At 65.7% G+C, this 55,986-nt stretch carries 57 protein-coding genes and 1 tRNA gene (2 of these 58 cut by a window edge); 21 read left to right on the forward strand and 37 right to left on the reverse strand.

Going from position 1 to position 55,986, the window contains the following annotated elements; genetic code table 11:
- Together BLT40_RS14115 and BLT40_RS14120 are read left to right on the forward strand one after the other, a co-directional pair.
- Positions 1-156, forward strand: partial view of a dihydrolipoamide acetyltransferase family protein gene (locus BLT40_RS14115; RefSeq protein WP_079521678.1) — the 3' portion only. 1,251 nt of this gene lie to the left of the window's left edge; the window shows 156 of its 1,407 coding nt (coding positions 1,252-1,407); its start codon lies beyond the left edge, outside the window; it ends in the stop codon at positions 154-156.
- A 164-nt stretch (positions 157-320) separates the two neighbouring features.
- A complete protein-coding gene (locus BLT40_RS14120; RefSeq protein ID WP_043692365.1) occupies positions 321-611 on the forward strand; it encodes a DUF6916 family protein in 291 nt (96 codons plus the stop codon).
- Here the strand turns inward: BLT40_RS14120 and BLT40_RS14125 are convergent.
- Genes BLT40_RS14125 through BLT40_RS14140 form a run of 4 tightly spaced genes read right to left on the reverse strand, consistent with a single transcriptional unit; the run spans position 604 to position 2,762 of the window.
- The gene (locus BLT40_RS14125; RefSeq protein ID WP_090354202.1) at positions 604-1,125 is read right to left on the reverse strand and encodes a GNAT family N-acetyltransferase; all 522 of its coding nucleotides are present in this window, start codon (positions 1,123-1,125) and stop codon (positions 604-606) included. The genes BLT40_RS14120 and BLT40_RS14125 overlap by 8 nt on opposite strands.
- Positions 1,125-1,658, reverse strand: a complete 534-nt coding sequence (locus BLT40_RS14130) for a phage tail protein (RefSeq protein ID WP_090354204.1) — start codon at positions 1,656-1,658, stop codon at positions 1,125-1,127. Before BLT40_RS14130 ends, BLT40_RS14125 begins: the two co-directional genes overlap by 1 nt.
- Positions 1,659-1,679: 21 nt before the next feature.
- A complete protein-coding gene (locus BLT40_RS14135) occupies positions 1,680-2,210 on the reverse strand; it encodes a phage tail protein (RefSeq protein ID WP_079521682.1) in 531 nt (176 codons plus the stop codon).
- Between the two features lie 21 nt (positions 2,211-2,231).
- Positions 2,232-2,762, reverse strand: a complete 531-nt coding sequence (locus BLT40_RS14140; protein ID WP_079521683.1) for a phage tail protein — start codon at positions 2,760-2,762, stop codon at positions 2,232-2,234.
- Between the two features lie 189 nt (positions 2,763-2,951).
- On the opposite strand from BLT40_RS14140, the gene BLT40_RS14145 reads away from it, so the two are divergent.
- Positions 2,952-7,406, forward strand: coding sequence for a putative Ig domain-containing protein (locus BLT40_RS14145; RefSeq protein WP_090354207.1), 4,455 nt, complete (start codon positions 2,952-2,954; stop codon positions 7,404-7,406).
- Positions 7,407-7,487: 81 nt separating this feature from the next.
- On the forward strand, positions 7,488-7,952 hold the full coding sequence (locus BLT40_RS14150) for a YehS family protein (protein ID WP_036115864.1): 465 nt from the start codon (positions 7,488-7,490) through the stop codon (positions 7,950-7,952).
- A 24-nt stretch (positions 7,953-7,976) separates the two neighbouring features.
- Here BLT40_RS14150 and BLT40_RS14155 read toward each other — a convergent pair whose 3' ends face one another.
- The 4 genes from BLT40_RS14155 to BLT40_RS14170 form a co-directional block, all read right to left on the reverse strand.
- Positions 7,977-8,297 (reverse strand): hypothetical protein, encoded by a 321-nt coding sequence (locus BLT40_RS14155; protein ID WP_090354209.1) that lies wholly within the window; start codon positions 8,295-8,297, stop codon positions 7,977-7,979.
- A gap of 42 nt (positions 8,298-8,339) precedes the next feature.
- Positions 8,340-9,761 (reverse strand): tryptophan--tRNA ligase, encoded by a 1,422-nt coding sequence (locus tag BLT40_RS14160; protein WP_090354212.1) that lies wholly within the window; start codon positions 9,759-9,761, stop codon positions 8,340-8,342.
- 90 nt (positions 9,762-9,851) lie between these two features.
- Positions 9,852-10,772 carry an arginase gene (gene rocF, locus BLT40_RS14165; protein ID WP_036115869.1) on the reverse strand — a complete coding sequence of 307 codons (921 nt, stop codon included), beginning with the start codon at positions 10,770-10,772 and terminating at the stop codon, positions 9,852-9,854.
- A 93-nt stretch (positions 10,773-10,865) separates the two neighbouring features.
- Positions 10,866-11,798, reverse strand: a complete 933-nt coding sequence (locus tag BLT40_RS14170) for an AraC family transcriptional regulator (RefSeq protein WP_218124566.1) — start codon at positions 11,796-11,798, stop codon at positions 10,866-10,868.
- Positions 11,799-11,934: 136 nt separating this feature from the next.
- On the opposite strand from BLT40_RS14170, the gene BLT40_RS14175 reads away from it, so the two are divergent.
- Entirely contained in the window at positions 11,935-12,765 is an 831-nt protein-coding gene (locus BLT40_RS14175; RefSeq protein ID WP_090354217.1) for an oxidoreductase, read from the forward strand.
- Between the two features lie 8 nt (positions 12,766-12,773).
- Here the strand turns inward: BLT40_RS14175 and BLT40_RS14180 are convergent.
- The 4 genes from BLT40_RS14180 to BLT40_RS14195 all read right to left on the reverse strand — a co-directional run bounded on the left by BLT40_RS14180 (position 12,774) and on the right by BLT40_RS14195 (position 15,572).
- A tRNA-Thr gene (locus BLT40_RS14180) sits at positions 12,774-12,849 on the reverse strand.
- Between the two features lie 16 nt (positions 12,850-12,865).
- Positions 12,866-13,771 (reverse strand): SPOR domain-containing protein, encoded by a 906-nt coding sequence (locus BLT40_RS14185; RefSeq protein ID WP_255364021.1) that lies wholly within the window; start codon positions 13,769-13,771, stop codon positions 12,866-12,868.
- A 65-nt stretch (positions 13,772-13,836) separates the two neighbouring features.
- The gene (locus tag BLT40_RS14190; RefSeq protein WP_090354219.1) at positions 13,837-14,595 is read right to left on the reverse strand and encodes a type III pantothenate kinase; all 759 of its coding nucleotides are present in this window, start codon (positions 14,593-14,595) and stop codon (positions 13,837-13,839) included.
- Positions 14,592-15,572: a biotin--[acetyl-CoA-carboxylase] ligase gene (locus BLT40_RS14195; RefSeq protein ID WP_090354222.1), complete on the reverse strand. Its 981-nt coding sequence runs from the start codon at positions 15,570-15,572 to the stop codon at positions 14,592-14,594. Before BLT40_RS14195 ends, BLT40_RS14190 begins: the two co-directional genes overlap by 4 nt.
- Before the next feature lie 200 nt (positions 15,573-15,772).
- On the opposite strand from BLT40_RS14195, the gene BLT40_RS14200 reads away from it, so the two are divergent.
- Positions 15,773-16,120 carry a hypothetical protein gene (locus BLT40_RS14200; RefSeq protein ID WP_036115884.1) on the forward strand — a complete coding sequence of 116 codons (348 nt, stop codon included), beginning with the start codon at positions 15,773-15,775 and terminating at the stop codon, positions 16,118-16,120.
- 18 nt (positions 16,121-16,138) lie between these two features.
- Positions 16,139-16,903: a M90 family metallopeptidase gene (locus BLT40_RS14205; RefSeq protein ID WP_090354225.1), complete on the forward strand. Its 765-nt coding sequence runs from the start codon at positions 16,139-16,141 to the stop codon at positions 16,901-16,903.
- Positions 16,904-16,909: 6 nt separating this feature from the next.
- On the opposite strand, the gene BLT40_RS14210 is transcribed toward BLT40_RS14205, so the two are convergent.
- The 7 genes from BLT40_RS14210 to BLT40_RS14240 all read right to left on the reverse strand — a co-directional run bounded on the left by BLT40_RS14210 (position 16,910) and on the right by BLT40_RS14240 (position 23,272).
- Positions 16,910-18,295 (reverse strand): ATP-binding protein, encoded by a 1,386-nt coding sequence (locus BLT40_RS14210; protein ID WP_036115890.1) that lies wholly within the window; start codon positions 18,293-18,295, stop codon positions 16,910-16,912.
- Between the two features lie 56 nt (positions 18,296-18,351).
- On the reverse strand, positions 18,352-19,044 hold the full coding sequence (locus BLT40_RS14215) for a response regulator transcription factor (protein WP_036115892.1): 693 nt from the start codon (positions 19,042-19,044) through the stop codon (positions 18,352-18,354).
- The gene (locus BLT40_RS14220; RefSeq protein WP_079521833.1) at positions 19,044-19,331 is read right to left on the reverse strand and encodes a PepSY domain-containing protein; all 288 of its coding nucleotides are present in this window, start codon (positions 19,329-19,331) and stop codon (positions 19,044-19,046) included. The genes BLT40_RS14215 and BLT40_RS14220 overlap by 1 nt, the downstream gene beginning before the upstream one ends.
- A 76-nt stretch (positions 19,332-19,407) precedes the next feature.
- On the reverse strand, positions 19,408-20,163 hold the full coding sequence (locus BLT40_RS14225; protein ID WP_090354227.1) for a hypothetical protein: 756 nt from the start codon (positions 20,161-20,163) through the stop codon (positions 19,408-19,410).
- Positions 20,160-21,206, reverse strand: coding sequence for a hypothetical protein (locus BLT40_RS20085; protein ID WP_143025892.1), 1,047 nt, complete (start codon positions 21,204-21,206; stop codon positions 20,160-20,162). The genes BLT40_RS14225 and BLT40_RS20085 overlap by 4 nt, the downstream gene beginning before the upstream one ends.
- 75 nt (positions 21,207-21,281) lie before the next feature.
- Positions 21,282-22,262 carry a tRNA dihydrouridine(20/20a) synthase DusA gene (dusA, locus tag BLT40_RS14235; protein WP_090354233.1) on the reverse strand — a complete coding sequence of 327 codons (981 nt, stop codon included), beginning with the start codon at positions 22,260-22,262 and terminating at the stop codon, positions 21,282-21,284.
- Positions 22,263-22,390: 128 nt separating this feature from the next.
- Complete coding sequence (locus tag BLT40_RS14240; protein ID WP_090354238.1) at positions 22,391-23,272, reverse strand: NmrA family NAD(P)-binding protein; 882 nt, start codon at positions 23,270-23,272, stop codon at positions 22,391-22,393.
- Positions 23,273-23,390: 118 nt separating this feature from the next.
- Here BLT40_RS14240 and BLT40_RS14245 point away from each other — a divergent pair, with 118 nt between their 5' ends.
- Positions 23,391-23,798, forward strand: a complete 408-nt coding sequence (locus tag BLT40_RS14245) for a winged helix-turn-helix transcriptional regulator (RefSeq protein WP_090354240.1) — start codon at positions 23,391-23,393, stop codon at positions 23,796-23,798.
- Positions 23,799-23,824: 26 nt separating this feature from the next.
- Here the strand turns inward: BLT40_RS14245 and BLT40_RS14250 are convergent, their stop codons facing one another.
- Together BLT40_RS14250 and BLT40_RS14255 are read right to left on the reverse strand one after the other, a co-directional pair.
- A complete protein-coding gene (locus tag BLT40_RS14250; protein ID WP_090354243.1) occupies positions 23,825-24,022 on the reverse strand; it encodes a hypothetical protein in 198 nt (65 codons plus the stop codon).
- 29 nt (positions 24,023-24,051) lie between these two features.
- Positions 24,052-24,432 carry a hypothetical protein gene (locus BLT40_RS14255; RefSeq protein ID WP_051943962.1) on the reverse strand — a complete coding sequence of 127 codons (381 nt, stop codon included), beginning with the start codon at positions 24,430-24,432 and terminating at the stop codon, positions 24,052-24,054.
- Positions 24,433-24,861: 429 nt separating this feature from the next.
- On the opposite strand from BLT40_RS14255, the gene BLT40_RS14260 reads away from it, so the two are divergent.
- Positions 24,862-25,821: a YVTN family beta-propeller repeat protein gene (locus BLT40_RS14260; protein ID WP_090354245.1), complete on the forward strand. Its 960-nt coding sequence runs from the start codon at positions 24,862-24,864 to the stop codon at positions 25,819-25,821.
- Between the two features lie 43 nt (positions 25,822-25,864).
- Here BLT40_RS14260 and BLT40_RS14265 read toward each other — a convergent pair whose 3' ends face one another.
- The 5 genes from BLT40_RS14265 to BLT40_RS14285 all read right to left on the reverse strand — a co-directional run bounded on the left by BLT40_RS14265 (position 25,865) and on the right by BLT40_RS14285 (position 28,507).
- A complete protein-coding gene (locus BLT40_RS14265) occupies positions 25,865-26,251 on the reverse strand; it encodes a VOC family protein (protein WP_079521705.1) in 387 nt (128 codons plus the stop codon).
- Positions 26,248-26,505, reverse strand: a complete 258-nt coding sequence (locus BLT40_RS14270; protein WP_079521706.1) for a hypothetical protein — start codon at positions 26,503-26,505, stop codon at positions 26,248-26,250. The genes BLT40_RS14265 and BLT40_RS14270 overlap by 4 nt, the downstream gene beginning before the upstream one ends.
- A 114-nt stretch (positions 26,506-26,619) precedes the next feature.
- Entirely contained in the window at positions 26,620-26,955 is a 336-nt protein-coding gene (locus tag BLT40_RS14275; protein ID WP_051943965.1) for a J domain-containing protein, read from the reverse strand.
- A complete protein-coding gene (locus tag BLT40_RS14280; protein WP_079521707.1) occupies positions 26,952-27,665 on the reverse strand; it encodes a hypothetical protein in 714 nt (237 codons plus the stop codon). Before BLT40_RS14280 ends, BLT40_RS14275 begins: the two co-directional genes overlap by 4 nt.
- Positions 27,666-27,670: 5 nt before the next feature.
- Positions 27,671-28,507, reverse strand: coding sequence for a DUF2167 domain-containing protein (locus tag BLT40_RS14285; RefSeq protein WP_079521708.1), 837 nt, complete (start codon positions 28,505-28,507; stop codon positions 27,671-27,673).
- A gap of 367 nt (positions 28,508-28,874) precedes the next feature.
- Here BLT40_RS14285 and BLT40_RS14290 point away from each other — a divergent pair, with 367 nt between their 5' ends.
- Both BLT40_RS14290 and BLT40_RS14295 read left to right on the forward strand, forming a co-directional pair.
- A complete protein-coding gene (locus BLT40_RS14290; RefSeq protein WP_090354247.1) occupies positions 28,875-29,699 on the forward strand; it encodes a plasmid replication/partition related protein in 825 nt (274 codons plus the stop codon).
- A 73-nt stretch (positions 29,700-29,772) separates the two neighbouring features.
- Positions 29,773-30,291 (forward strand): hypothetical protein, encoded by a 519-nt coding sequence (locus tag BLT40_RS14295; RefSeq protein ID WP_090354249.1) that lies wholly within the window; start codon positions 29,773-29,775, stop codon positions 30,289-30,291.
- Here BLT40_RS14295 and BLT40_RS14300 read toward each other — a convergent pair whose 3' ends face one another.
- From BLT40_RS14300 to xth, 5 genes are all read right to left on the reverse strand, one after another.
- A complete protein-coding gene (locus tag BLT40_RS14300; protein ID WP_090354252.1) occupies positions 30,292-31,125 on the reverse strand; it encodes a class I SAM-dependent methyltransferase in 834 nt (277 codons plus the stop codon).
- Entirely contained in the window at positions 31,122-34,169 is a 3,048-nt protein-coding gene (locus tag BLT40_RS14305; protein ID WP_090354255.1) for a sensor histidine kinase, read from the reverse strand. Before BLT40_RS14305 ends, BLT40_RS14300 begins: the two co-directional genes overlap by 4 nt.
- An 80-nt stretch (positions 34,170-34,249) precedes the next feature.
- Complete coding sequence (locus BLT40_RS14310) at positions 34,250-35,107, reverse strand: alpha/beta hydrolase (RefSeq protein WP_090354258.1); 858 nt, start codon at positions 35,105-35,107, stop codon at positions 34,250-34,252.
- Entirely contained in the window at positions 35,104-37,266 is a 2,163-nt protein-coding gene (locus tag BLT40_RS14315) for a hybrid sensor histidine kinase/response regulator (protein WP_176167812.1), read from the reverse strand. The genes BLT40_RS14310 and BLT40_RS14315 overlap by 4 nt, the downstream gene beginning before the upstream one ends.
- Positions 37,267-37,376: 110 nt before the next feature.
- A complete protein-coding gene (gene xth, locus BLT40_RS14320) occupies positions 37,377-38,327 on the reverse strand; it encodes an exodeoxyribonuclease III (protein WP_090354260.1) in 951 nt (316 codons plus the stop codon).
- 493 nt (positions 38,328-38,820) lie between these two features.
- Here xth and BLT40_RS14325 point away from each other — a divergent pair, with 493 nt between their 5' ends.
- Positions 38,821-41,847, forward strand: a complete 3,027-nt coding sequence (locus BLT40_RS14325; RefSeq protein WP_079521716.1) for a TonB-dependent receptor — start codon at positions 38,821-38,823, stop codon at positions 41,845-41,847.
- Between the two features lie 99 nt (positions 41,848-41,946).
- Here BLT40_RS14325 and BLT40_RS14330 read toward each other — a convergent pair whose 3' ends face one another.
- Positions 41,947-42,339, reverse strand: a complete 393-nt coding sequence (locus BLT40_RS14330) for a hypothetical protein (protein WP_090354263.1) — start codon at positions 42,337-42,339, stop codon at positions 41,947-41,949.
- Between the two features lie 256 nt (positions 42,340-42,595).
- Here BLT40_RS14330 and BLT40_RS14335 point away from each other — a divergent pair, with 256 nt between their 5' ends.
- The gene (locus tag BLT40_RS14335) at positions 42,596-43,372 is read left to right on the forward strand and encodes a ferredoxin--NADP reductase (protein WP_090354266.1); all 777 of its coding nucleotides are present in this window, start codon (positions 42,596-42,598) and stop codon (positions 43,370-43,372) included.
- Positions 43,373-43,439: 67 nt separating this feature from the next.
- Here the strand turns inward: BLT40_RS14335 and BLT40_RS14340 are convergent, their stop codons facing one another.
- Positions 43,440-44,102, reverse strand: a complete 663-nt coding sequence (locus BLT40_RS14340) for a protein kinase family protein (RefSeq protein ID WP_176809185.1) — start codon at positions 44,100-44,102, stop codon at positions 43,440-43,442.
- An 83-nt stretch (positions 44,103-44,185) separates the two neighbouring features.
- Here BLT40_RS14340 and BLT40_RS14345 point away from each other — a divergent pair, with 83 nt between their 5' ends.
- The 3 genes from BLT40_RS14345 (at position 44,186) to BLT40_RS14355 (ending at position 47,276) form a co-directional block, all read left to right on the forward strand.
- Complete coding sequence (locus tag BLT40_RS14345) at positions 44,186-44,956, forward strand: DUF3298 and DUF4163 domain-containing protein (RefSeq protein ID WP_176809186.1); 771 nt, start codon at positions 44,186-44,188, stop codon at positions 44,954-44,956.
- Positions 44,956-45,438, forward strand: a complete 483-nt coding sequence (locus BLT40_RS14350; protein WP_043692306.1) for a DUF456 domain-containing protein — start codon at positions 44,956-44,958, stop codon at positions 45,436-45,438. The genes BLT40_RS14345 and BLT40_RS14350 overlap by 1 nt, the downstream gene beginning before the upstream one ends.
- Before the next feature lie 71 nt (positions 45,439-45,509).
- Positions 45,510-47,276: a DUF885 domain-containing protein gene (locus BLT40_RS14355; RefSeq protein ID WP_090354272.1), complete on the forward strand. Its 1,767-nt coding sequence runs from the start codon at positions 45,510-45,512 to the stop codon at positions 47,274-47,276.
- A 97-nt stretch (positions 47,277-47,373) separates the two neighbouring features.
- Here the strand turns inward: BLT40_RS14355 and BLT40_RS14360 are convergent, their stop codons facing one another.
- On the reverse strand, positions 47,374-48,039 hold the full coding sequence (locus tag BLT40_RS14360) for a PAQR family membrane homeostasis protein TrhA (RefSeq protein ID WP_036115938.1): 666 nt from the start codon (positions 48,037-48,039) through the stop codon (positions 47,374-47,376).
- 111 nt (positions 48,040-48,150) lie between these two features.
- Between BLT40_RS14360 and BLT40_RS14365 the strand changes: the two genes are divergently transcribed.
- Together BLT40_RS14365 and BLT40_RS14370 are read left to right on the forward strand one after the other, a co-directional pair.
- Positions 48,151-48,978, forward strand: coding sequence for a universal stress protein (locus BLT40_RS14365; RefSeq protein ID WP_090354274.1), 828 nt, complete (start codon positions 48,151-48,153; stop codon positions 48,976-48,978).
- Between the two features lie 161 nt (positions 48,979-49,139).
- On the forward strand, positions 49,140-49,808 hold the full coding sequence (locus BLT40_RS14370) for an energy transducer TonB (RefSeq protein ID WP_090354276.1): 669 nt from the start codon (positions 49,140-49,142) through the stop codon (positions 49,806-49,808).
- Between the two features lie 42 nt (positions 49,809-49,850).
- On the opposite strand, the gene BLT40_RS14375 is transcribed toward BLT40_RS14370, so the two are convergent.
- Positions 49,851-50,144: a hypothetical protein gene (locus tag BLT40_RS14375; protein WP_090354279.1), complete on the reverse strand. Its 294-nt coding sequence runs from the start codon at positions 50,142-50,144 to the stop codon at positions 49,851-49,853.
- Between the two features lie 163 nt (positions 50,145-50,307).
- On the opposite strand from BLT40_RS14375, the gene BLT40_RS14380 reads away from it, so the two are divergent.
- Together BLT40_RS14380 and BLT40_RS14385 are read left to right on the forward strand one after the other, a co-directional pair.
- Positions 50,308-50,886, forward strand: a complete 579-nt coding sequence (locus BLT40_RS14380; protein ID WP_079521724.1) for a cysteine dioxygenase — start codon at positions 50,308-50,310, stop codon at positions 50,884-50,886.
- Between the two features lie 46 nt (positions 50,887-50,932).
- Positions 50,933-52,300 (forward strand): FAD/NAD(P)-binding protein, encoded by a 1,368-nt coding sequence (locus BLT40_RS14385; protein ID WP_090354283.1) that lies wholly within the window; start codon positions 50,933-50,935, stop codon positions 52,298-52,300.
- Between the two features lie 159 nt (positions 52,301-52,459).
- On the opposite strand, the gene BLT40_RS14390 is transcribed toward BLT40_RS14385, so the two are convergent.
- Positions 52,460-53,473: a zinc-binding alcohol dehydrogenase family protein gene (locus BLT40_RS14390; RefSeq protein ID WP_090354285.1), complete on the reverse strand. Its 1,014-nt coding sequence runs from the start codon at positions 53,471-53,473 to the stop codon at positions 52,460-52,462.
- A 22-nt stretch (positions 53,474-53,495) separates the two neighbouring features.
- Positions 53,496-54,680: an MFS transporter gene (locus tag BLT40_RS14395; protein ID WP_090354575.1), complete on the reverse strand. Its 1,185-nt coding sequence runs from the start codon at positions 54,678-54,680 to the stop codon at positions 53,496-53,498.
- A 115-nt stretch (positions 54,681-54,795) separates the two neighbouring features.
- Between BLT40_RS14395 and cls the strand changes: the two genes are divergently transcribed.
- Positions 54,796-55,986 carry the 5' portion of a cardiolipin synthase gene (cls, locus tag BLT40_RS14400; RefSeq protein ID WP_090354288.1) on the forward strand. It continues 231 nt past the right edge of the window, so only the first 1,191 of its 1,422 coding nucleotides appear in the window; the start codon lies at positions 54,796-54,798; its stop codon lies beyond the right edge, outside the window.

Genomic DNA, 55,986 nt, shown 5'->3' on the forward strand with positions numbered 1-55,986 from the left:
GGCAAGCTGAGCCACGATGTGGTCGCCGTGATGGGCGGTATCGAAGTGCATCGCCGCATGCCGCTCTCGCTGACCTTCGACCACCGCGCCGCCACCGGCGGCGAAGCGGCGCGCTTCCTCAAGGCGATGATCGACGACTTGGGGCTGCCGCAGTAAGTCGCGGCGATCCTGTGGGTCCATTCGCGCGCGGGGCGCGCTCTTACACGATGGTGTAGGAGCGCGCCCCGCGCGCGATGCTCGCAGTTTGTAGGAACGCACCATGTGCGCGATGCTCCCCCCATCGCAACCGACCTGCCTTGCAGGTCACCGGGAGGGCACCCATGCAGTTCTTCGAGATCCACCACTTCGCCGGCCATGTGAACGAGACCTTCGAGGCCGACGTCGACACCGGGGACGGCAACGCGCCGTTCGTGCTGATGCAGGTGCAGCCGCTGGCTTCGGCGTCCTCGTTCCGCCAGGCGTTCTCGCTGCTGTTCCACAACACGGCGGCCATTCTTTTCGCCCAGCGCACCTACACGATGCGCCATCCGCAACTGGGCGAATTCGGCATCTTTCTCGTGCCCGTCGCTCGCGATCGCGACGGCTTCGTCTACCAGGCCGTCTTCAACTAGCGCGCATGCGCCGGTGCATGCCGCCGGCCGCGCCTTCGTCGACGAATCCCAGACGCTCGTAGAGCCGCATGGCGGCGGGATTGTTCACGGCCACGCTCAGCGTGACGGCGGGGGCGAGGGCGCGCGTGGCCCGCAAGAGCGCCGTGCCGATACCCTGCCCGCGCGCGTCCGACACGAGTGCGATATCGACCACGTGCCACGCCTCCCCGGTCACGTCGAGGTAGTAGCGACCGATGTCACGACCCTCACGTTGAAGCACGAAGAAACGTGCGCGGGGGAAGTGACTGACGAAGTGAATGTGCTGCATGCCGAACTGCTGGTCGGAAAAAGCCATGCGTTCCGCTTCCGCCCAGCCGGTGCCTGCCAGCTCGTCGTCGCGCGTCTGCCGATACAGCACGCGCAGGAAAGGAAGGTCGCGCTCGTCGCAATCCTTCAGTCGTAGGCCGGCGACCGCCACTGACTCCGCCAGCTTGTCATCGGCATGACCCGCGACGGGAAAGCCCGGCAGGCGCATCAGTTGAAGTTCGGATAGACGCCCTGCAGCGCGATGCAAAAATTCAGCGCAAGGGACGGCTGTCGGTTTTCGTGCGGCAGCCCGGAACCGGCCGGCTGTATCGCCAGCGGAGACATCGACGTGGACGGCACGGCGCCCGGGAGGAAGGGCGATGTCGTGCTGGGAGTAACCAGCGCGCTGCCTGCGGAGGGAATCGAGGTTCGTTTGGTCTGATCGCGTTGTGCATAAATCGTCGCAGCGTGTCCGTGCGATGGCATCTCCGTCATGGTCAGCGCATGTTGGAATTCACCGTACGCATTGCCCGCCGACCGCGGCGTCAGCCCTGGCCCGGCACCGATGCCCCCGGGCGCACGCGAGGTGAGGTTGGGCAACATGAAGGTCGAGGAACCGTTGCCGCCGTAAGTGATCCCCAGCAAGGAATACAGCGCCGTGTACTGCGTCACCGGCAACGTCGCACCGTTACAGAATGCCCAGTCGACCGGGGCGAAGTCGAAGGCGAAAACCTGTATTTCGCCGAAGTAAGGTTCGGTCATGTCGTAGTCGCCTGCGAGGGATCAGGAAGGAGTGGGATAGATGCCGGTGTACGCGATGCAGAACGGCACGCTCAGGGTCGGCATGAGATTGTTGTGCGGCTGCGAGCCCCCCTGATTGCCGACGGCGGACACCGCCAGCGCGTAGCTGGTCAGGCCCGTACTGTCCGGGGTGTACATCGTGTCGGGCGCGATGCCGCCGAGTACGGCACCCGAGCCGGGCGTGGCGCTGGTACCCGCGTCGGTGGTCGCCACGCACGTATGGTTGTGCATGGGCAACTGAGGCGTGGATAGTGTCACCGTTTCGGTGCCGACTTTCTGCCCTGGCACGTAGCTGGAGAGCCCGGGCCCCTGCCCTTGCCCGACCGGGATCCGGCCGCGCATATCAGGCACGCCGAACGTGTTGACCCCGTCGCCGCCGTAGGTGGTGCCCAGAAGGACGTACAGCGTCTCGTAGTCACTGATCGGGACCAGGCTGCCGTCGCAGGCGAGCCACCCATCCGGCACGCGACTGAATCCGAACATGCGTATCTCGCCGATGTAGCACTCTGACATGGTCGATCTCCTGGTTCGGCGTCAGCTGCGTGACGGGAAGATGCCGGTCATGGCGATGTTGAAACCGAGCGCGCTAAGAGGCTGCAGGTTGGGATGCGGCTGACCGCCGCCCGCCATACCGATCGTCGAAGCCGCCAGCGGCGTCGGATGGCCCGGCGTGGCATAAAAATTCTCCGCACCCGAGCCACCGTAGAGCGCATTGGTGGGCAGCTTTACGGTGCCGGCTAGGGTGGTGGCATTCAGGGGATGCGTGTGTGCAGGCATCTGGCTCTGCAGCAAGGTCACGGTCTCGAGACCCGCCGTCGAGCCGACGGCATACGCCGGCGGTTGCCAGTTTGGATCGACCGAAGGTCCCGAACCCACCGGTGTACGACTGCGCAGGTCGGGCAGCCCGAACGTGGTGCGGCCGTCGCCGCCGTAGTGCACGCCAAGCAGCGAGAACAACGCCTGGTTCTGCTGCACTGGCATCAACTGGCCGTTGCATGCCGCGAAACCCCTGGGCGCGAAGCTGAACCCCGCGAGCATGATCTGCCCGACGAAATAGTTACTCATCCGATATCCCCTGCGTTCTACCGCGTCAGCCGACGGCTGCGTCCATGGACTGTGGTCCATGGAAAGAGTGCAAACAAGTGGTTGGATTCAAGTTCACGTCAACGTTGCCGATTAGACACACTGGTGGCGTCGAACGGCTGCGCATAATGCGCTCGCAGGCGACTGCTCCAGCGGGATTCAGGGGTTCACATGACATCGTTATTCTTCGGCGGCCGTCCTGCGGTCGCGCCGGCTCGTACGCGTTTGCGCGCGACTTCGTGGCTGTTCGGTGTGTGCCTGCTCGTTCTGAGTGGACTCGCGCACGCTATCGGTTGTCCGCCGCAATCGATTACCGTCGCTTCAGGCGGCTCTGTCAAAACCGACCTGACCAGTTGCTCGGCGACAGGCATCGGTGGTTACCAGAGTCCGCCACAACACGGTCTCAACCAGAACAGTGACAACAACAACTCGACCAGCCAGGTCTTCTACACGAACAATGGAGACGGTTCGACCACCGACAGCTTCTCCGTTATCGACAGTGACGATAATTCGGTGATCCCCTTCACCGTCACCGTGCAGCAGACCAGCCCGTCCGTCACGACGACTACCCTGCCCGACGCGACGGTAGGCACCGGGTACAACCAGTCGCTGGCCGCGTCGGGCGGCTCGACGCCGTACACCTGGAGCCTGACCGGCGGTAGCCTGCCCAACGGCCTCACCCTTTCCTCGGCAGGCGTAGTCACTGGCACGCCGACCCAGGCCGGCAGCTTCAACCCGGTGTTCACGGTGACCGACAGCGGCAACCGCACCGCGTCGCGCGCCATCGCTTTCAGCGTGTCCGCCCCGACCCTGGCGATCACGCCGGCGACGCTGCCCAATCCCGTGATCGGGACGGCCTACAGCCAGACGCTCGGCACGTCCGGTGGTACCGCGCCGTATACCTATTCGATCAGCGGCGGCACGCTGCCGCCCGGCATCAGCGTATCCAGTACCGGCAACGTGTCCGGCAACGCGACGACGCCCGGCAACTACAGCTTCACCGTGAGCAGCACGGACAGCTCCACGGGCAGCGGCGCGCCCTTCAGCACGACGCGGACCTATGCGGTCACCGTCAGCGCACCCACGATCACGGTCGCTCCGGCCACCTTGCCGAACCCGACGGTCGGTGTCGCCTATTCGCAAACTATCAGCGCTTCGGGCGGCACCGCGCCCTATACCTTCGCGATAACCGCGGGAGCCCTGCCGGCCGGCATGACCCTCGCCGGCGGCGGCGCACTCAGCGGCACGCCGACGGCGGCGGGCACCTTCAACTTCACGGTCACGGCCACCGACAACGGCGGCTTCACCGGCAGCAACGCCTATACCATCACGGTGGCGGCGCCGACGATCGCCATTGCCCCAGCCAACCTGCCCAACGCGGTGGCCGGCCAGGCTTACTCCAGCACGGTCACCGCCAGTGGCGGCACCGCGCCCTATGCGTTCGCCGTCACGGGCGGCACCCTGCCCAGCGGTATCACCCTTTCATCGACCGGCGTGCTCTCAGGCACCTCGACGGTGGCGGGCACCTTCAACTTCACGGTAAGCGCCACCGACAGTTCCAGCGGCGCGGGCGCACCATTCAGCGGTTCGCATGCGTATTCGCTTACGGTGGGCGCGCCCTCCGTGACCGTCGCACCGGCCACGTTGCCCAACCCGACCGTCGGCGCCGCCTACTCGCAGAACGTGTCCGCTTCGGGCGGCACGGCACCCTACACGTTCGCCGTCACAGCGGGTGCCACGCCCTCCGGGCTGAGCCTGAGCGCGGCCGGCGTCCTCAGCGGCACGCCAACCGCTGCGGGTACATTCAACTTCACCGTCACGGCGACCGACGACAACGGCTTCGATGGTGCGCACGCCTATACCGTGACCGTCGGCGGACCGACGCTGGTGCTTACCCCGACCAGCCAGCCCACGGGGCACGTCGGCCAGGCCTACACGACGTCGTACTCGACGACGGGCGGTACCGCGCCTTACCACTACACGGTGACCGGCAGCCTGCCGACCGGGCTTTCCCTTGCGGACAACGGCACGCTCAGCGGGACGCCGACACAGGCCGGCAACTTCCCCGTCGCCATCCACGTGACCGACAGCAGCACCGGCGCCGGCAGCCCGTTTACGGCGACGGTCAACATGACGCTGGCCGTCGACGCCGACCCGCTCGTGCTGACGCCCGCCAGCCCCGCGTTGACGGCCACCTACGGCGTCAGCAACAGCATCACGTTTACCAGCAGCGGCGGTTCGGCACCGCGCACCCTGTCACTCGCCGGTGCGCTGCCGGCGGGCATGAGTTTCGATCCGGCGTCCGGTGTGCTGTCCGGTACGCCGACCGTGACCGGCAGCTTCCCCTTCACCGTGACGGTGACCGACGGCAGCCTGACGCCTGCCACACTCAGCCGGAACTACACGCTGACCATCGCGGCCGTCACCGTGGTCGTCAGTCCGGCCACGCTGCCAGGCGGTGTCGTGGGCACCGCCTATAGCGGTTCGCTCAGCGCCAGCGGCGGTGCCGCGCCTTACACCTTCGCGGTGAGCACCGGCGCGCTGCCCGAGGGCATCGCGCTTTCACCGGCGGGCGCGCTGTCCGGTACGCCGACGCGCAGTGGCGCGGTGAGCTTTACCGTGCGTGCGGCGGATGCGCATGGCATGGCCGGCACGCAGGCGTACTCGGTCACCATCGGCGATGCGGTGCCCGTGGCCGTCGCCGATACGGCCAGCACGGCCGCCAACCAGGCGGTGACGATTCCGGTGACGGCAAACGATACCGGCGTGATCACGTCGGTGGCCGTTGCCGCGGCGCCGACTCACGGCACCGCCGTGGCCGACGGCACGTCGGTGCGCTACACACCGGCGACCGACTTCTTCGGTACCGACACCTTCACCTACACGGCCGTCGGTCCGGGCGGTCGCTCCAATGCCGCGACGGTGACGGTCAACGTGCAAGCGGGTGCCCTGCCCATCGTGCCCGACCAGGCGGTGACGGGTGTCGCCGGTCAGGCGATCAACGTCAACGCGATTCAGGGCGCCAGCGGCGGTCCGTTCACGGCGGTGACCCTCGTCACGCCACCGGCGGCGGGAACCGCCACGGTGAACGGCACCACGATCGCCTACACCGCCCCGGCGGATACCAGCGGTACGCAGCGCTTCACGTATACGCTCACCAACGTGTTCGGCGTCTCGCAGCCCGCTACGGTCACCGTGACGGTGCAGCCGCGACCGGTAGCGGTGGCGCTGACCGCCACGGTCGGTGCCGGCCAGTCCGTGCAGGTGGACCTGACCGGCGCCGCGCGCGGTGGCCCGTTCACCGACGCCGCGGTGGTGTCGCTCTCGCCCGCGCAATCGGGCACGGCGACCATCGTGAAGACCGCCGCGGGCTATCGCCTGGACTTCGCCGCCGCCGCGGCGTTCTCCGGGCAGGCGCAGCTCGTCTACACGCTGTCCAACGCGTATGCCGTGTCGCAGCCGGCCACGGTGACGATCACGGTGACTGCGCGGCCGGATCCGTCACGCGATCCGGAAGTCACCGGCATCCTCGGTGCGCAGGTGGACGCGACGCGTCGCATGGCGACCGGCCAGATCAGCAACTTCCAGCAGCGCCTGGAATCTCTGCACGGCGCCGCGTCGTCGCGCTTCAGCAACGGTCTGAGCTTCAGCTCCGGCGGCGGACGCAATGCCGTGCAAAGCGAGCGTCCGGGCAAGGGCGTGGCCGAGTCCATGAACGATCCCGACGCGCCCGCCTTCCTGCAATCCGACGCGCGCCCGGCGCCGACCCAGAGCGGCGGACAGGCATCGCCGGACGACGTGTCGTTCTGGACCGGCGGTGCCGTGAACTTCGGCGCGACCGACCGCGGCGCGGCGAGCAACGGTGTCGACTTCACCACCTCGGGTGTCAGCGTGGGAGCGGACAAACGCCTCTCCAACGCGCTCACCCTGGGGCTCGGCGTGGGTTACGGCCACGACGCCAGCGACATCGGCAAGATGGGCAGCCGCAGCACCACCACGGCTTACAACATGGCGCTGTACGCGAGCCTTCGGCCGAGCGACAGCACGTATGTCGATACCCTCTTGGGTTACCAGTGGCTGGACTTCGATGCGCGGCGCTATGTCACGGCGGATGGCGGCCGCGTTACCGGCAGCCGCAACGGCAGGCAGGCCTTCGCCTCAGTGGCCTTCGGCTACGAGCACGACGATGGCACCACGCGACTGACGCCCTACGGGCGACTGGACGTGGCACGCGCGCAGCTCGACGGCTACACGGAGCGTGGTGATGCCACCTATGCCCTCGACTACCGCGGACAGACGGTGCGCACCTCCACGGGCGCCCTCGGCCTGCGTGCGGAGTTCCGCCTGAAACGCGATTTCGGGACGCTGGTGCCGCGTGTACGCGTGGAGTATCAGCGTGACTTCCAGGGCGCCAGCAACGCGAAGATGTCCTACGCGGACCTGCTGGCCGGGCCGCTTTACCGGGCCAACGTCGGCGATACCGCACGCAACCACACGTTGCTGGGCCTCGGCGTCCAGGCACAGTTCGACAGCGGGCTGACGCTGCGCGCGGAATACCAGGCGTTGTTCGACTCGGGCACGCATGCCAACCAGTCGATCCTGCTGGGCATCGAGAAGGCGTTCTGACCGGCCGCGGATCCACGCGTCGACACGGTGCGTGGATCCGCTTCGGTTCCTGCGGCAGATCCGCCGGTGTACCCTAGGCCGATGCTCAATAACGACACCCTCCGCAGCATCCGCTACATGCTCGACCTCGGCGAGGTCCATGTGGTCGAGATCCTCAAGCTCACCGGCTTCGATGCCACCCGCGAACAGGTCGCTCCCTGGCTGCGCAAGGAAGACGAACCCGGCTTCGTCGAGATGCCGGACATCGCGCTGGCGCACTTTCTCGACGGCCTGATCATTCATCGCCGCGGCCGCGACGAGAGCCAGCCTCCCCGCCCCGTCGAGGCGCGGATCAACAACAACCTCGTGCTGAAGAAGCTGCGCGTCGCCTTCGAACTGAAGGAGGACGACATTCTGGCGCTGATGGCGAACGTGGGTTTCCGCGTGTCGCGCGGCGAGATCAATGCGCTGTTCCGCCAGCCGAAACACAGCAATTTTCGTCTGTGCGGCGATCAGTTCCTGCGGAATTTTCTCAAAGGCCTGACGGCGCAGGTACGCGGGGCGTGAGAGGGACGCATGGCGGCGAGCGCCTCAGCGCCGCCGCCATACCAGCTGCCGCACGATGAGCGCCACGACCAGCACGGCGACGAACGCTCCGTACGCCCAGAGCGCCGGCACGACCTGCTGCCAGATGGCGCCGCTCTTCGGACCGAACTGATCGGCCGCAGGCAACTCCACGGCGTCGAAGGCGATCAACGCCGACTGGATCGCCGCGGTCACGGCGGCTATCAACGCCAGCACATCGAAGCTACGCCGCGTGCCGTTGGTCAGCAGCGACTTCGGATAGCGCCAGTACGCCCATCCCAGGACGATCAGCCAGGGCGCCAGCAGCATGAGCGCGAGATAGCGCATGCGTCAGGCACCTTGCCCGATGTCGCCGGGACGGACCATGCCTCAGCCCGCCGCCTTGTTCGCGGCTTTAGCCGCCGCTTCGTCCGCCGTCACGGCGGCAAGCACGTCGAGTGCCGTACGCAGGCGAAGGACAAGGGCGGCGCGAGCCGCCTCATCCGGATACGACTGACCTTCGGCGACGACCGCGCCGTCGACCAGCAGAACGATACGGTCGCCCTGCGACTCGAGCGCGGCCTGAGCGCCACCCAGCGTAACGAGCGTCTGGCGCAGCGTTCCCGCGGCTTTGGGATCGGCGAAGGACCGTGACAGCAGCAGCTCTTCGCCGTCCGCGCCGAACAGGCGGAAACGGAAGCTGCCGTCATCCTCCCGGAAGCTGGCGAAACGCGGCGGCTTCGCTTTCGGCGCGGCGGCCGGCGCAGCCGCGGCGACCGGCTCGTCAGCCACCTTCCGACGATGACGCGCGTTACGCAGGCCGACCGCCTCGCGCAGCGTTTCCACCAGCGGACCGGCGATGGCGCGTGCCTTGGCCGCACCGGCAAGAAGGATGTCCTCCATGTCGTCCGGTCGGGCCATCAGGTCTTCGTAACGTGCGCGCATCGGCGCGACGTCGGCCTCGACGCGCTCGAACAGCACCGTCTTGGCCTCACCCCAGCCGATACCGCCGTGCAGGGCTTCTTCGAAGGCCTGCGTCTCCGCCGGTGTGGCGAACGCCTTGAAGATGGTGAACAGTGCGGAGTTGGCGCTGTCCTTCGGCTCACCCGGCGCACGCGAATCGGTGACGATTTTCATGATCGCCTCGCGCATGCCCTTCGTGCCGCCCTCGAACAGCGGAATGGTGTTGTCGTAGCTCTTGGACATCTTGCGACCATCCAGGCCCGGCAGGGTCGCCACCTGCTCTTCGATGTGCGCCTCGGGCATCACGAAAAACTCGCGCCCGTAGGTATGGTTGAAGCGCTGCGCGATGTCGCGCGCCATTTCGATGTGCTGGATCTGATCGCGGCCGACCGGCACCTTGTTCGCGTTGAACGCGAGGATGTCCGCCGCCATCAGCACGGGGTACATGTAGAGACCCGCCGTAACGCCGGCGTCCGCGTCTTCCTGCTGCTCGATGTTGCGGTCCACGGCGGCCTTATAGGCATGCGCACGGTTGAGCAGACCCTTGCTCGTCACGCAGGTCAGCAGCCACATCAGCTCCGGAACCTCAGGAATATCGGACTGCCGGTAGAACGTGGCGACATCCGGATCCAGACCCGCGGCCAGGAACGACGCGGCGATCTTCAGACGGGACGCCTCGACGCGGTCGGCGTCGTCGCTCTTTATCAGAGCGTGATAGTCGGCCATGAAGTAGAACGCATCGACGTTCGGATCCTTGCTAGCCAGAACGGCCGGGCGGATCGCACCGACGAAGTTGCCGAGATGCGGCGTGCCAGTGGTGGTGATGCCGGTGAGGACGCGGGTATGCATGGGAACCTGATGGGCTACGGACGATAACCGTCCGAGTGTAGCCCGCGAGGCGGCCCGGGGGCGACCCGGGCCTGCGACGCGTCGCCGCGATCAGCGCATCAGGGTGGATTTACCGAACAGCGATTCCACCAGGTCCACCGCCAGCTTGGCGGTCTGGTTGCGCTTGTCGAAGGCCGGATTCAGTTCGACGATGTCCAGAGAGCCTACCCGGCCGGTGTCGGCGATCATCTCCATCACCAGCTGGGCTTCGCGGTAGTTGGGTCCTCCGCGCACCGTCGTGCCTACCCCGGGGGCGATCGACGGATCGAGGAAGTCGACGTCGAAGCTCACGTGCAGATGGGTGTCTTCGTCGACGCCCGACAGGGCCTCTTCCATCGCGGCCTTGATACCGATCTCGTCGATGTAACGCATGTCGTAGATGTCGATGCCCACCTCGTGGACGAAACGCTTTTCGCCCTCGTCCACGGAGCGGATGCCGATCTGGCGGAAGACGTCCGGCGAGGTGGCCGGCACCGTGCCGCCGATATGGGTCAGGACGTCTGGGCCGTAGCCGCACAGGCAGGCCACGGGCATGCCGTGGATGTTGCCGGACGGGGTGATCTGGCTGGTGTTGAAGTCCGCGTGGGCGTCGAGCCAGAGCACGCGAAGCTTCTTGCCCGTGTCACGGCAGTGACGCGCCACGGCGGAAATCGAGCCGATCGCCAGGCAATGGTCACCGCCGAGCATGATCGGCAGGTGCCCTTCGGTGAGCGCGGCATGGATCGCGTCGTGTACCGCGGTGTTCCAGGCCACAACGGCGTCGAGGTGGCGATAACCGTCCACCGGTGGCTCCCACGGATTCAGGGGGCCGACCAGATTGCCGCGATCGACGACATGCATGCCGCGCCTGGCCAGGCGCTCGGCCAGACGGGCGACGCGCAGGGCCTCGGGGCCCATGGAGCTGCCACGGTGGCCGGCGCCGATATCGGTGGGGGCGCCCACGAGGGCAACCGAACGGGTGGTGGGACTCATCGGGATGTACTCAGCATCCGGCAAGTTTACACGGGCCTTTAAAACACCCACGTTGCAGCGCGTCAGGGCATGTGAAGACCGACAGGCCTCCGGTCAATGCGATGAGACGTAAGGCGACGGAGTCATGGCCGCGGGCAGCGCGAAGTTCCGCTTCATGCGCTCGACCTCTTCGACCGGTGGCCTGCCGAACAGGCGCTTGAACTCGCGACTGAACTGCGACGCGCTTTCATAACCTACCGCCGTTGCCGCCGCCGCTGCTGTCGCGTGCTCGCGAAGCATGAGCAGACGTGCCTGATGCAGCCGTGTGGACTGCACGTAGCGCATGGGCGACGTCCCGGTCATCGCGCGGAAGTGGGCATGAAACGTCGGCGCGCTCATGGCCGCTTCGTCAGCCAGTTCATCGACGCTCAGCGCATCGCGGTAGCGGCTGTGGATCATCCGTATCGCTCTCGCCACCATGCCGAACTTGCCTTGCTGCGCCAGCGCGGCGCGCAACGACCCGCCCTGCGCACCGGACAGTATCCGGTAGTAGATTTCGCGCACGAGCGCCGGGCCCAGGATGTCGGCTTCCGGTGGCCTGGCCAACGCTTCGAGCAGACGAAGCACGGATACCGCGAGTGCGTCCTCCATCGGCGAGGCATACAGCCCTCGCGGAGACGCGGTGGACGATCCCTGTCGTTCGTCGATCCGCATGCACAGGTCGGCCGCCATCCCGTGATCGAGGCGAAAGTAGATCGCCAGCAACGGCTCGTCGGCGGACGCATCGGTCTCCATCGTGAAGGGCACGGGCACCGAAACCACGAGGTAATGCTCGGCGTCGTAGACGAAGACCTCGTCACCGAGCAGCCCCCGCTTGCGCCCCTGCACCACCACGACGATGCCGGGTTCGTAGAGCACGGGCGTACGACTCAGCGGCCGGTCGGACCGCAGGAGACGCACGTCGGCCAGTGGCGTCAGGGTGTAACCCTCCGCGGGTGCGAGCTCGCGAAGCAGGTCGATCATGCGGCGTCGGAGGTGGGAATCCATGCCGACATGGTCCGCCTTATCGCCTGTCCCGGCAATCGCCACTCATAGGATCAGGCAAGCACGCAATATCCCAGGCCATGGGAGGCAAGGGGGATCGAGCCTAGCATGGGCCCCGTACCTGACCAGGAGACCATTCATGTCCACCAAGACCTTTTTCATCACGGGTGTCAGCAGCGGTTTCGGCGAGGCCCTTGCCCGCGAGGCCCTCGCTGCCGGCCATCGCGTGATCGGCACCGTGCGCAACGACGAGGCGCGCCGCGCGTTCGAAGGGCTCGACGAGACGCGCGCCCACGGCATGCTTCTCGACGTCACCGATATCGACGCGATTCCTGCCGCCGTGTCCGACGCCGAAGCGCGCTTCGGACCGGTCGATGTTCTCGTCAACAACGCCGGTTACGGGCACGAAGGAATCTTCGAAGAATCGCCGCTCGAAGAGATGCGCCGACAGTTCGAGGTCAACGTGTTCGGTGCCGTGGCGGTGATGCAGGCCTTCGTGCCACGGTTTCGCGAACGTCGCCGCGGCCACATCGTGAACATCACCTCGATGGGCGGCTTCATCACGATGCCGGGCATCGCCTACTACTGCGGCAGCAAGTTCGCTCTCGAAGGCATCAGCGAAGTGCTGGGCAAGGAACTGAGCCCCTTCGGCGTCCATGTCACCGCCGTGGCACCCGGCAGCTTCCGTACCGACTGGGCGGGCCGGTCGATGCAGCGTTCACCGCGCAGCATTCCGGACTACGACGCGACGTTCGATCCGATCAGGCAGGCACGCCAGGAGAAAAGCGGCAAGCAGCTCGGCGATCCCGCAAAGGCGGCGAAGGCGATGCTCGCGCTTGTCGAGTTGCCCGCTCCGCCAGCGCATCTCCTGCTCGGCAGCGATGCATTGGCTCTGGTCCGCGACAAGCTCAAGGCGATGGCGGACGACATGACGAGGTGGGAAACACTGACGCGCTCGACGGATGGTTGATCATCCGATGGTGCCGACACCCGGATTCGAACTGGGGACCTACCGCTTACAAGGCGGTTGCTCTACCAACTGAGCTATGCCGGCGAAGTCGCGAAGTTTATCAGAAGCAGCCCGTCGGTCGAGCACTCACCGCCGGATTGCGCAGGTTGCGGCGAAGGTCTGCGCCGCCTTCATCCGGGACAACCACATCCAGCCACCAGACCGGCGTCGTCTCCGTACGCTCACTCATCCGTGCGGGAAACCCGGCGGCAACGACTTCGTCGCGGCGCTTGCGGGCGTTGGCGGGATCATGAAACAGGCCCAGCGCAACCGAGTTCTGCAACTCCCCCTGGGCCGTCACGACGAAATAATCCTTGATCCCCTTCGCTTCGAGCCGACGGGCCTGGGCCAGCGCCAGTTCGCGTGTCGACTGCGAAGGAAGGAAGACGCGCCAGCCGCGGGATTCGCTGGTCGTCTCCTGGCGCTGGCGGCTGCGGACCGTGCGCGGCGCGATGGCGGTACGCGCGGTGCGCAGATCGACCTGATTGGCGAAGGGACCGATGGCCAGGCATTTGTAGCTGCGGCGGGGACTGGTCGGCGCGTCGGGCTGTGTCGGCGCGGTATCCACCGCCGCCCTGGGCGCCGTGGGTGCCGGTTTCGCCGCGGCGGCAGCCAGCGCCGCTGTCGCCGAGCTGCCGGAGACCGGCGTCACGGGCGACGACATACCCGGCGTGCTCTTTGCAGCAGTCGCGGGTGGCGTTGGCGCTGCTACCGGGGCCGGGGCCTGTGCCGGTGCCGGTGCCGGTGCCGCCATGCTGGAGGTCGTCGTGCTGGCCGCACCCGGGCGTCCGGCAACGGTCGCGGGCGCCGTGCTCGCGGCCGCGGGCACTTCGGCCAGCAATTTCAGTCGGGGCACGCCGCTGTCGGTGGGATCCACCGCGTGCTTACCGGTATCGCCCAGCAGCAGCCACGCGGCTACCGCGATATTGAGGGCGATCAGCAAGACGAAGAACAAACGCAGCAGCATGGTGGCCTTGGGCTTACGGTGGGGCCTGCTCGCGTTCCCCTGTAAGAACCGGCGGCGTCCGGATTCTAGGCGATCTTGGCGGTTTCGGTGTGTGCTTTGGCCCAGACGGCCAGACCCCGAAGGACGGTGTCGGGCACGAGCAGCACCTCGCGCTCGAGCAATGGCGCAAGTACAGCCGCATCGCCGCCACCGAGGGTCACCGTGGGGTGGCCGCCAAGCAGGGGTGCCGAACGCTCGACAAAGCGGTCGACCAACGCGGCGCAGGCCTGCCAGCAGCCCGATGCCAGGCCATCGGCGGTGTTATCGGCAAGGTCGCGTACCGCACCTGCGCCACCCGGGCGTACCTGCACGGTCGCGCCCAGTACGGATTGCTGCATCAGCAGCGGCCCCGGCGCGATCCATCCGCCGAGGTGCCTGCCATCGGCATCCAGCGCATCGAGCGTCAGGGCCGTGCCGACGCTGGCGAGGACGCAGGGCGAGCGACCCGCCGCGTGCGCATCGACCAGGGCGAGGAAGCGATCCACGCCGAGACGATGAGGTTCGGCATACGCATTGGTGACGCCGCAGGATTGCGCGGGCGTACGGACCCAGACCGGCGAAAGGCCGAACGCCTTCTGCGCCGCCACGGCGACCGCGGTCTCACGGGCGGGATCCACCACCGACGCACCGACGACCCGAACCGGCGCCGGCCAGGACGCCCACAACGTCGCCAGTTCGTGCGCGATATCCGCATCCCAGCCAAAGGCCCCGCGATGACTGAATTCGGCGCCATCGAGCAGAGCGAATTTCAGTCGCGTGTTGCCGAGGTCGAGCAGAAGAATCACGCGCCACTCCTGCGGACGGAGACATCCGCACTATCGACGGTCACGGACTGGCCGTCGGCACGACGCACACGCAAGGCACCGCGCTCGTCGACACCCTCTCCGGTGGCGTTGTACTCGCCGCGAGGATCGATGACGCGCAGTGGCTGGTCGCGCAACAGGTCGTTGGCCGCGTATTCGTCGGAGAAGGCCGCGAAGCCATGTCGCTCGAAGGCGAGCAGCCCCTCCGCAAGCGCGGACACGACCGCCGTGGCGACGCGATTCCGTCCCGGCGGCTGGCCGCCAGTGAGTTCCGCCAAGTCGGTGATCGGTTGTCCCGCACGCTCGTGCAGGGTGTCCGGGAGCCGGATGTTGAGACCGACGCCGATGATCGCCGCGCAGGGACCGGAGTACTCGCCGGACAGCTCCACCAGGATGCCGGCCAGTTTGGCCTGGCCCGCCAGCACATCGTTGGGCCACTTGAGCCCGGCCGTGCGGACGCCGAGGTCGTCCAGCGCGCGGATCAGCATGACACCCACGGCCAGCGAGAGGCCCGACAACGACGCGAACCCCGAGTCGAAACGCTTCAGCACCGACAGGTAGAGATTCATGCCCGGCGGCGAGAGCCAGGTCCGGCCACGCCGCCCGCGCCCTGCCGACTGGGCTTCGGCCATGACGAAAGCCAGGTCGTCCAGCGTAGGAATACGCCGCGCCAGCTCGCTGGACGTGGAGTCGATATCCCAGTGCACCTCGAGCATGCCCACGTGCGACGAAAGCGCAGGCTCGAGCGCCGTGCGGATGCGCTGACCGTCAAGCAGTTCGGTCGCCCACGGAAGCCGGTAGCCGCCGCCCACCTTCGCTTCGACGGGCACGCCTTTCAGACGTAGCGACTCGATCTGTTTCCAGACGGCGGCACGGGTCACACCGGCCTGACGGGCCAGAGTGGCGCCGGACACGGCATCGCCGCCGGCAAGGGCTTCCAGGAGGTCGCGTGCGAGCATGGGCTGCCGTGAGGCCATCAGGCGGCCGGTGTCAGGGGGAGGGAGAGCCGGGGCATCGGGTAATTCTAGGGCAGCCGCGAGGATTTCGCCCGCATGGCGCCGCAGAGCCCGATGACACACCTCCAGCACTGGCACCGTTTCGAAATATCTGAGAGGATCGGTCGGTCCCCCGGCACGTCCGGGGCCCACGGGGTATACCGATGAACGCCAGACCCTACATCTTCGGATGTCTGTGCCTCGTCGGTGCCATCGGCACCGCCGCCGCTTCCGACGTCAGCGTGACCAACAGCCTGCTTTCGCTGGGCCGGTCGGTGTCGTCGTCGTTCGATGCCGGATCCACCTCGCGCTCCAGTTCCAGCCAGAGCAGCCGCGACAGCGGCAGCGGCGACGTGACCACCGCGAGGCAGGTCAATAACGCGCAGGCCAGCCCGGGTCAGGCGCCCATGCCACCCCCCGTCGAGGCCGACGCCGATATGCATGATGGCTCTTCGAGCGGTCACGGCGCAGGGCCGACCTGGCAGTCCATGCTTCCCGGTTCGATCTTCTAAGAATCCTCCGGCCGTCGTGTGAGCGTTTTCCAGTCGTTGCTTGCGCGTTTTCGCGCCCCCGTCCCGCCCATCGACGACACACTCTGGGCACACGCCCTGACCCGCGTTCCGCTGGCGAACGCGCTGGACGCGCCGCGAGCCCACTACCTGCGCCAACTCGCGGCGTCTTTTCTCCACACCAAGCGATTCCACGCGCTGGGCGACGCCTCGCTGGATGATTTCTGGCGTCTGGCTATCGCCATGCAGGCCAGCCTCCCTGCCCTGCCGCACGGCCCGAAGGTCTTCAAAGGCTGGACCAATGTCCTGGTCTACCCCGGCGAATTCAACGTCCGTCGCAGTCACCATGACGCACCCACGGGCGTGATCACCGAGAGCGACGACACCCTGATCGGCGAAGCGTGGGAGCGCGGCCCGATGATCCTTTCGCTGGCCGACGTGGCGCTGGATCTCGAAGCCCCGTGGGATGGCGTCAACGTGGTGATCCACGAAATGGCGCATAAGCTGGACATGCTCGCCGGCCCAGCCAATGGCGTGCCGCCCCTACCGGGGGGCATCAACCGAAGGGAATGGATCGGCAGCATGCAACAGGGCTTCGAACGACTCTCGAAGGCGGTGGGTCGTCGGCGCAAGACGGCGATCGATCCCTATGCGGCGGAAGCGCCCGAGGAATATTTCGCGGTGACAAGCGAAATGCATTTTTCGCAGCCCGCCTTGCTGCGTGAGGCGGAGCCGGACGTGGCGCGCCTGCTAGATGCCTATTACGGACCGTCGCCCGCGGACTGACGATCCTCAGGCGGGCGGAATACGCACGCTGAAACGTGCGCCACCGAGCTCTTCCGAGTGATCGACGTGCAGCTCGCCCTGGTACGCCTTGACGATGTCCTGCACGATCGACAGCCCGATACCGTGGCCCTGCACGCGCTCATCGCCGCGCACACCACGTTGCAGGATCTTCTCGATCTTTTCGTCCGGAATGCCCGGGCCGTCGTCTTCGACAATGAGTTCGAGACCCGCGCGTCCGCGCACCTTCGCCACGGAACGCGCGGTGAGCAGGACGCGATGCGAGGCCCACTTGAAGGCGTTCTCGACCAGGTTGCCCATCAGCTCCAGCAGGTCGCCCTGCTCGCCCGGGAACGAGACGCCGTCTTCGATCTCGAACTCGCACAGCACGTTCTTTGCGGCGTAGACCTTTTCCAGGCTCTGCACCAGATCTTCCGCATGACCGGCAATCGGCTCGACCGAGGCGATGGTGCGACGACCGGAGGTGGCCGCGCGCGACAGCTGGTAAGCGACCAGCTCGTCCATCTTGCGCACCTGCTCGAGGATGTCTCCACGCAGCGAACGTGCGTCGGCTTCGTTTTCCAGTTGCGAGCGCACGACGGCCAGCGGGGTTTTCAGGCTGTGCGCCAGATCGGCCAGGGTGTCGCGATAGCGCGTACGCTGCTCGCGCTCGCTGTCGATGAAGGCATTGAGACGCTTGGTGAGCACCGTCAGTTCCATCGGATACGGGCCGTCGAGGTGGTCGCGCGTGCCGCGCTCGATGTGCGCGAGATCGCTCGATACACGGCGCAACGGCAGCAGGCTCCAGCGCAGCAGGAACAGCTGCAGGAGCATGAGCATCATGCCGAGCATGGCCAGCCAGAGGAACTGCGTCCGACGGTAGGTCGCCACCTGCCGCTCGAACTGATCTTCCGTCTGCGCGACGGCGAAGGTCAGCGGCACACTGCGTTTATCGGTACTGTCCAGCGACACGCCGTAGCTGAAGACATAGAGCTTGCCGCTGCGCGTTTCTACCGGCTCGAACGCCGTCTCGCCGGGCGACAGCATGCGCACGAAATCGAAATCGCGACCCAGTGCCGACGACGACTCCCAGCGGAAACCGTCGTTGCCGACGATGATCGCGTACAGCCCCGAGCCCGGCCGCGAGAAATCGGGATTGGGCTGACTGTCGGGCGTGGTGACCTTTCCGGCGCGGGTGATGTCGGTACCGGTGATATAGGCGATGGCGTAGTTGTGCAGCCGGTCGTGCATGGCCGACAGCTCGGACGCGTAGTTGGCCTTGTTCTGCGCCAGGCCCGTCAGGCCCAGGAAGGCGGCCAGCGCGAAGCCCGTCGCCAACGCCGCGCGCGCGGCCAGCGACAGCGGCCGGCGTTTGGTCGGTGGAGCGTTATCCATGCGTCCAGCTTACCTCGGGACGGTGCAGCGACTTTGCTGCACCGTCCACGGTTCGCTCAGTCTTCGTCCGCTTCGTTACGCGGAATCGCGAAACGATAGCCGCGACCGCGGACGGTCTCGATCGGCTTGAGCGCACTTTCGGGATCCAGCTTACGGCGCAGGCGGCCGATGAAGACCTCCAGCACGTTGGAATCGCGGTCGAAATCCTGCTGGTAGATGTGCTCGGTGAGGTCGGCCTTGGAGACCAGCTCACCCGCGTGCAGCATCAGGTATTCGAGGACCTTGTATTCGTAGCTGGTCAGGTCGACCTGACGGCCTTCGACGGTGACCGTCTGCGCCGTGGTGTCGAGCTTGATCGGGCCGCAGGCGAGGACCGGCTTGGACCAGCCGCTCGCACGACGCACCAGCGCATTGATACGGGCCAGCAGTTCCTCGACGTGGAAGGGCTTGACCAGATAGTCGTCGGCGCCGTGCTTGAGGCCTTCGACCTTGTCCTGCCAGCTGCCACGCGCCGTAAGGATGAGAATGGGATAGCGCTGGCCGTGCTCGCGCAGGGCTTTGACCAGATCCATGCCCGACAGCTTGGGCAGGCCCAGATCGATGATGGCCAGGTCGAAGGGGACCTCGCGACCGAGGTACAGGCCCTCTTCGCCGTCCTGGGCGGCATCGACGGCGAAGCCGTCACGTTTCAGCCGCGCGGCGAGGGTCTCGCGAAGCGGGGCCTCGTCCTCAACGAGCAGGATGCGCATCAATGTTTCTCCTTGTTGTCCCCGGCACTGGCGTCCAGGGGCTTGGCGGTTTCGGTTCGGACGGGCACCACGCGGACGTGACCGTCCAGCGTAAGGACCTTGACCCGGTATTCGGTGATCCGGCCGCGCTCGACGAGTCGCGTATCCGCCGACAGCACTTTTCCCCCGGTGTCCTTCTGGACCTTGCTCACGGCCTGCTCCAGCGTCAGCGACTGGTCCGCCTGGGCGGCCACGGGCAAACTGACGCAGAGCGCGGCGAAAAGTAGCGGACGAAACGTGATTTTCATGTCTGGCGCGGGCAGCACGACGGGCAGTAGTCAACCGATCATGCCGAGGGGCGCCCCGCCTGAAGCTGAACGAAACCTAGGCTAACGCAACCTGGAGGCCGCAAAGTCGGCCGATACGGGCCAGCATCACCTCGAGGGGTTCGCCGAAATCTCTGGTCGGCGGCTCAATCAGGGCCGCCTGCAGGAACCGCCGCACGTCCTTAAGAATTGATTCGGGCAGATCGATCGAAGCGTTTGCCGGGATGACCTGGGATAGCGCTAGCACGTCGAAAAGGTGCTTTCGTACTCTTTTCGAGTCGACGGAGGACGCATCCGCAGCCCTTCTTTCCCTGAGATCGAGCCAGGCCTTCGCCTTCAGCACGATCAGCCCCCTGGCATCCAACCAGCTCAGACCCTCCTTGGTCCGCGCCGCATCCCGAATCACGTTGTAGTAGGCATCGTCGAGGAGCAACCCGGACAAACTTTTGAGATCGCCGCCCAAGGTGACCGGGATGGCACGCTGACCGTGGTGAAGAACCAGGCCGTCCGGCGCGCGGGAGAAGATCTCCAGCATAGCCGGGGCGTCGCCTGCACATGGATCACTGAAACGGTAGAACTGCGGTCGACCGCCGACCTCTCGCCTTTTGTAGCCAGCCCGTTCAACGAACTCCATGAGTGCAGCTCCGAAACCTTCAGTCCGCGCTTCTATGAGAAGGACGAGGTCAAGGTCGTGTGTTGCCCGGAAAGATTCACCCACTTGCGCCATTTCCAGCATGGCCGCGGACCCGCCGATGAGTACGTACTGGTCATCGAATGATCGGAAGTGCTCCCTGAAAACATCGAGTCCTTTCATAGCCAATCCAACCGCTCCATGAGTTGTTCGAGGGCGCTTTCGAGGCGTGGGTCATCAACCGCCGCGTCACGCAGACTCAACCATACAGAGAGCGGATCGGCTCGCCCACCGGCAGCACGCGCCGTGGCGGGATAGGCCCATGATTCCAGCCTCCACGCATCGGCCTTCTCTATGTCGTCGTGATTGAGGCGTGCAGACAGGCTACGGAAGTTCGTAACGCGATACGCCGCGAATAGCTCTTTCTGCTCGGCGGGCCCCAGCGCGCGGACGGGAATCCGAGGGGGATTCAGCGACGACCATTCCGCGAGTGCGGACTCCCCCGACCACGGAAGGGACGACTCTAACGACACATGACCCGCTACAGTGAGCGAAGCGCGCACCGGACTTTTCAACAAAGGCATCGCTCGAAACCATACGTCGCGAGAGCTCCCCACGGAAGTGAGCAAGAGCGACGTACCCCGCCGTTGTGGCTCGAACAAACCCGCTTCGATCAAGGAACGACAGGCCCGCCCGACCGTCATGCGCGTGTAGCCGAGTTCAAGCCCCCTGTCGTAAGGGGAGAACGATTTCTCGGGTGTATTCAGGAGACCCGCGATGAGGAGCGCCTGCGCGCTAGCCTCCAGCATCCCGCGCCCGGAAGCATGAGCCGCCGCCGCACGTTTTTGTCGGGCGTGTTTTCGCCAGTCGACGCCCACATCCGGGAGATGCACATATCGCCCCGGAACGACAAACGGGACGCCCTGGGCGATTAACGCCGAACGGCGGTGGGCGGGCAAAACGTTGGCGACATATACAACCGGCGCACCTGCGGCTTCGGCAACTCGAGCAAGTCGCGAAAGGACATCACCAGAGGAACGAAGGTCATCACCGACGGACCGCATGAAGACGACCGCGAGCCCGCGGATATTCGCTTCTGCGAATTCCGTTTCCTTTCTTAGTACGACGGGAAGCGACGCCGCACCTGACCATGCCGTCATTCCTACTTCAACACCGAGGCTGGATCGAAGGGTGTCAGCCAATTGGCGATGAAAGGAGACATCCATGCGTCACTATATAACATTCATGTTAAACATAACAACATGGATGTTATGTTTAGGAAATAGTTGCTCTTCACGGACTCATGCAGCTTGCCGCAGCGGTGCCATGGCGGACTCGATCAACCGCCAGTCGGCTCCCGGCAGGTGCGATCCCTCGCTCAGCTGGCGACGGAACCCACGCGCGCCCGGCTCCCCCTGGAACAGCCCGAGGATGTGCCGGGTGATGTGCTTGAGCTGGGTGCCGCGGGCCAGCTCGGCCTCTATATAAATACGCATGCGATCGAGCACATCGGCCCGGTCGGGCAGCGCCGTGCCGTAGAGGTCCGACCCCAGCCGGGCGAGCACGAACGGGTCATGGTAGGCGGCACGGCCAAGCATCACCCCGTCCACATGGGCCAGGTGCTCACGCACCGCCTCGACCGTGGTGATGCCACCGTTGATGACGATGGTCAAGTCGGGAAATTCGCGCTTCAGCCGGTAGACCCGCTCGTAGTCCAGCGGCGGAATTTCCCGGTTTTCCTTCGGGCTCAGGCCTTCCAGCCAGGCCTTGCGCGCGTGCACTACGAGAATGCCGACGCCAGCCTCGACCATCGTGGTGGTGAAACGCTGAAGGTCGGCGTATTCGTCCTGGTCGTCCACGCCGATGCGGCATTTGACGGTGACCGGGACATCCACGACCTCCGCCATGGCCCGGACGCATTCGCCGACCAGGTCCGGCTCGCGCATGAGGCACGCCCCGAACTTGCCGGACTGGACCCGATCCGAGGGGCAACCGACGTTGAGGTTGATCTCGTCATACCCCGCCTGCGCGCCGAGGACCGCCGCCTTCGCCAGTTCGACCGGGTCGCTGCCGCCGAGCTGGAGCGCCACAGGGTGCTCTTCGTGGCTGTGCTCCAGGAGACGCAGCTGGTTGCCGCGCACCAGGGCCGCGCTGGTGACCATCTCGGTGTAAAGGCGGGCATGGGGCGACAAAAGCCGGTGGAAGTACCGGCAATGACGGTCCGTCCAGTCCATCATGGGAGCGACGGTGAGGCGGAAGGCTGAGGGATCAATGCGTTGCATACGGCCATTTTAGCAATCGCAGGTGGAGTGCGCTTGCCCGCCAATGTCACATGACGGGCAAACGCCTTCGTGCTTCGGCCGATGCTCCCCGTCGGAGTCATCCGATGATCCTTGCGCTGGCACGCCGCTTAGCTCAGCAGCGCCGCACTTTCTTCGATAAATGCTGCGAGAGACTTGCCCGGTCGACCGATCAGAAACTCCAGATCGCCCGTAACCGTAGCCAGACTGCCCGACCGCGCGGCCGCTTCGACTGACACGAGCAGTTTGACGATCGCTTGCGGCACGTTGGCGCCGGCAAGGTGCTGCGCGAGCTGCTCGTCGGTCAGGTTGACGACTTCCAGCGGGCGCCCGGTGGCATCGCGGACCAACGATGCGATCGCATCCACGGAAAGTGCCTCCGATCCCGTCAGCGTGTAGGTCTTACTGCCGGCAGGTGGATTGGCAAGGGCGGCCGCGATGGCCTCGGCCATCTCATCGCGCGCGGCATAGGCCGTTTTCGCCCCTTCGGACGCCGTATACCAGTGCCCGCTCTGCAAAGCGGAAGGAAGTCCCATGAGCAAGTTTTCGTGATACCAGCCGTTCCGGAAAACCAGCGACGGCAATCCCGTTTCGGCGATAGCCTGCTCGGTCAGGGCGTGATCGGGTGCGAAGCTCAGCGGAGATGCCGTCGGATTCGGCAGCGAGGTGTAGGCGATGCGCTGAACACCCGCGACGACAGCTGCCTCTACCGCGTTGCGGTGCTGTCGGAGCCGGCGCCCGTCGGCCGTCAATTCATCGGTCGAAATAATCAGGACGGTATCGGCACCCTTGAAGGTCGAGACAAGCCCCTGCGCATCGTCAAAGTCTGCGCGCTGGACAGCAACGCCACTTTCCGTCAGATGCTGCAGCTTCTCCGGGTTGCGACTTCCCGCCACGATGCGTTCAACTGCCACGCCGCGTGCCAGCAAATGCTTGATCACCGCGCCGCCCAGGTGCCCGGACGCACCGGTGATGAAGATGGTTTCGGACATGTTCCGCTATTCCTTTCGAGTGATACTCTCTTTTTGAGAGCATCTCTAAGATCAAGGTAGCAGCCGCTTCCGTAAAGGAGGCAGTTTCGCGGCACATAGGCACAAAAGGGTAACCACCATGTCGACGACAGGCACGCTCACCGAACGACTCACTCACGAGCGACTGAAGAACGACGGGAACATCCATAACTGCCCGGTCAGGGATGTCCTGGACGCCGTCAACGGACGGTGGAGCACACTTCTCCTTGTAGCGCTTGCCGAGCGGCCCTACCGGTTCGGCGAGTTACGCCGCCTGGTACCCGACATCTCTCAGCGCATGCTCACGCAGACGCTCCAAGAGCTTCAGCGCGAGGGCTACGTACATCGTGAGGTGTTCCCCACACGGCCGCCTGCGGTGGAGTACAGCATGACCGACTTGGGAAGGTCGATATTCGAGCCCATCAGCCAGCTGATCGAGTGGGCCGACAAGAATCATGCGGCGGTACGTGACGCGCGACGTTCATTCGACGACGAACATGCGGCGTGATTTGCAACGGTTTGATACCCCGCGCTTTAGCGGCGGCCGGTGGGTCCGGTTAGCGGCGGATCGAGCGCCCAGGCCAGCCCCAACAGTCCGATCTCAGCCGGCACCATCCACAGCAGGATATGGCTAACGGGCGCATCGACCCCGTGATCCATCGCGTTGAAGGGATTGATATAACCCACGGGAAACACGAAAGCTGCCCGGCGGACAAGCTCGATACGAGACATTCGTCCTCCGGGCGGCCGATCAAGCCCTGTTAGTGGATGTAGCCGCTTTCCGCCGGATTCGCTTCGATGCGAATCAGCTTCAGCGAGCCCATCTCACCCATGCCACCGCCGGAGAAGGTCAGCACGCCTTCGCCCTTGTAGTGGAATTCGGTGCGGTAGTTGTCGCTGCCGAAATGGAAAGGAATGAACGCCTTACCCGTCTGGTACGACTTCTGATCGGTCGGCGGTCCGATCAGGTCCATGATCTCTTTCGAGTACATGCCATCGTGGACCTTGGCGAACTTGCTGTCCGGCGCCGGCGTGCCGATGCGTTCGACCGCGTCGTCCGAACGGCCCGCGCTGAGCGAGATCGGGGCGTATACAGCGAGCACAGCGAGCGAAACCATCGCGACGAGTGATTTGAATTTCATGACGAACGACCTCTCCTTGAGTCTTGACAAAGCGACAGACAAAAGGGGAAGACGGCCGTCGGCGACGTGCCTGACCTGTGAGTGGCTCCCCCTTTAGGAAGAACGAAAAAAAGCCCCCTGAGGCCGCTTCGTTCTTCGACGCGATGGTAAGTTGTCGGGGCGGCAAAGGCAAAGATTGGCACGGCAAACGTGCCGTGTAGGAGTTCCCCTACAAGCAAACGAGACGTACGTCTCATTCGACGCGTCACCGCCCTGGGACGGACGCTGCGTCTCTCGTACATGGACGGAACGGCACCCCCTAGCCGCCCTATGGCGATTTGTCGGCGCCTCGGCTAACGTCGATACCTGCATGGCCGGGGAGGCCATCAAGGGGAAGGTTCCGCCACCCGCGCGGGATCACCGAAAGTAATCGTCTACAAGGACTTATCGATGACATTCGCTTCGACCGGCCTGCGTCGCCTGTTTGCCCTCGCCTTGGCCTGCACGGCCTTTCCCGCACTCGCCCGCAACGACAACGTGTACGTCGCCAGTCAATCGTCGGATACGGTTTCCGTGATCGATGCGGCATCCCATACGGTTACCGCCACGATTCCCGTCGGCAAAGCCCCGATCAGCCTCGCCGTCAGCCCGGATGGATCGACGGTTTACGTCGCCAACGCCAATAGCGACAGCGTAAGCGTCATCAACGCCGCGACCAACACGGTGACCGCAACCATACCCGTCGGAAACACGCCGAACGCGCTCGCGGTCAGCCCCAACGGCGCGGAGCTGTATGTTGCCAACGCGAATGAAAGCAGCGTGTCAATCGTCGACACCACCACCCACACCACGACGGCGACGGTGGCCGTGGGAAGCCTGCCCCTGACGATCGGCGCCAACGCCAGCGGCACGCGCGTCTACACCGGCAACGTGGGTGACCTTACGGTGTCGGTCATCGACACCGCCACTCACACGGTGACGGAGAACATGCCGGTAACGGCAAGTCCGGACTCTCTGGTCGTTGGTCCGCTGGGAGCACGGGTATACGTCGCCAGCTACAACGAGAACGTCGTATCCGTCATCGATACATTCAAGAATACGGTGACAGGCGTACTGAAGGCCGGTAAAGGCCCCGATGCCGTGGCAACGAGCCCGATCGGCATTCCGCTGTATGTCGCCAACGCGGATGACAACACCGTATCCGTCATCAATCCCTTTACGAAGACCGTCACCAGCACCATACCCGTCGGCACGTCACCCGCGGCGATCGCTTTCAACCGCCGCACGGGTCGTATCTACACCAGCGACTTCGGTTCGGACACCGTCACGGTTATCGACGCACGGACCAACAAGGTCATAGCAACCGTTGGCACGGCCCACCACCCCTCGTTCGTGGCGGTTCAGCCGTAAGCCATCGCGCGACGCAGATTGCAGCCATAGGAAAATCGTCGAATCAGGCCTCGTGGCCGAGAGGATTTCCGATGTTCTGCGCGATCCGCCACAGGACACCGCTGGGATCGGTCAGCGTGAAGTCTCGCATCCGCCATGGGCGATCCGCGGGCGGCTCTGACCGGACGCCGTAGCGGCCGACGAGATCCTGAGCCTGCACATGACTCCACCACGCGTCCACATCGGCCACGAGCAAGTGCATCACGAAATTCGTGGCATGTTCCTCGACGTAGAAGCCTTGCAGAAGAAAGCTGCAGTTACCCGCATGGAGATACGCAAGGCCGTCGGATGACGATGCAACGGTGAAACCCAGGTCCCGGTAAAAACGCAGCGATAACTCGAAATCCTTCGCCGGGACGAAGGCCTTGATCTCCACCGTATCCAGCGTCACGACTCAGCCTTGACCGGCTCCGCAGGCCGTTGCGCGGGAACGAAGAAAGCCGAGATACGATCGGCCCAGATCAGCAAGCCGAGTCCCAGAACAGCGTCCACCACCGTGTGGTTGATCGAACCCAGCTCCGAGACGGCGCCCGCGTAGAGCCCCTTATGCACGTTGTAGGCGGTCAGCAGATAGCTGATGGCCGTCAAAATGCTGCTTGCACCCAGGTAGCGAAGAACCAGCGCGAACCATTGCCGTGGCGTCATAACCTAACCCCTTCCTTATCAGTCATCCGATGTCTGTCGGCCGAAGATAGCCTAAGCAGGCATCGGACGCCACGCAACCAGGCGCTCGACTCAACCCCGGCTCGCGGTGCGTTTTCAGTCCGGTCGCAACGAGCAACCCAGGTAGTAAGCCGCGTTCAGTTCCTTGGCGCGCTTCTGTGCGATCTCCCGGATCTCATCGCCGTGCTGGGTGAACTTGTCCGGGTGGTACTGGATGATCAGGGCCTGATAGGCCGCATTGATCTCCGCGCGCGTGGCCTCGGGCGACACGCCGAGCACGTCGTACCACGGGCGGCGGGTATCGAGTTGCAAGGGCGGCTTCGTGCCCGTCGCATCCGGCGTATCGTCCCTGGGGGTCGCCATCATCGCGGAGACGAATTTGTAGCCGATCGCCAGGCAGATCCCGACGACGACGATCTCCATCACGTTCATGCCAGAGCGCCTTCGATCTGTTGTAGGTAAGTCTGAAGCTGCTGGTGTCGATCACTGCCCGCCTCTTCGATGTCGAGCTGGCGTTGCAGTCGCGTGCGGATGGCATCACCGAGACGCCCCCGCTCATCGGCGTCCAGCAGCGCATGGGCGACGGCGAAAAGGTCGAACCGCTCGGCGGCACGCGCGCCCTGTTTACGAACGAGGTTCAACGCGTACGGCGCGCAGAGCAGCGCATCGGACGCCATGCCCGAGAACGTCTTCCCGGCGAGACCGGTGATCCTGCGCATGCGCCAGACACGCCACACCGCCGCGCCGATCGCTGCGTACAGGGCGATCATCCAGCCGAGCAGGCCGTACACGTTGCCCGCAAGTACCGCGGGCATCGCGGCGAACAGCAGCGCGACGACAAGCACGGGAAGCGCGGTGGCGGTCACTCCGGCTCGCCACGCTCGCAGTCCGTGCAGCGGCGCCGGGTTGCCAGGCTCCTTCTGCGACGACCAGCGCAGACGGAGCAACGCACGTGTCGGTGCGAAAAGGGGCGGCACGTAAACATGCCGCCCCGCCAGTTCGAACTCAGTGCCGACGGAAAACGACCAGCGTCCGTCGCGGCGCTCGAAGAACACCACTTCGTTGTGATAGAGCAGCAGCGTGGCGTCGTAGACATACATGCCCACGACGCCCAGCAAAAGCCACTCCGTGTTCGGCAACATCGCGATCAGGAGTTCTTGCGCGTGAACAGACGCTTGATCGCCCCGCCCACCGCGGCGAAGCCGATGAGGATGAACTTCCATGCCGCCGCGAGGAACGTGCCGATGATGGCGAAGAAGCCCTTCTTGGCGGCGACGGCGGCAACACCGCCGGTGATCAGTGCGGCGAGGCCGTATTCGGCGACGCGGTCGCCCGTGTGGAAATCGCTGTACGACTGACCCGGCGCGAATGCGAAGCCACCGAGCGTGCCCTTGAAGTCGGTCACCGCCTGGTTGAGGACCTGGGGGTCGGACACCAGCACGACGTTCATGACGCCGCTGCGCCCCAGGATGCGCGCGTTGTAGTTCACCACGTCGCTGTGCGATTTATCGCTGCGCGCGAGGAACGACCAGGTCAGCGACTTGAACTGGGTGTCGTACTGCGGCTTGTTCTGCCAGCCCACGAGGGTGAGCGTTTCCCAGCCTCGTGAACGACGCTCCTTGTTGCTCTCCTCGGTGCCCTGCTTCACGGACGCCAGAATGTCGTCGGGATCGAGTTTCTCGTCATCCTTGACGTAGCCGACATCGTCGTAGTCGAAGAACGCGGTCCACTTCATATCCGTCGGCGCAAGCGTGTACGTGTCCGCCTCGTCCGGTGGATTTTCCATCAGTTCGTTCAGGCGCCTGGTACCCACGGGATCGAGGAAGGCATAGCCGTCGGGTACATCGAGCGTGGCCTGCGCACCGAGCTGCACCTTGGTTGGGCCGACTTTCCACGGCAGGTCGGACAATTCGTTGGCGCTGGCAAGCGCGCTGACGAGGGACAGCGCGAGCGCGACTGCCAACTTCCTTGCAAATCCAGTCATGCGGGCTCTCCAGCGAACTCAGAATGCCGAGGTAAAAGATAGAGGCGGACCACGAGAAGCTCCTTCCGGTGAGCAGGCACAAGCGCGACGAAACTCGCGCCCCCGGCGCGAATTCATGATTCCAGTGAAAGTCGTGCGAGCCCCCGGCACGACGTGCGAGAGTTTGCGACCAGGGCAACGGGAGCGTCAAGGCGATGTTCCGGAACCGGCCTTTTGCCGGATTCCGACCGTCCTCCGGCGTGTGCAGCCGGACGCTCCAGCAAAGTCAACCGGATCAACGGCTTTCCGCATGTGAACGACGGGACGAGCAGCGAAGCCGCGCACCCACTAGAATGCGCCCCCTCGCCGTCACCGCCCTGCCCTCCCCATGCATATCGTCGTCAACGAAGAACTCAAGGCTTACATCGACCCGCTGTCGGCGGACGAATACGAGGCGCTGGAGCGCAGCCTGCTCGCCGAGGGTTGCCGCGACGCGCTCGTGCTCTGGGGCGACACGCTGGTGGACGGGCACAACCGCTACGGCATCTGCCGCAAGCACGATATTCCTTTCAACACCGTGCAGAACGAGCGCTTTCAGTCGATCGACGACGTGCACCTGTGGATGATCGAGCAGCACCTGGGCCGGCGCAGCGTGTCCGATTTTCAGCGCGGCGTGCTGGCGCTGCGCAAGCGCGAAATCCTCGCCGAGCGACGCGCACGTATCGAGGCGAACGGCGGTGAAGAGAGGTCCGAGGTGCCCTTCGACACCGACGGCGCTCAGCCCGCGGCCGCAAAGCCCGCCCGCGTCAACCCGAACGAGAGCCGCAAGGAAATCGCCCGCGAGGCAAGGATCAGCAGCAATCAGGTCGGCATGATCGAGAAGATCCGCAAGGAGGCCGCGCCGGAGGTGGTCGCGGCGGTCAAGTCGGGCACGCTGTCGATCAGCGCCGCCGCGGCGGTCGCCACCCTGCCCGAAGACGAACAACGCGCGGCCGCCACCGGCGGCGATGCCGAGCTGAAGCAGGCCGCCAAACGGGTGCGCGAGTCGAAGCGTAAGCCGCGCGAGAAGCCGAGTGACGACGTGCTGGCCTTGCGCGAACAGATCGCCGACCTGGAAGCGGAAAACCGGAACCTGCGCCGCGAAATCGAGACCTTGCGGGTCCGTCTGGGCGAGAGCGTGCCTGAGGACGCCGATGAGGCCATGGCGGAGTAAGGTAGCTGCAAGGGGTCGGGAACTAGCATGGCCCCTCAGCGATCCAAGGCGTAATCCCCGGAGTTTGCCGCGCATGAAACCGATCGTCGTCCTCGCCACCCTGTTCCTCGCCGCCTCGACCGCGATGGCGCAGGACGCTACGAAGCCGCTGAACCTGCGTTTGCCCGCCGACTACACGCCGGCTCCCGCCAGCAGCGCCCCCGCGCCTGCCCCGGCCGCCGACGCCAGGGTCTCCGCCGATCCCAAGGCTCCCACGGTGGCGCCGAAAAACGGCGGCGAGAACATCGCGGTCTCGAAGTCCCGCCCGCTGGATCCCCCCGGTACCTACTACGGCGACACCAGTGGCCGTATGGACGGTGTGGAAGCCGACGATGGCACGCCGCGCTGCGACGACGCCACCTACAACAAGCCCCAGGTGCATGGCAGCGTCACCACCGGCGTCGTCAGCGCCAGCCATGGCGGCAGCGGCAACTACCAGGCCGGGGCGGTCAACCTCAGCCAGGCCTTCGGCAGCTGTGAGCATCCCACCGGCGGCGTCAGCATCTCCGTCGGTGCCGGCCAGGGCCACTTCGGCGGCGGCCGCATCCGCTGATCAGACCGAGCGGAACAGCACGATCCGCTCCGCTGCCTCAGCGTCCGGGTCGTCGCTGACCAGCCAGGGCTGCCGCGCGAACGTACGCGTACACGGGCCCAGAGCCACCACACGCACGGCACGCCGGGCCGCCTCGGCTTCGATCCTGGCGATGACGTCGCGCAGAACGGTGCCGATGAACGGCGTGAACAGATAGAAGACGTCGACGCCGGAAAAATCCGCCTCGCGTGCATCGCCTTCGACGAACCGAACTCCCGACAGCCCAAGTGACGTCGCCGCACGCGTCGCGACATCGACATAGCCCCCGTCGCGCTCGACGCCGATGCATCGCGCGCCCGTCAGGATGTGTGCCAGCAAGGGGACGTGACCCAGTCCCGAACCCAGATCCAATACGACATCCGCGGCCGTGATGCCGCCTCTGGCCAGGCCGTCGACGATGTGCCGGGCGGGTGTGGGCTGGTAGAAGACCATCTCGGGCGGCAGCGGTCTGGCATCCGGAAGCGGCTCGTCCAGGGCCAGCACGCCGGCCAGGAGCGCGTCGAGCGGATCGTAATGCTGACCCGAGGGGATTCCGACGTCGAGCCAGGGCGCGAGCGCCTGCCTGCCTTCACCCGCGCGGATTCGTTCGCGCAGCGACTCGTACAACTGACGATCCACGGCATCGAGCGCGTCGAGGAGACGCACCACCCGACGAGTCAGCGTCGCATCGCGCAGACCGACCTGCCCGAGGTCGAGCCGGTCCGCCGCATCGGCTCGTACCAGAAAGGCATCGGGCCGATGCCAGTCCGTGCGTTCATCGAGCTCATCGAGGTAGGCCACCAGTCGCTCGTTCAATAATGTCTCTCCGGAAAACGGCGCCACCACCGACGCAGCCAGCTCATGCGCGACGGAAAGGCCCGATCCATCGGCACGCGCACGGCCACTTCGGTACCGCCCTGGAGACAGGCCGCGATGGTGGCGATGCCACCCATCGCATGCGCGCGCTCGCGTATCCCGCGCAGCCCCCAGTGACCCGCACGGCCGTCACGGGAAACGGCATCCTCGATGCCGCGGCCGTCGTCACGCACGTAAAAGAGCAGCATACCGTCATCTTCTTCGAGAACGACGTCGATGCGGCTCGCGCTGGCATGCGTCACCGCGTTGTGCACGGCTTCGCGTGCGATGCCATGCAGTTCGTCGCGCGCCAGCGGATCCAGATCGAGCACGTCGAGCCGCACGGTGACGATGACCGGCACCGTGTGATCGGACGCGTAGAAGCGCGCCATCGCTTCCAGAACGTCGTTCAGTAGCATGTCTTCCGTGCCGTGCGCGCGCAGGTCGCGGACGCGGTCACGCGCTTCGACGAGCGCTTCCTCCGCGCGGTCGAGCGCGCCTTCCATCGCCGTGCGTACCGGATCGTCCGGCGCGACGCGATTCGCGATCGCCTGGAAGCGCATGGTCAGACCGTGAATGCTCTGCAGCAGCGTGTCGTGCAGTTCGCGTGCGATGCGTTCGCGCTCCGCATGGCGTTCGTCCAGGCGCCCCCGCACGAGCGCCGCGACGCGCCGCCCCCTGAGCAGCAGGGCGATCCAGATGGCGAGGAGCAAGGCGGCGATACAGACCAGCGCGAACCACAGCGTCTGATAGAACGCCGGCGACACGGTGACCGCGATCGAAGTGCCCTGCTCGTTCCAGACGCCGTCCTCGTTGGACGCGGTCACGCGAAACACGTAATGACCCGGCGGCGGATCGGTGTACACGGCTTCGCGATCGGTACCCGCCTCGCGCCAGCGCGTATCCAGGCCATCCATCCGATAGCGGAAGCGCACGCGCTCGGGCATCGACAGGCTGGTCGCGGTGTAGGCGATGCGCAGCCGCTCGGTGTTCGCCGGAAGCGTGACGCTGGACGAGGCCGGCCAGGTTCCCGCATCCGTGGAAATTTCCCGGACCATCACCGACGGCGCGACCGGGTTGCGCCGTATGGCCGACGGATCGATCGACACGACGCCGCTGGTCGTCGCGAACCACAACCGTCCATCGTCGGCCACTACCGCGGTGGGCAACGGACGAAACTGCGCCGGCGTACCTGGCAATCCATCGAGCGAATCGAACAGCATGACCGGCGGACGGTAACCCGGCTCGTCGAGGGCCTGGCGCATGTCGGCCGAGGCGATCCGCGCGACGCCTTGCGCGGCGTTCATCCAGAAATCCCCGCGACGGTCGCGCACCAGTCCGGACACGCCGCGCAGCGGCTCGCCAGCCGTCGGAATGCTGCGCACGCTGCCGCCGCGAATGGCGGCAATACCCAGCTCGCCGCCCACCCATACGGTGTCGTCGTCGTCCAGCAGCGCGGTGACGTTGCCCACCTGCAGACCATCCGCCGCGCCGATCACCCTGTCGCGGCCCCCGTCGCGGACGATGAGCACGTTGCGCGCAAAACCCATCCACAACCGCTGCCGGGTGTCACGGAGCAACACCAGCGGCGAGGGGTCGTTGGATACGCTGGGTAGCGTGTCGTGAATCCAGCCCTCGCCCGTGTAGTGGTAAATGCCGGGGCGATTGATCGACAACCAGGCGCCGCCGTGGCCGTCGCCGACGATCGCCTGGACGCCCGTGTAATCGTCCGCGGGGAGCGATGCGAACGGCCGCGGCACGCCATCCACCATATGCCACAGACCGCGCGGTCCACCGAGCCAGGTCGCGTCGCCGTCGCGGGCCGCCGCCGTGATCGCTTCCGGGAACGCCGTACCGGTGACGTTCGTCGCGTCGACATGCGTCAGCGGACGGTTCTTCGTACCTACCCAGACCCCATGCCCGGGCGCGGGGACCAGCGCGAAATCGGTGGCGCCGGGTGACAGCGGCGCGGGAAGCAGGCGTCCACGGCGGAAGCGGTCGAGGCCGCGGCTCCCGCCCATCCAGATGTTGCCCTCGCGATCCTGGATCACCGCGCTGAAATAATCGGAGCTGAGACCGTTACGTTCAACGAAACGCTCGGCCGCCGCGCTGTCCGCTTCGATCGTCTGGCTGGCGAGCCAGTCGATGTGCGGAACGCGACGGATACCTTCGCCGAGCGTCGGCACCCAGAGCGCGCCGTCGCGATCGAACAGGAGGCCCGCCGACGACATGTGCAGCTTCGGTCCTGACAGCGCCGGGTCGCGTCCGCCGTTCCATGCCGGCCGTACGCCATCGTCGGCCTCGGCGACCCAGATGCTGCCGTCGGGGGCCTCGGCGATGCGGTTGATCCGGCCGACCGATCGCGTGGCGACCTCGAAACGCTGAGCGCCCGACGCCAGCCACGACAGCGCCTGCTCCGTCGCGACCCAGAGTCGACCCTCGCGATCGACCGAGAGGTTACGCGCGCGCACCCCGGGCAGCCCCATGGCGGGACCGACCACGCGCCACCGATGGCCCGCCAGCGTGACCAGCCCATTGAAGGTCGCCGCCCAGACCCGCCCATCGGGCGTGCTGGCCATGGCGTAGATCGTCGCGGTCGGCAGGCCGGAGCCCGCGGCGTAATGCGTGGCACGGTCGTGATCGATGAAGCTGGCCACACCGTAACGGAAGCCCACCCACAACCCGCCCGACGGCGGTGCGTACAAAGAGGCCACACTGGACGCAAGAAAGTCACCGCCTTCGCGGGGGCGATAACGTTCGAAGCGCACGCCATCGAACCGGTACAGCCCCGTCTGCGTGCCCAGCCACAGGTAGCCATCCGCCGTCTGCGCCAGCGCCGTTACCTGGCCGGGCGCACCTTCGCGCACCGTCCAGGCGGTGTGATAGAACTGCTCGATACGACGGTCGCGGCTGTCCCTTGCGGTGGCGTCCGAGGTGGGCCACCACCCGACCAGGACACCGAGCAACAGCCATATGCACGCGGCGAGCGCGCGTCCGGAAACCACCCCTGATCACCCCTCTCCGACCCGGTGGCAACGATACCTCTTAAGGGGTACCCACGTCGCCCGGCCGGAGGTGATACGGCTCAGCCCGCGAATCCCGCCTCGCGGACAAAGGCGACGGCGTCGGCCAGCACCCGGGCCGCCGCAGGTGAGCGCTGCGGGGAAGCGAGCACGTGTGCCGCGTGATCGTAGGCGATCAGACGGCGGCGTGACCCGGGCGAGCCCAGCCAGTCGAACGCCTCGCGCACGGCGGCGACCGACGTCAGCGTGTCATGGTCACCGGCACCGCCGTCCCACACGCCGAACAGGACCGGGCAGACGACATCGCGCAGGTGTCCCGGCTGCATCGTGCCGAGGAAGAGTCCGGCGACGGCGCGGTATCCGTCGGAGTGAATCACGGACGACCAGTAGCGCCGTTGAAACGGCGTTCGCTCGCCCGGCACGTCCACCGCTCCCTGCAGCCGAGCCGCGGCGCGAAGTTGCTCGGGATCGTAAACGCGGATACCGGGAGACCAGGCGACCACGCCGGCGACCTCAGGCGCATGTCGCGCCGCAAGGTCGAGCGCCAGCGATGCGCCCATCGAAGTGCCGACGAGCAGTACCCGTTCACCGAGTCGCAGTCCGATGCGCAGGGCCTCATCGGCGTCCGCGCGCCAGCGCTCAGCCGACGCACCTGCCATCGCCGTGGGCAGGTCGCTGCCGTGGTCACTGAGTCGGTTGAGGAACAGATGGGCGCCACACGCCTCGGCGATGGCCCGGTGCGCGGGATCCCCCTCCGCCTGACTGGCGGTGAAGCCGTGCAGATAAACCACCGCGAGCGGGAGCCGGCTGCGGGGTCGCCCCGGATGAAACACGATGCGTGCCTCGTTGTCCGGCTTGAGGCCGGGCATCGAGCGCTCGTGCCCGGCGACGTCCTCGGCCAGTGCCTCCAGATCGTTCACGCGCTGGCGGCCGCCTCGGCGTAACGCCGTTGCACGTCGACGAAGCGATGGACGGCCCGGGAGAGCGCATCCAGTTCTTCGGTGACGCGCTGTACATCCGCACCGGCATCGATCAGCAAGGCGATGTCGCCGCAGACGTGGTCGGCTCCTGGTACCCCCAGATTGCCCAGGACGTTGCGCAATGCATGGATGGCCTCGGAGGCGGCTGCGATATCGTGCGACTGGATCGCGGAGCGAAGCGAAACGCAGTGGTCGTCCGCCGTACGCGAGCACAGGTCGACGAAGGCCTTGAAGTCTTCGCGCGTGCTGAGCGCGCGCATCTCGTCGAGCGGCGAGCTCTCCTGCCGTCCCTGGGGCAAGCCGACCGCCGGATGCCAGTGGCGTGCCGCGTCGTCGAGACGACGCTCGTCGGCGATCGATTCGATCACGTCGAGCAGCCGCTGCGCCGCGATCGGCTTGGTGAGGTACGCGCGCGCACCGGCCTTGAACGCGATGCGTACGGCGTCGTGACTGGAGTCCGCGCTCAGCATCACGATGGGCGGTACCGCCTCGGTACGACGCGCCACCTCGATCCGTCCCAGCACGTCCCAGCCGGAGCTGCCCGGCATGTGCAGATCCATGAAGATCAGATCGAACGTCTCGGTCGACAGACGCGCGAGCGCCTCGTCGCCGCTGGCACTGAAGGTCGGCACATGCCCCGCGCGTTCGAGGATGCGACCGACGATCTCGCGATTGGCCGCGTTGTCGTCCACCACCAGGCAGTGCTGCGGGGCGACGCGTCCGCGATGGTCGTCGAGCAGATCCACCAGCGGTGTCTCCGCCACGCTTCGCGAACCGGCGGCCGCACGACGCAAGGGAAAACGCCAGACAAAGATGGTGCCGCCCATCGGATTGTCCATCACCTCGAGCGAGCCACTCATCTGCTCGGACACGTTCCGGACGATGTAGAGACCCAGGCCGACGCCTTCCTGGCGCCGGCTCTCGCCACCGCTGAGCTGATGAAAGGGATCGAACACGCGCTGCTTGTCGGCGTCGGCGATACCGATACCGGTGTCGCTCACGGTACAGGCGATGGTCGGGTCGTGGCCGCCGACGCCTTCATGCAACTCGATGCGCACGTCCACCGAGCCGCCAGGCGGCGTGAATTTCACCGCGTTGGACGCCAGGTTCGAGAGCACCTGCTCGATACGGCCCGGATCGCCACTGAAGACGCCCTCCACCGAGGCGTCGCGGGAGACGCTGAAGGTGACGCGCTTCTCGGCCGCGTAAGGACGACACACCGCGCCGACCGTACTCAGGACTTCGTCGAACGCGAATGCCTGATGGCGCAGGTTGAAACTGCCGCCGGCAAACGATGCCACGTCCAGGACCGCGTTGACCCGGTGCAGCAAGGCGTTGGCATTGGTCGCCAGAAGCGCGACCAGGCCGCGCTGGTCATCCGACATCACCGAGGTGTCGATCAGGGACGCCGCATGAATCACCGTACTCAGGGGAGTGCGCATCTCGTGACTCATCATCGAGATGAAACGATGCTGCGCTTCGCGTGACGCGATCGCCTCGGCGGACACTTCGCGCAAGGCGTACATCATCCGGTAAAGCATCACCGGCAACACGATGACCAGGGCCAGGGCGTATAAGGCGTAGGCGGGACGACTGAGCCAATAGCCATCGGGCGCCACGACCGCGAGAATCGCGACCGAGGCCACTACGCTGGCGGCGAACGCGCGGCGGCTGTATCTGACGCCGACGGCCACGGACAGGAACGGGAGGACGGCCGTCACCGTGATCACCAGCATGAACGCGGCCTTGAGCAGCACGGCCACGATGACGAAATTGGTGACGTTACCGATGGCGTCGATCACCGGCGTCTCGCGCGGCGCCCCGGCGCGGACGAACAGCATCCAGAAGGTGCTGAGGACGAACAGCAGAACGGCGACCGGGACGACGTGGTGCGATTCGGTGGCCATGGGCACCGGGCCATGCAGCCAGGCGGCGCTCCATACGACGACGAACCCGAGGATCACCGCGCGCATCAGCGAGACGTGGTACTCGCTGAAGCTGGCCACGATGCGGTCGATGCGCGGATTGCGCAGACGCTTCGCAACCTCGCTGAGCATCACTGGCTCGGCGCGTTTACCGCTACCGCCGTCGATCTTCATGCCAGCCTGAACCCGCGACTTCCCCCGATAGCCTCCTAGTCTATGATCTTGCGCGCCGCTGGCAAGTGCGGGTGGCGCATTCATATTGGTGAATTCGTTTACGTCGGGACTTACGCAGTCGGCCCGGATTTTCTGAGGACGGTCTTTTTTGCGGCGGTCTTTTTTTCGGCGGTCTTTTTCGTGGCCGTCTTTCCAGAAGCGGTCTTTTTCGTGGCCGTCTTTCCAGAAGCGGTCTTTTTCGTCGCCGTCTTTGTTGCCGCCGTCTTTTTCGTCGCCGCTGCCCGGGCCGGCTTGCCCAGTTCGACCCAGACGGGCGCGTGATCGCTGGCCTTCGGCAGATCGCGTACCCATCGGTCGACGTCGGACTTCTTCAGCCGGGTCGCAAGATCCGGCGACAACAGCAGGTGGTCGATCCGCAGGCCGCGATTGCGCGGCCAGTGCTGCCGGAAGTAGTCCCAGAAGGTGTAGATGGTTTCGTCCGGATGCATCTTGCGCAGGGCGTCGGTCCAGCCCTGGGCAAGCAGACGCTCGTAAGCATCCCGGCTTTCGGGCTGGAGCAAGGCATCCCGTCGCCAGTTTTTGGGGTCGTAGATGTCGCCGTCCGTTGGCACGACGTTGTAATCGCCGGCCAGTACCACCGGATGACCGGAATCCAGCAATTGCCCGGCGTGCTGGATAAAACGCTCGAACCAGGCCAGCTTGTAATCGAACTTCGGACCTGGCCACGGATTGCCGTTGGGCAGATAAAGGCAACCGACGAGAAAGCCATGGGCCGCCGCTTCGAGGTAGCGGCTCTGGAGGTCCTTTCTGTCGCCCGGCAGGCCGCGGCGGCTCTCCACGGGATCGGCACCCTTCGCGAGGATGGCCACGCCATTCCAGGAGGCCTGCCCGGCCCAGAGGGCACCGTAGCCTGCGTCATGGATCTCCGCGACGGGAAACGCCTTGTCCACCGCCTTGAGTTCCTGCAGGCAGACGATGTCCGGCGCCTCGCGCCCGAGCCACTCCAGCAAGTGCGGAAGCCGGGAGCGGATGCCGTTGACGTTGAAAGTGGCGATCTTCATGACGCAGGACTTTTCCCGACCCGGGGTGGACAGCCGGTGACGGCAGCACGTTGATGCACCTCTGGCCTGCCCGACCTTTGGCACGCCTTTTGCCACGATCTAAATGTAGACGGTGCGTGAAGGTTTGAGACCTCTGAAAATCCGCGTTTCGAAAAAATTTACACCCCTTGCGGATATGCCATTGGGCACCTTTGCGGCAAGACGTCGCGCCGGCATAAAAGCACCCAAATACCCATAGTTACACTTAATTTTGCTGCGGCGCAGCAAGACGTTTAGACGGCTGGACGGCCATCCGCCTGGGCGGTGCGTGCTCTGGACAACCCGAATCGCCTCATGTACACCTTGCGTTAAGTCCATTTGGATCGAGGCAAATGGGCGTGTCGCGATGGAGCGCGGGGAGGGGTCTTTCGGCTCCGTGCAAAGCGACAGGCGGGGGCCTGTCGTTACGGCCCCGTGTTGCCGTCAATTAATGGCATCACTTTCCGGGGAAGGCATGAAGAACCATTTTCTCACTCGCAGGAGCGCACTCGCACTGGCGGTCTGTACCTGCCTGGGTGGCGTTTCGAGCGTCTACGCACAGTCGACGACGGGTAGCATCAACGGCAGCGTGCCCGCAGGCGCCAATGAGACCGTCGTGGTCGAGAGCGGCACCGGCTTCCGGCGCGAAGTTCCGGTGGACGCACGCGGCCGTTATGCCGTTAACCAGATTCCACTCGGCACGTATACCGTGACCCTCATGCGCGATGGCGCAGCGGTCGATACACGCAAAGACGTGAGCCTGCGCGTGGGTGCGAGCACCGATATCTCGTTCAATGCAGCGAGCGCCGCGCCTGCGTCCGATGCGACATCACTCAGCGGCGTCACGGTCACCGGCACAGCCCTTCCGAATATCGACGTCACGTCGGTCGATTCACGTACCGTGATCACATCCGAGCAGCTTGCCAAGCTACCGCTGGGTCGCAGTGCCGAAGCCATTGCCCGCCTTGCACCTGGCGTGGTCAACAACGGCGGCGGATTCGCGAGCGACACCGGCCGCTCGGTCGCCAGTTTCGGCGGCGCCGCGGCCAACGAGAACGCGTACTACGTCAACGGCTTCAATACGACCGATCCGCTTAACGCGGTGGGCGGCCTGCAGTTGCCCTATGGCGCCATCGACCAGCAGGAGGTCTATACCGGCGGCTACAGCGCCCAGTACGGGCGTTCCGACGGCGGCGTCATCAGCCAGGTCGGTAAGCGCGGCACGAACGAATGGCACTTCGGTGCTCAGGTCCTTTGGGAACCCGCCTTTGCTCGCGCAAGCGCTGACGACCTGCACTATGCGCGCGTCCCCGCTACCGCACCCGCGGGCAATCTTTATCAGCCAAAGAGCCAGAATGACCAGTGGACGACCACGGTCAGCGCTTATGCAGGCGGCCCGCTGATCAAGGACAAGCTGTTCTTCTTCGTCGCGGGTGAGTTTGAAAAGTCCGGCCGCCGTAACGTGAACGCCGTGGGCAATAACACCCCGGCATCGACCAACGACTATAGATCGCCGCGGTGGTACAGCAAGCTCGACTGGAACATCACCGATAGCAACATCCTCGAACTGACCGGCGCGTCCGACAAGCGCGAAGGTTCGGGTACGCGATACAACTACGACTACGCCAACCTTAACCGGACCAGCAAGATCGGTCCCGTCGATAACACGAAGACCGGCGGCGACCTGTATGTCGCCAAGTACACGAGCTACATCACGGACAACCTGACCCTCAGTGCCATGTACGGTCAGATGCGCTCGAAGAACTACGACCAGCCCGGCGACTATGACCCGACGTTGGCCCGGGTCGATAGCTCACAATTCCAGAATCCCGCACTGAACGGCGGCACCGCCATTCGCAATAATCAGGTCGATGACATCAGTCAGCCGGGCCGTAGCAATAAGGCCACGAACTTCCGTTTCGATGTCACCTATACGCTCGGTGACCACACGATTGCTGTCGGCATCGATAACGTCAAGTCGCGGGCAGACGACTTCGGCACGGCTAGCCCGGGTCCTGGATACGCCTGGAACTACGGCCAGCAGACGGACCCCACGCAGCCGATTTCCGATGCTCCGGGCATCAACTTCGTACCGGGTACGGCCGGTTATGCCAACGGGGCGGGCGGCTACTACGTCAGCCGCAACGTCGTAAACAATCTGGTCAATGTGCGCTCGGATCAGCGGGCTCAATACATCGAGGACAAGTGGCAGGTCACCGATACCGTGCTGCTGTCGCTGGGCATCCGCAATGACCAGTTCACCGACTACAACCAGTTCGGCCAGGCATTCATCACGCAAACGAAGCCGCAGTGGGCGCCTCGACTCGGCGCATCGTGGGACGTTAATGGGGATGGCAGCTTCAAGGTGTTCGGCAACGCCGGGCGTTACTACCTTGGCCTTCCTCTGAATCCGGCCACTGGCGCCGCCGCAGGCTATACGGCGACACAGCAGTACTACACCTACAGCGGAATCGATGCGACCGGTGCGCCGACGGGCCTGACGCAGATCAGCCAGCCAGTCTCGGCAAACAATTCGTACGGCATCCCACCCGATCCCCGTACGGTTGCGGGCAAGGGCCTGAAGGCTGAGAACCAAGATGAGTACATCCTCGGCTTTGATAAAACCTTCGGCGACCATTGGGTTTACGGTGCCAAGCTGACCAAGCGCGTGCTCAACTCCGCGATCGACGATTTCTGCGATGTCGGCCTCGTCACGGATAAGGCGGCGGCGCTTGGCTACGACATCGCATCGACGAACAGCTGCTACCTGATCAACGGTGGTCATTCCAACACCTTCACACTGATCGACACCGGCGGGAACGCCGTCAAGGTGCCACTCAGCCGCGAAGAAATGGGCTTCCCCGCGTTGAAGCGTCGCTATTACAGCCTCGAACTGTTCACCGAACACAACTTCGACGGTGTCTGGTACGGCAAGTTCGACTACGTGTTCTCACGCAGCTACGGCAATACCGAGGGTCAGGCTCGTACCGACACGCGCCAGGATGGTGCGGCCGGCAGCGTCGACTGGGATAACCGCTATGTCATGGAGAACGCCAACGGCCCGCAGGGCAATGACCATACCCACGTTTTCAAGGCGTATGGCTACTGGCAGTTCGCACCGGAATGGCAGCTGTCGGGCAACGTCCAGGCGATTTCCGGCGCACCGGAAGTTTGCACGGGCTACTACGGCGCGGGGCATACCGATCCGGTGTCCTACGGCAGCTCCTACCGCTATTGCAACGGCGAGCCGTCTCCCCCGGGTAGCCATGGCCGCTTGCCCTGGACGTTCCAGCTCGACCTCGGCGTGACCTACCGTCCGTCGTGGGGCGACCAGAAGCTCGCGTTCTCTGCAAACGTGTTCAATGTCCTCAACCAGCAGCGGGCGACGTTCCGTTATCCGGCAAGCGAGGGCCCGGCCAACACGCTCAATACGATCTACCGCGTACCGCTCTACACGCAGGATCCGCGTTACGGCCGTCTTGCCGTGACTTACGACTTCTAAGAAAGCGGACGCCCCAGATCCCTGTGTAACTCTTGCGCCCCTTCCCGGACACCGGCACCTCCCCGGTCGGTGTCCGGGGATCGGGCGCTCTTTTTTTTCTCAGCGGGCCTCGCCCGAGGCCGCCACCACCATCTCGATGTAGCCGAGAATCTCGGGAACCGGCAGGTCGAAGATGCCGGCATCGCCGTTGTCATAGGCCTGGCGCCACACGGCGTAGCCGTCTCGCCAGCCTTCATCGGCGTCGGCGGGACCGTCGGTGGTCAGCAGACTGGCGTCCAGCGTGGCGCGGGACACGGCGGCGTGGTTCATCGCCGGCTGCAGGCCGCCGGGTACGCGATGGTTGCGCAGCTTCACGCCGAGGATGGAAACATGGAAAACCTCGCCGTCTTCCGGCTCGTGGTCGATTTTGCGAATCGCTATACGGGAATCTTCCTCGCCGGGACGGGTCCGGTAGGTCCAGGCCTGGCCGGGGGCATAGGCGGGTTTCGTCACGATGGTTTCCTTGGGGCGCCTACGGACTGAGCATCTTAGCGGAAGCTTAAAGGCGAGCGCCCGGCCCCGCCCGAAGCGGCCTGTGGCGGAATGCCGTATCCTTACGTCCATGAGCGCGCAGCCGATGTAGGGTGCGACGCGTCGCGCGAGGCAGCGCGGCCCGGCGGGCCGCTTCCCCAGCCAAGAACCCCCAAGGGCTGCCGCGCACGGCGCGGAGGCTCCGTCCCTTCTTGTCTTTACCGAGGTTCAACGCACCATGGTGGCACTGGCGACCGAGCACGTGATCGACGTGCATCACTGGAACGACACCCTTTTCAGCTTCCGCACCACGCGGGACCCGGGTTTCCGCTTCGAAAGCGGTCACTTCGTGATGATCGGCCTGGAAGTGGACGGGCGCCCGCTGATGCGCGCCTATTCCATCGCCAGCGCGCATTACGAAGAGCATCTGGAGTTCTTCAGCATCAAGGTGCAGGACGGCCCGCTGACCTCACGGCTGCAGCACCTGAAGCCGGGCGATCCGGTCATCGTGAGCCGCAAGCCCACCGGCACGCTGGTACTCAACGATCTGAAGCCGGGCAAGCGTCTCTACCTGCTGGGTACCGGCACGGGCCTGGCGCCGTTCATGTCGATCATCCGCGATCCGGAGACCTACGAGCGCTTCGACACGGTCGTGCTGGCCCACGGCGTGCGTCACGTCAATGACCTGGCCTACTCCGACTACATCGAGAACGAGCTGCCGAAGCACGAGTACCTGGGCGACCTGGTGCGCGAGAAGCTCATCTACTACCCGACGGTGACCCGTGAAGCATTCCGGAACCGGGGACGCATCACCGACGCGATCGCCGATGGTGAGATGGCCCGGACGACCGGCCTGCCGCAGATCAATCCGGCCGAAGACCGCGTGATGCTTTGCGGTAGTCCCTCGATGCTGGAAGACATCTGCGTGTTGCTGGATGGTGAGGGCTTCCAGGCGTCGCCGCGGACGCGGGAGCCGGGGGATTACGTGATCGAGCGGGCGTTTGTGGAGAAGTAACGGAGCGTTTGAGGAGTGGGGGCGCGGCGTCTTCGCTGCGTTGGCTTTTCGCGCGCGGGGCGCGCTCCTACTTGCGTATTCTGCCCTGGCCTTCGTTATCCCAGTAGCCGAAGATGCGGCGGGCGATGAGTTTGTAGAGGCGCTTGCCGGTGGCTCGCCACAGGCGTGAATGGGGAGCTGGCTGGGCCAGGATGGCCTGCTGTCGCGCTGACAGGCGGTCCGGGGCGTAGGTTCGCTTGTGTTTGAGCAGATGGCGCAGGTCCTCCCGCGCCAGCAGGCGGAACAGCGAACCACGCCGGCCACGGGTCCAGGCAATCTGGAAATCCACCAGACCGGGCGTGCCGTCCTCGCGTACCAGCCAGTTCGGCTCCTTGGCGAGATCGTTGTGGACGATGCCGCGACGGTGCAGCACGGCCAACAGGCGAAGGGCCTGCGTGTAATAGGCGGGGTCCAGCGGTCGACCCAGCTGCATCGGCTGTCCCGCCATGTAGCTGCGCTCGAGCATCCGGCCATTCCACGCGAGCAGCCGTGGCACCCCGTCGATACCGTCCAGGCGTATCAGCGCCCTCGCCTCGCGCGCGGCGGCGCGGCGTGCGAACCAGCGCGCCCACCAGCGTGCGGCAGCGATGTCGCGGCGGATCAGAACGACACCGTCGCGCTCCACGCGCTCGATGCGGCCAAGTTCGTCGGCCTTGAGCAGGGTGACAGTTTCCGTCGTTGCGCTATGCACGCCCTTCCTTCGATTCGTTGACGCGCTCTGCGCTGCGCGGCAGCTACGCTAAGATGACGATTCTCGCAGGGAGAGAATGCCGAATGTTGTCGCGACACATCCTGTCGCTGTGTTTTGTCGCCGTCGGACTCGCCGCCTGCCAGGATGGCGCGGACCGTTCGAACGCCGGGAACACGCCGCCGCCCTCCAGGGCGACCGCTCACAAGGATACCCAATCCAGCCAGGAAGGCCTCTACACGATGGAAGTGAAACTTCCCCAGCTGCCCACGTCGGCCGCGCCGTTGCGCGCCACGATCGAGCGCTACGTGGAGCGGCAGAAGCGCGCCTTCCTCGACAGCCTGGATGCCCCGGGTGCCCGCGAGCAGGCGAAAGAGCTGCCCTGGGACCTCAACCTGGACATCGCGGTCGCGGCTCGCACCGATCGCTTCATCAACGTGCAGGTCGACGGCTCCGCCTTCACCGGCGGCGCTCACCCCGCGCCCATCGTCGACAGCTTCACCTACGACCTGCGGAAGCGGCGCGTCGTGGGCATTCGCGAGCTCTTTGACGATGCGCACGCGGCGGAGGGCGCCTTCGCCACCGAGGCCCGGCGGCAGCTGCTGACCGCGCTGGACGATCAGGACGATCCGCTGTCTTCGGACAGCCAGCAGATCGACGCGGGTACGGCGCCGGACAAGGATCACTACCGCGTGTTCACCCTCCTCACGGGGCCCGACGACAAGGTGCACGGGCTGACCTTCATCTTCCCGCCGTATCAGGTCGCGCCGTATTCGGCGGGGCCACAGGCGGTCGACGTGTCCAGCGACGCGTTTTCGGCCTATCTGAAACCCGAGTACAGAGAGGCTTTCCGCTGATGGATCTGTTCCTCTACCTGCTCGCCGCCGCGTTGATCGTCGGGGGCGTGGCGGGCGCGGTGCTGCCGATCCTGCCGGGCATCCCCATGATCTTCGGCGGCATCTGGCTCGCCGCCGCCGTGGACGATTACCAGCACCTGGGCGGGGGCTGGCTGGTGGCGATCGGCATCGTCGGCGCCGTGGGGGTCGCTCTGGACTTCGTTTCCGCCTCGCTGGGTGCGAAGAAGATCGGCGCCAGTCCGCGCGCCTTGTGGGGTGCGGGTATCGGCACGACCGTCGGGATGTTCTTCGGTCTGCCCGGCTTGTTGCTTGGCCCCTTTCTGGGCGCCGTGGCGGGTGAGTTGTGGTCGGGCAAGAGCGTGCTGCGCTCGGCCCATGTGGGTATCAGCACCTGGTTCGGCATGTTGCTGGGCATCATCGCCAAGGCCGTGCTGTCGTTTCTGATGCTCGGCATGGCTGCCCTCGCCCTGCTCTTCAGCTGACCGCCGAAAGGCACATTGGCGGCCCCGACCCGCAAAGGCTAGTCTCGCCGGACTTCACCGGGGAGACACGCATGTTCAGACGACTGACCCTAGCGGCCGCGATCACGTTCGCGGTCGGCACCCTTCACGCCGAGACCGCGCCGCCGGACTGGATCGCGCGCAGCAACGCCGACGCCCAGCCGCTGCTGGACCTCACCGCCCGCTTCAGCCCCGAGTCCGCCACGGACATCGGTCTGAAGGGCTACGACGAGAAGACCGCCGATCTGGGGCCCGACGTCGACAAGCGCCAGCGTGCCGCGCTGGTCGAGGTGCGCCAGCAGGTCGCCGGGCGCCTCGCCGAGGAGAAGGACCCCAACGTCAGGCAGGACCTGCAGATCCTGGCCAAGCAGATCGACGGCAACATCGAGGGTATCGATCTCAACGACAAGTACCTGCTGCCCTGGTTCGACGCCGGGCAGATGATCTTCAGCGGTGAGTTTTCCCTGCTGAACGCGCAGAGCACGCCGGAGCAGAATCAGGCCGCGCTGGGACGGCTGAAGTGCTATGTCGGCATGGCCGCCGGTTGCACGCCACTGGTCGACCAGGCCAGAGCACGCACGACGGAGCGCCTCGGCGAAAAGGGCCTGCTCGGCCCGGTCAAGGCCGATGTCGAACAGAAGCTGGGCAACACGCAGCGCTATGTCGACGGCATCCGCAAGCTGTTCGCGGAGAAGAAAGTCGCCGGCAGCGACGAGGCGATGAACAAGCTCGACGCGCAGCTGAAGCAGTACAACGCCTGGGTGAAGAAGACGGTGCTGCCCCGCGCGCGTACCGACTTCCGCCTGCCGGAGCCGCTGTACGCGTACAACCTCAGGCAGGTGGGGCTCGACATCGCGCCGCGTGACCTGATCGGCCGCGCGCAGCTGGAATTCATGGAGACCACGTATGCGCTGCAGATGCTGGCGCCCGTCGTCGCCAAAGCCGAGGGTCTTCCCGATGGCGATTACCGCGACGTACTGAAAGCGCTGAAGAAAAAGCAGCTGGCGAAGGACAAGGTCGAGCCGGTGTATCACGAGGTACTGGGCAAGATCGAAGACACCATCCGCACGCAGCGCATCGTCGAATTGCCGAAGCGCCAGATGGCGATGCGCGTCGCCTCCGAAGCGGAGAACGCACGCACTCCCGCACCGCACATGGACCCGCCGCCCTTCGTCGGCAACACCGGCCAGCGCGGCACCTTCGTACTGACCACCGGCAATCCACCGGCCGACGGGGACGCGACGCAGACCTACGACGACTTCACCTTCGAGGCGGCGGCATGGACGCTCACCGCGCATGAAGGACGGCCGGGCCACGAGCTGCAGTTCGCCGCGATGGTGGAACAGGGTGTGTCGCTCACGCGCAGCATGTTCGCCTTCAACAGCGTCAACGTCGAGGGCTGGGCGCTGTATTCCGAAGCGGAGATGATGCCGTACGAGCCGCCGGCGGGTCAGTTCATCGCGCTGCAGTTCCGCCTGTTGCGTGCGGCGCGGGCGTTCCTGGATCCGATGCTCAACCTGGGCCTGGTGTCGCGCGATCGTGCGCACGACATTCTCGTGCACGACGTCGGCTTGTCCGAACCGATGGCTCGGCAGGAGCTGGATCGTTACACGCTCAATTCACCGGGTCAGGCGACGGCCTACTTCTACGGCTATACGCGCATCCTGCAGTTACGCGCGGAGACGCAGACGAAGCTGGGCGACAAGTTCGACCGCAAGGCCTTCAATGATTTCCTGATCGCGCAGGGGCTGTTGCCGCCGGACCTGCTGGCTGACGCCGTGCGTACGCGGTTCGTGCCGGCCGTATTGGATAAAAAATGACCGCCGCGAGGCGGTAACTACCTGTAGGAGCGCGCCTTGCGCGATGTTTTGGTGTCGCGCGCGAGGCGCGCTCCTACAGATCGGCGGCCGGGACGGTTCAATGCCCCGGGGCGTCCGGAATCACATAAAGCAGGATCGCCAGGTAGTGCAGCACGCTGCCGGCGAGCACGAACACGTGCCAGATCGCATGGTGGTACGGCATCTTCCGCGCCATGTAGAACGGCACGCCGCCGGTGTAGCAGAGGCCGCCGGCCAGAAGCAGCAGAAGGCCGCCTGTCGGCACATTGGCACGCAGCGGTTCGATCGCCACCACGGCCACCCAGCCCATCGCCACGTACATCGCGACGGCCGCCTTCCGATAGCGTTTCAGCAGACCGAGCTCGGCGAGACTGCCGATGATCGCGACGCTCCAGATCGTCACCAACAGCCCCCAGCCCCATGCGCCCGGGAGCGCCAATAACGTAAACGGGGTGTACGTGCCGGCGATCAGCAGGAAAATCGCGATGTGGTCGCAGGTGCGCAGGACGCGCTTCGCCATCGAACCTGGGATCGCGTGATACAGCGTGGACGCCGCGTAAAGCAGAATCAGGGAGCCGCCGAAGACCGAGCTGGCCACCACGGCCCGCGTGCCGCCGTACATGGCCGAGAACGCCACGAGCACGGCAAGCCCCGCGATGCTGAGCACGAGCCCGATCGCGTGGATCACGCTGCTGGCGACTTCTTCACCGAGGGGATAGCGCGGCTCTGCGCTGTCGAAGGACATGGGCTTTTCCGGAATACGTCGAACCCCGAGGGTAACCGATCCGGGGCGTTATTGAGAAAAGGTCGCAACTGGGACATTGACCGCACCGCCCCCGTCGTTGTTCCATGGGCCATGACCCTCGAACTGCTCGTGCATATCGCCCGACTTCCGCCGCAAGGCGCCGGCCTGCGTGCGGCCCTCAGTCTGGCGGCACGACTCGGTTCACGGCTCGACGCGCTCCACGTGGTCGATCTTCCCGCCGCCGCCTTCACGGTGCCGGAAGCCGTACCGATGCAGCTGGACGCGGTGCGCCAGCGCGCCACCGATGCAAAAGCGGTGTCGGGCGACTGGTCGGCGCTCATGGCAGCCCGCGGCCTGAAGGGAAACTGGCGCGTCGGCAACGGCGACACGGTCACCCTGCTTACGCACGCGGCGGCGGGTTACGACCTGCTGGTGATGGAGCGTTCTTCGACGATGCGTGGCGATGCGCCAGTGGGTTTCGGTATCGTCTCGCGCACGGTGTTCGGTTCCAGTCGTGGCGTGCTGGTGGTCCCCGAGGCGGCGCCGGTGGAAACGCTGGGGGAGCACGTACTGATCGCCTGGAGCGGCAGTCGCGAATCGGCACTGGCGGTGCGATCGTCGTTGCCCCTGCTGCGCAAGGCCGCGCGCGTGACCGTCATCGACGGCAGTCGCGATGAAGACCTCGGGACCTGCGCATTGCCCGACACCGACATCTGTGGCTGGCTCGAGACGCACGGGGTGAAGGCCGAGGTGCGCCGTCTCGATGAAGGCGCACGCCCATCGCCGGGTCCCGCGCTGCTCGAAACCGCGCATGCGGAAAAGGCCGACCTGATCGTGATGGGGGCCTGGGGACGCTCGCGGCTGTCGGAGATGGTCCTGGGAGGGACGACCCGCTACCTCTTCATGCAGTCCGATGTGCCCATGCTGGTGGCGCACTGATTGCGTCACCGCTAACCGGTATAGCCATCCAGACGTCCGCTATTGCAACTTCGCGCGAAGCCTGCCTAATCTGCCATCGGACCTGAACACGATCCCCGCCAGTCCCCACTGGCCGTGTTCCCGACCGCGCTGCTCCTTCCCCCCATTGCAGGAGGTGGCTCATGTCGTTCGCTCGTCCGCACGTCCTTGCCGGAGTGCATCCGGATACCGTCCGCATCGTCGCGATGAGCGCGGCGATCGCCCTCAATGCCGCCGCGCTCATCGCCGTCATGCGACCGATGGTGGCGGATATCGCCACGGCGCCCCTCGTCCAGGAACCCATCCGTCTCATCGAGCACCTCACGGAGCCGACGCCGGTTCCGCCGCCACCGATCGATCTCAAGCCGTTGCCCGTCAGACCGCCCCATCCGGTGACGACCGTGACCCGGCATGTCGAAAGCCCGCCCGTGCAGACGGCGGTGCCAACGGATGAGGGAACGGCGCCCATGGTGCCTCCGGCGCCCGTTCAGGTCGTTCCCGTCTCACCACCCGCTGTCCAGGCGGCGCCCGTCGAGGCCACGCTGGCCTATGTCTCGGCGCCCGCGCCGACCTACCCGCGCGCCGCTATCCAAGGCCGAATGCACGGCACGGTGACCCTGCGCGTACTGGTGGACGAAAGCGGTAAGCCGCTGGACGTGGTGATCGAGAGCAGCAGCGGCCATCCCGTGCTCGACAAGGCGGCACGCGATCAGGTGCTGGCGAAGTGGCGCTTCCAGCCGGCTCAGCAGAACGGCCAGAAGGTTCAGGCCTGGGCGCGCATCCCGATCAGCTTCGACCTCAGGAATCTCTGAGGTCGAGACGAGGGGAGCGACGCCCGTCGCTCCCCTTCATGCTCAACGCGAGGCGGGCATCACCACCACGTCAGGGCGACGGCGGGTGGCGCGTGCGATGGCCCAGACGATCAGCGCCAGCGCGGCGACCGGCAACAGCACCGGGATCAGGGCCAGGGCGACCATCGGAGCGACAAGGAGCAAGGCCAGCCCACCGATGGCGGCACCGATCAGACTGGCGAACACGCTGAAAACGCCGCCGATGATGCCGAAGACCAGCTTCAGCACCGCGCCGATGAGGGCGAATACCAGCCAGAAGCCGGCGGCCATTACGACAAGCGAGGTCAGGACGATCATGGCGTTGCACTCCGTGGAAGGCCGCCCGGTGGGCGGGTTCATGGCCTTGGATGCACGTAGGGAATCGAAGGTTTAAAGCGTCAGTCGAAAGCGCGGGGTTACGAGGGTTTAACGGACGCCATGCTCCACTTCCCGCCAGTCGATTCTTGGGACGGCCCAGCTCATGGGTAAGCGTTTTTCCATCGTCAGGGCCTTGCGCGACATCGCGTTCGACCTGTCGGATGTGGGGCACCCGGATCTCGCCTCCATGGGGCGGGAAGTCGGTCGTGCGCTCCACGCACACAGTAATGCGCTGACCGATCTGCTCGGCCCGCTGCGCGAACGCCGGAAGGGCTTCGAGCGGTGGATCCTGGCCGAGCGGTCGAAGCCGGCGGTCAGCGTGATGATCATGGTCTGGCCGCCCGGATATGCCACGCCCGTGCACGATCACGGCGGGCTGTGGGGCCTCGAGGCCACCATCTCGGGCGCACTCGAGGTCGAATCGTTTGAAAAGAGCGAGGACCGGCATTCGCTGCGCAGCATCGGCCGCACCTGGCTGGGCCCGGGCGACTCGACCTGGTTCGACTCGGCGGACATCCATGCTCATCGCTGCCGCAATTTGTCGCGGCATGACACGGCGCTCACGCTTCACGTGTACGGTGGCGATCTGGCACAGTACCTCGCGTATGAGCAGCCCGGTCCTTCGGGACACTGGATCGCACGACCGAGGCAATCGATCATCGCGGGACGCCTGACGGCCTGACGGTCTACGGCCCTCCACCCCAGCCATCGGGCGAAGGACCAAAAGCATGTTTCATAAAGTCGCCATCATCGGCGGTGGCGCGGCAGCGGCGACGCTGGTAAGTGAGTTGCTGGAGCGGCGTACGCCCCAGCCCTTGCATCTCGACTGGTATGCCGGCTCGCCGGATGCCGGACGCGGTGTCGCCTACGGCACGCCCTCCGGGCGTCATCTGCTCAACGTCCGCGCGGCGTCGATGGGCATGTTCGTCAGCAAACCCGGCGGTTTTCTCGAGTACGCCCAGGGTCTCGACCCAAAGGTGAAAGGCTCGGACTTCCTGCCGCGCCGGCTGTACGGCGATTTCCTGCGCTCGCGCGTCGAGCAGGCGGTCATGAATGCCCGCTCGTTCGGGCACGATATCAACGTGCATCCGTTCGAAGCCGACTCACTGGTGCCCTCGTCCGAAGGCGTCACCATCGGCTTCGGCGATGAAACGTCGCGCGCGGACGCGGCGGTGCTGGCGATCGGCTCCCTGCCCCCGCGCCCCCTCGCGGGCGTGGAAGACGCCGCGATCGCCAGCGGTCGTTACGTGACGGATCCCTGGCCGTTCATGGCCGCGGCGCAGGACGACGACCGTCCGTTGCGCGTGCTGGTGATCGGCCTCGGCCTGACCGCGGTGGACGTCCTGCTGGAGTTGTCGGCGCATTGGCCGAACGCGCACTTCACCGCCCTGTCGCGCCACGGCAAGCTGCCCGAGCCGCACCTGGCCGCCGCGTCGGCGCCCACGGATGACGGCACCGAACTCATCGAAACCATGCGGGACGATCCCAACGTCCGCGCCTGGCTGCGCCGCCTGCGCGAAGCCACGGCCGGCGCGGAAGACTGGCGCACGGTCGTCGACGGCATGCGTCCGCATACCCAGGGTTTGTGGCGCGAGCTACCCGCCGCCGAGCGTGCCCGCTTCCTGCGTCATGCGCGCTGGGCGTGGGAACGTGCACGCCATCGCATGCCGCCGCAGGTGGCCGCGTCGGTGGCGAAGCTCGAAGCCGAGGGCCGTTTCGAGCGCGGCCGCGGTCGCATGCGCGCGGTGAGGTTGTCGCAGGAAGGCAACCTGGATGTCGTGCGCGCCCTGCCAGGCGGTGGCGAATCCACGGAGTCCTACGATCTGGTCATCCAGACCGTCGGCCTGAACACCGACACCCAGCGCACGGAGCATCGCCTCGTGCGCCAGCTGGTGGTCGACGGGCTCGTCCAGCCCGATCCGCTGGGCATGGGCCTCCGCGCCGTGCCCGACGGCCACCTGCTCGACGGCAACGGCAAGGCGCGCGCCAACCTGTTCGCCATCGGGAGCATGCTGCGTGGGACGCTGTGGGAGTCCACCGCCATCCCGGAAATTCGCAAGCAGGCACAGAACGTCGCCACCATGCTAATCGACTAAATGTAGGAGCGCGCCCTGCGCGCGACAGGGTGGGGTGCCCTGCGCGCAACAGGGGGGGGTGCCCTGTACGCAACGGGGGGGTGTGCTGCGTCGCCGCCTTGTTGGTTTTTCGCGCGCGGGGCGCGCTCCTACCCGCGCACGGCTGTCGTGGCCGGGTGGTCAGAATCCTTCCAGGACGATTTTTCCGATCGCCTTGCCGCTCTCGAGCAAGACGTGCGCGCGACGCAGGTTGTCCGCATTCACCGTGCCGAGGTTCTCCCGCGCGGTGGTGCGGATGACGCCCGCGTCGACCAGATTGGCCACCTCGTCGAGGATGCGACCCTGCTCGGCCATGTCGTCGGTGCGATACATCGACCGCGCGTACATGAACTCCCAGTACAACGAGAGGCTCTTGCGCTTCATCAGGCGTACGTCGATCGCCTCGGCCGGGTCGTCGATCAGACCGAGTTTGCCCTGCGGCTTCAGCACGTCGACCAGCGCGGCATAGTGCTTCTCGGTGGCGGTCAGGCTGAGCACGTAGTCGACGCCCTCCGGAGCGACCGCGCGCACTTCGTCGGCCAGCGGCTTCGAGTGGTCCACCACGTGATGCGCACCCATCGACTCGACCCACGCACGCGTCTCGGGGCGCGATGCGGTACCGATCACCGTCAGGCCGGTGAGCCGGCGGGCCAGCTGCACCGCGATGGAGCCCACACCGCCGGCGGCGCCAACGACCAGCAGGGTCGCGGGGCGGCCCGTCGTGCCATGTGGGATGCCCATGTGATCGAACATCAGCTCCCACGCGGTCAGTGCCGTGAGCGGAAGTGCCGCCGCCTCGGCCATAGAAAACGTCGACGGCTTGCGGCCGACGATGCGTTCGTCGACCACGTGCAGCGCGCTGTTGCCACCGGGACGCTCCAGCTCGCCCGCGTACCAGACGCTGTCGCCCACCTTGAACCGAGTGACCTCGTCGCCGACCGCCACCACCGTACCGGCGACATCCCAGCCAAGGACCTTGTCGGCACCGGCGGGGTCGACGTTGCGGCGGATCTTGGTATCCACCGGATTGACCGAGACGGCCTCGACCCTGACCAGCAGGTCGCGGGCGCCGGGCGAGGGGTCCGGCAGTTCCACATCGAGCAGGCTCTGCGTATCGGCGATGGGCAGCGACTTGCGGTAGACGACGGCTTTCATGCGTTACTCCTGGGAACGGGTATCAGGTGCCTGCGGGCACCGCCGGTGAGGCGCGGCGCTCCAGGGCGACACTGACCATCGTAGCAAGCAGCCCCGTGACGGTAACCGCAGCGCCGGCCAGACTTACCGTCGGCATCGGGAACCCGGCGGCCAGCACCGCGCCGCCAAGCCATGCGCCGCCGGCGTTACCGAGGTTGAACGCGGCGATATTGAGCGTCGAGGCGAGGTTGGGCGCATCGCCCGCCACATGCACCACGCGGGATTGCAGCGGCGCCACGGTGGCGAACGCGGCGACCCCCCAGACGAACACGGTGACGATGGCGCCCACGGTCGAATGCATTGTCCAGGCGAACACCGCCAGCAGCAGCGACAACACCACGAGGATGCCGATCAGCGACGGCATCAGTTTCCAGTCCGCCAGACGGCCGCCGAGCATGTTGCCGATCGTCGTGCCCAGACCGAACAGCACCAGCACCGCTCCCGTCCAGTGCGGGCTCACGTGCGATTCCTGTTGCAGGATCGGCGCGATATAGGTGAACACGGTGAAGACGCCGCCGAAACCGAGCACGGTCATCGCCAGGGCGATCAACACCTGCGGTTCGCGCAGTACGCGAAGCTCGCGCGCCATGTGCGGCGCCTTGAGGTGGGGCAGCGCCGGGACCAGCCGGGCCACCGCGATCGTCGCGATCACGCCCAGCACCGTCACCGCCCAGAAGGTCGCGCGCCAGCCCGCCCACTGGCCCAGAAAGGTACCGAAGGGCACGCCGAGCACGTTCGCCAGGGTCAGGCCGGCGAACATCAAAGCGATGGCTCGCGACCGCTGGTTGGCTGGCACGAGGTGGGCGGCCACGATGGCGCCGATACCGAAGAACGAGCCGTGGCAGAACGCGGCGACCACGCGGGCACCCATCAGCACCTCGTAATTCGGGGCAATGGCACAGAGCAGGTTGCCGAGGATGAACAGGCCCATCAACAGCAGCAGAGCGCGTTTGCGTTCCAGCTTCGCTGTCAGCGCGGCCAACAGGGGGGCGCCGACCGCCACGCCGAGGGCGTACCCGGAGACCAGCATGCCCGCGGCCGGGATGCCTACTTTGAGGTCGGCGGCGACTTCGGGCAGCAGGCCCATGATCACGAACTCGGTGGTACCGATGGCGAACGCGGCCACCGCAAGTGCCAGCAAAGGCAGGCGGGACGAAGAGGCATGCATGGGACGGGCTCGATAGAAAGCGATGACGTCCATTGTCCTCGCGAGCCATTCGTGTAAAAACACTCAACCGCGACAAACACTGTTGTCGCAAACTGGAAAGTGGAGACCCCGGCGCATGATCGCCACGCTCATCGCCATCGCCGCGCTATGCCTGCATGCCGCGGGCGTGCTCGCCGCCATGCACGCGGTCATGAACGCCCGCACGGCGCAGGGCGCCTTCGCGTGGGTGCTCGGGCTGGTCCTCGTTCCCTACGTCACGCTGGTGCCTTATCTGTTTCTCGGCGCCAGCCACTTCGGCGGCTACGTCGACCTGCATCGCCAGCGTCAGGCGCGCTTCTTCATGCTGCACGAAGAAGCCGCGCATCCGGGCCACACCGGCCTGCTCGCGCCGTCGGTCCCGGTACACGACGACCGCTACGACGCGATCGGGCGGATGATCAACAGCGCGATGCACGGGGGTCACGCCCTGGCCCTGCATATCGACGGGGAAGCCGCCTTCACCGCCATGTTCGCCGCCATCGCCCGGGCCGACCGCTACGTACTGGTGCAGTTCTTCATCATCCACGACGACGTTCTCGGTCGTCGCCTGCGCGATGCGTTGCTCGAGCGCGCCGCGGCGGGCGTGCAGGTCTGCCTGCTTTACGACGGCATCGGCAGCCATGCCCTGCCCGACCGCTATGTGGAATCGCTGCGCTCGGGCGGTGTCGAGGTCCGTCGCTTCGCCACACGACGCTGGCGCAACCGCTTCCAGCTCAACTTCCGCAATCACCGCAAGGTGCTCGTGGTCGATGGCGAGCGTGGTTTCGTCGGCGGGCTCAACGCGGGTGACGAATACCTTGGCGCGAACCCGCCTCTGTCGCCCTGGCGCGACACGCATATGCAGATCGAGGGGCCCGCCGTGGCCGATCTGCAGCGCGTGTTCGCCGAAGACTGGTACTGGGTCACCGGGGAACGCCCTCCCTCGCTGCCGCCGCCGGAGCGGTGCGGCCGTGCGTCGACGATGATCGTGGCGACCGGGCCCGCGGACCGGCAGGAGAGCTGCTCGCTGTTCTTCACCCAGGTCATTCATGCGGCGCGGCGGCGCGTTTGGATCACCACGCCTTACTTCGTGCCGGACCCGTCGGTATTCGCCGCGTTACGGCTCGCGGTGTTCCGCGGGGTGGACGTGCGCATCCTGATTCCCAGCCGGCCGGATCACCGCACGGTGTTCATGGCGAGCACGCTGTACGCGCACGAGGCGATCGTCGCCGGCATTCGCATGTTTCGTTACCAGCCCGGCTTCGTCCATCAGAAGGTGATGCTGATC

Source organism: Dyella sp. 333MFSha (genome assembly GCF_900102405.1).
Classification (GTDB): Bacteria; Pseudomonadota; Gammaproteobacteria; order Xanthomonadales; family Rhodanobacteraceae; genus Luteibacter; species Luteibacter mycovicinus.

Coding starts and splice junctions, on each gene's coding strand:
- BLT40_RS14210 (WP_036115890.1), bottom strand. CDS start 18,295: ATGGATAACGCTCCACCGACCAAACGCCGGCCGCTGTCGCTGGCCGCG.
- BLT40_RS14170 (WP_218124566.1), bottom strand. CDS start 11,798: ATGGATTCCCACCTCCGACGCCGCATGATCGACCTGCTTCGCGAGCTC.
- BLT40_RS14345 (WP_176809186.1), top strand. CDS start 44,186: ATGTTGTCGCGACACATCCTGTCGCTGTGTTTTGTCGCCGTCGGACTC.
- BLT40_RS14365 (WP_090354274.1), top strand. CDS start 48,151: ATGACCCTCGAACTGCTCGTGCATATCGCCCGACTTCCGCCGCAAGGC.
- BLT40_RS14380 (WP_079521724.1), top strand. CDS start 50,308: ATGGGTAAGCGTTTTTCCATCGTCAGGGCCTTGCGCGACATCGCGTTC.
- BLT40_RS14150 (WP_036115864.1), top strand. CDS start 7,488: ATGCTCAATAACGACACCCTCCGCAGCATCCGCTACATGCTCGACCTC.
- BLT40_RS14195 (WP_090354222.1), bottom strand. CDS start 15,572: ATGCTCGCACGCGACCTCCTGGAAGCCCTTGCCGGCGGCGATGCCGTG.
- BLT40_RS14220 (WP_079521833.1), bottom strand. CDS start 19,331: ATGAAAATCACGTTTCGTCCGCTACTTTTCGCCGCGCTCTGCGTCAGT.
- xth (WP_090354260.1), bottom strand. CDS start 38,327: ATGAAGATCGCCACTTTCAACGTCAACGGCATCCGCTCCCGGCTTCCG.
- BLT40_RS14360 (WP_036115938.1), bottom strand. CDS start 48,039: ATGTCCTTCGACAGCGCAGAGCCGCGCTATCCCCTCGGTGAAGAAGTC.
- BLT40_RS14390 (WP_090354285.1), bottom strand. CDS start 53,473: ATGAAAGCCGTCGTCTACCGCAAGTCGCTGCCCATCGCCGATACGCAG.
- BLT40_RS14375 (WP_090354279.1), bottom strand. CDS start 50,144: ATGATCGTCCTGACCTCGCTTGTCGTAATGGCCGCCGGCTTCTGGCTG.
- BLT40_RS14125 (WP_090354202.1), bottom strand. CDS start 1,125: ATGCGCCTGCCGGGCTTTCCCGTCGCGGGTCATGCCGATGACAAGCTG.
- BLT40_RS14350 (WP_043692306.1), top strand. CDS start 44,956: ATGGATCTGTTCCTCTACCTGCTCGCCGCCGCGTTGATCGTCGGGGGC.
- BLT40_RS14155 (WP_090354209.1), bottom strand. CDS start 8,297: ATGCGCTATCTCGCGCTCATGCTGCTGGCGCCCTGGCTGATCGTCCTG.
- BLT40_RS14250 (WP_090354243.1), bottom strand. CDS start 24,022: ATGTCTCGTATCGAGCTTGTCCGCCGGGCAGCTTTCGTGTTTCCCGTG.
- BLT40_RS14315 (WP_176167812.1), bottom strand. CDS start 37,266: ATGAAGATCGACGGCGGTAGCGGTAAACGCGCCGAGCCAGTGATGCTC.
- BLT40_RS14140 (WP_079521683.1), bottom strand. CDS start 2,762: ATGAGTAACTATTTCGTCGGGCAGATCATGCTCGCGGGGTTCAGCTTC.
- BLT40_RS14130 (WP_090354204.1), bottom strand. CDS start 1,658: ATGACCGAACCTTACTTCGGCGAAATACAGGTTTTCGCCTTCGACTTC.
- BLT40_RS14290 (WP_090354247.1), top strand. CDS start 28,875: ATGCATATCGTCGTCAACGAAGAACTCAAGGCTTACATCGACCCGCTG.
- BLT40_RS14120 (WP_043692365.1), top strand. CDS start 321: ATGCAGTTCTTCGAGATCCACCACTTCGCCGGCCATGTGAACGAGACC.
- dusA (WP_090354233.1), bottom strand. CDS start 22,262: ATGCAACGCATTGATCCCTCAGCCTTCCGCCTCACCGTCGCTCCCATG.
- BLT40_RS14135 (WP_079521682.1), bottom strand. CDS start 2,210: ATGTCAGAGTGCTACATCGGCGAGATACGCATGTTCGGATTCAGTCGC.
- BLT40_RS20085 (WP_143025892.1), bottom strand. CDS start 21,206: ATGGATGTCTCCTTTCATCGCCAATTGGCTGACACCCTTCGATCCAGC.
- BLT40_RS14275 (WP_051943965.1), bottom strand. CDS start 26,955: ATGAACGTGATGGAGATCGTCGTCGTCGGGATCTGCCTGGCGATCGGC.
- BLT40_RS14270 (WP_079521706.1), bottom strand. CDS start 26,505: ATGACGCCACGGCAATGGTTCGCGCTGGTTCTTCGCTACCTGGGTGCA.
- BLT40_RS14385 (WP_090354283.1), top strand. CDS start 50,933: ATGTTTCATAAAGTCGCCATCATCGGCGGTGGCGCGGCAGCGGCGACG.
- BLT40_RS14335 (WP_090354266.1), top strand. CDS start 42,596: ATGGTGGCACTGGCGACCGAGCACGTGATCGACGTGCATCACTGGAAC.
- BLT40_RS14325 (WP_079521716.1), top strand. CDS start 38,821: ATGAAGAACCATTTTCTCACTCGCAGGAGCGCACTCGCACTGGCGGTC.
- BLT40_RS14185 (WP_255364021.1), bottom strand. CDS start 13,771: ATGCTGCTGCGTTTGTTCTTCGTCTTGCTGATCGCCCTCAATATCGCG.
- BLT40_RS14240 (WP_090354238.1), bottom strand. CDS start 23,272: ATGTCCGAAACCATCTTCATCACCGGTGCGTCCGGGCACCTGGGCGGC.
- BLT40_RS14280 (WP_079521707.1), bottom strand. CDS start 27,665: ATGTTGCCGAACACGGAGTGGCTTTTGCTGGGCGTCGTGGGCATGTAT.
- BLT40_RS14160 (WP_090354212.1), bottom strand. CDS start 9,761: ATGCATACCCGCGTCCTCACCGGCATCACCACCACTGGCACGCCGCAT.
- BLT40_RS14225 (WP_090354227.1), bottom strand. CDS start 20,163: ATGAAAGGACTCGATGTTTTCAGGGAGCACTTCCGATCATTCGATGAC.
- BLT40_RS14175 (WP_090354217.1), top strand. CDS start 11,935: ATGTCCACCAAGACCTTTTTCATCACGGGTGTCAGCAGCGGTTTCGGC.
- BLT40_RS14200 (WP_036115884.1), top strand. CDS start 15,773: ATGAACGCCAGACCCTACATCTTCGGATGTCTGTGCCTCGTCGGTGCC.
- rocF (WP_036115869.1), bottom strand. CDS start 10,772: ATGAGTCCCACCACCCGTTCGGTTGCCCTCGTGGGCGCCCCCACCGAT.
- BLT40_RS14370 (WP_090354276.1), top strand. CDS start 49,140: ATGTCGTTCGCTCGTCCGCACGTCCTTGCCGGAGTGCATCCGGATACC.
- BLT40_RS14295 (WP_090354249.1), top strand. CDS start 29,773: ATGAAACCGATCGTCGTCCTCGCCACCCTGTTCCTCGCCGCCTCGACC.
- BLT40_RS14395 (WP_090354575.1), bottom strand. CDS start 54,680: ATGCATGCCTCTTCGTCCCGCCTGCCTTTGCTGGCACTTGCGGTGGCC.
- BLT40_RS14255 (WP_051943962.1), bottom strand. CDS start 24,432: ATGAAATTCAAATCACTCGTCGCGATGGTTTCGCTCGCTGTGCTCGCT.
- BLT40_RS14355 (WP_090354272.1), top strand. CDS start 45,510: ATGTTCAGACGACTGACCCTAGCGGCCGCGATCACGTTCGCGGTCGGC.
- BLT40_RS14245 (WP_090354240.1), top strand. CDS start 23,391: ATGTCGACGACAGGCACGCTCACCGAACGACTCACTCACGAGCGACTG.
- BLT40_RS14260 (WP_090354245.1), top strand. CDS start 24,862: ATGACATTCGCTTCGACCGGCCTGCGTCGCCTGTTTGCCCTCGCCTTG.
- BLT40_RS14215 (WP_036115892.1), bottom strand. CDS start 19,044: ATGCGCATCCTGCTCGTTGAGGACGAGGCCCCGCTTCGCGAGACCCTC.
- BLT40_RS14145 (WP_090354207.1), top strand. CDS start 2,952: ATGACATCGTTATTCTTCGGCGGCCGTCCTGCGGTCGCGCCGGCTCGT.
- BLT40_RS14285 (WP_079521708.1), bottom strand. CDS start 28,507: ATGACTGGATTTGCAAGGAAGTTGGCAGTCGCGCTCGCGCTGTCCCTC.